Annotated in this window: 52 protein-coding genes (1 of these 52 cut by a window edge); 31 read left to right on the forward strand and 21 right to left on the reverse strand. The window is 59.4% G+C overall.

The features are described from left to right. Positions 1–15: 15 nt before the first annotated feature. On the forward strand, positions 16–8,355 hold the full coding sequence (locus BN3544_RS07785; protein WP_231733930.1) for an autotransporter-associated beta strand repeat-containing protein: 8,340 nt from the start codon (positions 16–18) through the stop codon (positions 8,353–8,355). On the opposite strand, the gene BN3544_RS07790 is transcribed toward BN3544_RS07785, so the two are convergent. Further along, positions 8,345–9,124: an enoyl-CoA hydratase gene (locus BN3544_RS07790; RefSeq protein WP_026036773.1), complete on the reverse strand. Its 780-nt coding sequence runs from the start codon at positions 9,122–9,124 to the stop codon at positions 8,345–8,347. The two genes, BN3544_RS07785 and BN3544_RS07790, sit on opposite strands and share 11 nt — an antisense overlap. Before the next feature lie 148 nt (positions 9,125–9,272). On the opposite strand from BN3544_RS07790, the gene BN3544_RS07795 reads away from it, so the two are divergent. The 3 genes from BN3544_RS07795 to paaK all read left to right on the forward strand — a co-directional run bounded on the left by BN3544_RS07795 (position 9,273) and on the right by paaK (position 11,977). Continuing rightward, positions 9,273–10,073, forward strand: a complete 801-nt coding sequence (locus BN3544_RS07795; protein ID WP_019430631.1) for an enoyl-CoA hydratase-related protein — start codon at positions 9,273–9,275, stop codon at positions 10,071–10,073. Continuing rightward, positions 10,073–10,504 (forward strand): hydroxyphenylacetyl-CoA thioesterase PaaI, encoded by a 432-nt coding sequence (paaI, locus tag BN3544_RS07800; protein ID WP_019430630.1) that lies wholly within the window; start codon positions 10,073–10,075, stop codon positions 10,502–10,504. Before BN3544_RS07795 ends, paaI begins: the two co-directional genes overlap by 1 nt. A gap of 171 nt (positions 10,505–10,675) precedes the next feature. Further along, entirely contained in the window at positions 10,676–11,977 is a 1,302-nt protein-coding gene (gene paaK, locus BN3544_RS07805; RefSeq protein WP_019430628.1) for a phenylacetate--CoA ligase PaaK, read from the forward strand. Positions 11,978–11,992: 15 nt separating this feature from the next. On the opposite strand, the gene BN3544_RS07810 is transcribed toward paaK, so the two are convergent. The 4 genes from BN3544_RS07810 to BN3544_RS07825 are packed head-to-tail and all read right to left on the reverse strand — an operon-like array spanning position 11,993 to position 16,181. Further along, on the reverse strand, positions 11,993–13,777 hold the full coding sequence (locus BN3544_RS07810) for a M61 family metallopeptidase (protein ID WP_019430627.1): 1,785 nt from the start codon (positions 13,775–13,777) through the stop codon (positions 11,993–11,995). A 24-nt stretch (positions 13,778–13,801) separates the two neighbouring features. Further along, the gene (locus BN3544_RS07815; protein ID WP_019430626.1) at positions 13,802–14,260 is read right to left on the reverse strand and encodes a DUF3429 domain-containing protein; all 459 of its coding nucleotides are present in this window, start codon (positions 14,258–14,260) and stop codon (positions 13,802–13,804) included. Beyond that, on the reverse strand, positions 14,257–14,973 hold the full coding sequence (locus BN3544_RS07820) for a DsbC family protein (protein ID WP_019430625.1): 717 nt from the start codon (positions 14,971–14,973) through the stop codon (positions 14,257–14,259). Before BN3544_RS07820 ends, BN3544_RS07815 begins: the two co-directional genes overlap by 4 nt. 38 nt (positions 14,974–15,011) lie before the next feature. Beyond that, positions 15,012–16,181, reverse strand: coding sequence for an FAD-dependent monooxygenase (locus BN3544_RS07825; protein ID WP_026036771.1), 1,170 nt, complete (start codon positions 16,179–16,181; stop codon positions 15,012–15,014). 91 nt (positions 16,182–16,272) lie between these two features. Here BN3544_RS07825 and ychF point away from each other — a divergent pair, with 91 nt between their 5' ends. From ychF to BN3544_RS07840, 3 genes are all read left to right on the forward strand, one after another. Beyond that, on the forward strand, positions 16,273–17,364 hold the full coding sequence (gene ychF, locus BN3544_RS07830) for a redox-regulated ATPase YchF (protein ID WP_019430623.1): 1,092 nt from the start codon (positions 16,273–16,275) through the stop codon (positions 17,362–17,364). 323 nt (positions 17,365–17,687) lie between these two features. Beyond that, on the forward strand, positions 17,688–18,476 hold the full coding sequence (locus BN3544_RS07835; protein ID WP_026036770.1) for a class II aldolase/adducin family protein: 789 nt from the start codon (positions 17,688–17,690) through the stop codon (positions 18,474–18,476). A gap of 44 nt (positions 18,477–18,520) precedes the next feature. Then, positions 18,521–19,504, forward strand: a complete 984-nt coding sequence (locus BN3544_RS07840; protein WP_036075341.1) for a D-2-hydroxyacid dehydrogenase — start codon at positions 18,521–18,523, stop codon at positions 19,502–19,504. A gap of 12 nt (positions 19,505–19,516) precedes the next feature. Here the strand turns inward: BN3544_RS07840 and BN3544_RS07845 are convergent, their stop codons facing one another. Next, positions 19,517–19,987, reverse strand: coding sequence for a YqaA family protein (locus tag BN3544_RS07845; protein ID WP_026036769.1), 471 nt, complete (start codon positions 19,985–19,987; stop codon positions 19,517–19,519). Positions 19,988–20,142: 155 nt separating this feature from the next. Here BN3544_RS07845 and dusB point away from each other — a divergent pair, with 155 nt between their 5' ends. From dusB to BN3544_RS07865, 4 genes are all read left to right on the forward strand, one after another. Then, positions 20,143–21,174 (forward strand): tRNA dihydrouridine synthase DusB, encoded by a 1,032-nt coding sequence (dusB, locus tag BN3544_RS07850; RefSeq protein ID WP_019430619.1) that lies wholly within the window; start codon positions 20,143–20,145, stop codon positions 21,172–21,174. Continuing rightward, complete coding sequence (locus BN3544_RS07855) at positions 21,171–21,410, forward strand: Fis family transcriptional regulator (RefSeq protein ID WP_019430618.1); 240 nt, start codon at positions 21,171–21,173, stop codon at positions 21,408–21,410. Before dusB ends, BN3544_RS07855 begins: the two co-directional genes overlap by 4 nt. A 140-nt stretch (positions 21,411–21,550) precedes the next feature. Continuing rightward, positions 21,551–23,137, forward strand: coding sequence for a bifunctional phosphoribosylaminoimidazolecarboxamide formyltransferase/IMP cyclohydrolase (purH, locus tag BN3544_RS07860; protein WP_019430617.1), 1,587 nt, complete (start codon positions 21,551–21,553; stop codon positions 23,135–23,137). Between the two features lie 41 nt (positions 23,138–23,178). After that, complete coding sequence (locus tag BN3544_RS07865) at positions 23,179–24,426, forward strand: DEAD/DEAH box helicase (RefSeq protein WP_026036768.1); 1,248 nt, start codon at positions 23,179–23,181, stop codon at positions 24,424–24,426. Between the two features lie 322 nt (positions 24,427–24,748). Here the strand turns inward: BN3544_RS07865 and BN3544_RS07870 are convergent, their stop codons facing one another. From BN3544_RS07870 to BN3544_RS07880, 3 genes are all read right to left on the reverse strand, one after another. Then, the gene (locus tag BN3544_RS07870; RefSeq protein ID WP_019430615.1) at positions 24,749–25,084 is read right to left on the reverse strand and encodes a DUF6172 family protein; all 336 of its coding nucleotides are present in this window, start codon (positions 25,082–25,084) and stop codon (positions 24,749–24,751) included. A gap of 114 nt (positions 25,085–25,198) precedes the next feature. Next, positions 25,199–26,494 carry a glutamate-1-semialdehyde 2,1-aminomutase gene (gene hemL / locus BN3544_RS07875; RefSeq protein WP_019430614.1) on the reverse strand — a complete coding sequence of 432 codons (1,296 nt, stop codon included), beginning with the start codon at positions 26,492–26,494 and terminating at the stop codon, positions 25,199–25,201. A gap of 15 nt (positions 26,495–26,509) precedes the next feature. Further along, positions 26,510–27,457, reverse strand: a complete 948-nt coding sequence (locus BN3544_RS07880; RefSeq protein ID WP_019430613.1) for a bifunctional hydroxymethylpyrimidine kinase/phosphomethylpyrimidine kinase — start codon at positions 27,455–27,457, stop codon at positions 26,510–26,512. Positions 27,458–27,560: 103 nt separating this feature from the next. On the opposite strand from BN3544_RS07880, the gene BN3544_RS07885 reads away from it, so the two are divergent. Next, a complete protein-coding gene (locus tag BN3544_RS07885) occupies positions 27,561–27,731 on the forward strand; it encodes a rubredoxin (RefSeq protein WP_019427587.1) in 171 nt (56 codons plus the stop codon). Positions 27,732–27,847: 116 nt separating this feature from the next. On the opposite strand, the gene BN3544_RS07890 is transcribed toward BN3544_RS07885, so the two are convergent. Then, entirely contained in the window at positions 27,848–29,326 is a 1,479-nt protein-coding gene (locus tag BN3544_RS07890; RefSeq protein WP_019430612.1) for a cryptochrome/photolyase family protein, read from the reverse strand. A 74-nt stretch (positions 29,327–29,400) separates the two neighbouring features. On the opposite strand from BN3544_RS07890, the gene BN3544_RS07895 reads away from it, so the two are divergent. The 6 genes from BN3544_RS07895 to BN3544_RS07920 are packed head-to-tail and all read left to right on the forward strand — an operon-like array spanning position 29,401 to position 33,972. Continuing rightward, complete coding sequence (locus tag BN3544_RS07895) at positions 29,401–30,000, forward strand: YqgE/AlgH family protein (RefSeq protein ID WP_019430611.1); 600 nt, start codon at positions 29,401–29,403, stop codon at positions 29,998–30,000. Continuing rightward, complete coding sequence (gene ruvX / locus BN3544_RS07900) at positions 29,997–30,413, forward strand: Holliday junction resolvase RuvX (protein WP_019430610.1); 417 nt, start codon at positions 29,997–29,999, stop codon at positions 30,411–30,413. Before BN3544_RS07895 ends, ruvX begins: the two co-directional genes overlap by 4 nt. Then, entirely contained in the window at positions 30,410–30,919 is a 510-nt protein-coding gene (gene pyrR, locus BN3544_RS07905; protein WP_019430609.1) for a bifunctional pyr operon transcriptional regulator/uracil phosphoribosyltransferase PyrR, read from the forward strand. Before ruvX ends, pyrR begins: the two co-directional genes overlap by 4 nt. A gap of 33 nt (positions 30,920–30,952) precedes the next feature. Then, positions 30,953–31,918 (forward strand): aspartate carbamoyltransferase catalytic subunit, encoded by a 966-nt coding sequence (locus BN3544_RS07910; RefSeq protein ID WP_019430608.1) that lies wholly within the window; start codon positions 30,953–30,955, stop codon positions 31,916–31,918. A gap of 10 nt (positions 31,919–31,928) precedes the next feature. Beyond that, complete coding sequence (locus BN3544_RS07915) at positions 31,929–33,221, forward strand: dihydroorotase (RefSeq protein WP_019430607.1); 1,293 nt, start codon at positions 31,929–31,931, stop codon at positions 33,219–33,221. A 4-nt stretch (positions 33,222–33,225) separates the two neighbouring features. After that, a complete protein-coding gene (locus tag BN3544_RS07920) occupies positions 33,226–33,972 on the forward strand; it encodes a lysophospholipid acyltransferase family protein (protein ID WP_019430606.1) in 747 nt (248 codons plus the stop codon). Between the two features lie 293 nt (positions 33,973–34,265). Here BN3544_RS07920 and BN3544_RS07925 read toward each other — a convergent pair whose 3' ends face one another. Beyond that, entirely contained in the window at positions 34,266–35,249 is a 984-nt protein-coding gene (locus BN3544_RS07925) for a polyprenyl synthetase family protein (protein ID WP_026036766.1), read from the reverse strand. Between the two features lie 229 nt (positions 35,250–35,478). On the opposite strand from BN3544_RS07925, the gene rplU reads away from it, so the two are divergent. From rplU to proB, 4 genes are all read left to right on the forward strand, one after another. Continuing rightward, positions 35,479–35,790 carry a 50S ribosomal protein L21 gene (gene rplU, locus BN3544_RS07930; RefSeq protein WP_019426390.1) on the forward strand — a complete coding sequence of 104 codons (312 nt, stop codon included), beginning with the start codon at positions 35,479–35,481 and terminating at the stop codon, positions 35,788–35,790. A 12-nt stretch (positions 35,791–35,802) separates the two neighbouring features. Next, complete coding sequence (gene rpmA, locus BN3544_RS07935; RefSeq protein ID WP_019430604.1) at positions 35,803–36,063, forward strand: 50S ribosomal protein L27; 261 nt, start codon at positions 35,803–35,805, stop codon at positions 36,061–36,063. A gap of 102 nt (positions 36,064–36,165) precedes the next feature. Then, entirely contained in the window at positions 36,166–37,290 is a 1,125-nt protein-coding gene (gene cgtA, locus BN3544_RS07940) for an Obg family GTPase CgtA (protein WP_019430603.1), read from the forward strand. A 60-nt stretch (positions 37,291–37,350) separates the two neighbouring features. Then, the gene (gene proB, locus BN3544_RS07945) at positions 37,351–38,487 is read left to right on the forward strand and encodes a glutamate 5-kinase (protein ID WP_019430602.1); all 1,137 of its coding nucleotides are present in this window, start codon (positions 37,351–37,353) and stop codon (positions 38,485–38,487) included. A gap of 36 nt (positions 38,488–38,523) precedes the next feature. Here the strand turns inward: proB and BN3544_RS07950 are convergent, their stop codons facing one another. Then, a complete protein-coding gene (locus BN3544_RS07950; protein ID WP_019430601.1) occupies positions 38,524–39,141 on the reverse strand; it encodes an RNA pyrophosphohydrolase in 618 nt (205 codons plus the stop codon). 99 nt (positions 39,142–39,240) lie between these two features. Here BN3544_RS07950 and BN3544_RS07955 point away from each other — a divergent pair, with 99 nt between their 5' ends. After that, positions 39,241–40,986: a proline--tRNA ligase gene (locus BN3544_RS07955; RefSeq protein ID WP_019430600.1), complete on the forward strand. Its 1,746-nt coding sequence runs from the start codon at positions 39,241–39,243 to the stop codon at positions 40,984–40,986. A 6-nt stretch (positions 40,987–40,992) separates the two neighbouring features. Here BN3544_RS07955 and BN3544_RS07960 read toward each other — a convergent pair whose 3' ends face one another. After that, on the reverse strand, positions 40,993–41,427 hold the full coding sequence (locus tag BN3544_RS07960; protein WP_193364668.1) for a DUF1841 family protein: 435 nt from the start codon (positions 41,425–41,427) through the stop codon (positions 40,993–40,995). Positions 41,428–41,653: 226 nt separating this feature from the next. On the opposite strand from BN3544_RS07960, the gene pcaF reads away from it, so the two are divergent. Continuing rightward, a complete protein-coding gene (gene pcaF, locus BN3544_RS07965) occupies positions 41,654–42,856 on the forward strand; it encodes a 3-oxoadipyl-CoA thiolase (RefSeq protein ID WP_019430598.1) in 1,203 nt (400 codons plus the stop codon). 57 nt (positions 42,857–42,913) lie between these two features. On the opposite strand, the gene BN3544_RS07970 is transcribed toward pcaF, so the two are convergent. Further along, positions 42,914–43,513, reverse strand: a complete 600-nt coding sequence (locus BN3544_RS07970; RefSeq protein WP_231733931.1) for a DUF2062 domain-containing protein — start codon at positions 43,511–43,513, stop codon at positions 42,914–42,916. Between the two features lie 157 nt (positions 43,514–43,670). Here BN3544_RS07970 and BN3544_RS07975 point away from each other — a divergent pair, with 157 nt between their 5' ends. Beyond that, positions 43,671–44,618 carry a TerC family protein gene (locus tag BN3544_RS07975; protein WP_019430596.1) on the forward strand — a complete coding sequence of 316 codons (948 nt, stop codon included), beginning with the start codon at positions 43,671–43,673 and terminating at the stop codon, positions 44,616–44,618. 68 nt (positions 44,619–44,686) lie between these two features. On the opposite strand, the gene BN3544_RS07980 is transcribed toward BN3544_RS07975, so the two are convergent. Next, a complete protein-coding gene (locus BN3544_RS07980; protein ID WP_019430595.1) occupies positions 44,687–45,580 on the reverse strand; it encodes a LysR family transcriptional regulator in 894 nt (297 codons plus the stop codon). 227 nt (positions 45,581–45,807) lie between these two features. On the opposite strand from BN3544_RS07980, the gene BN3544_RS07985 reads away from it, so the two are divergent. Continuing rightward, positions 45,808–46,809, forward strand: coding sequence for a sodium-dependent bicarbonate transport family permease (locus BN3544_RS07985; RefSeq protein WP_019430593.1), 1,002 nt, complete (start codon positions 45,808–45,810; stop codon positions 46,807–46,809). Between the two features lie 182 nt (positions 46,810–46,991). Continuing rightward, positions 46,992–47,312, forward strand: coding sequence for a hypothetical protein (locus tag BN3544_RS07990; RefSeq protein ID WP_019430592.1), 321 nt, complete (start codon positions 46,992–46,994; stop codon positions 47,310–47,312). 32 nt (positions 47,313–47,344) lie between these two features. Here BN3544_RS07990 and BN3544_RS07995 read toward each other — a convergent pair whose 3' ends face one another. The 6 genes from BN3544_RS07995 to BN3544_RS08020 are packed head-to-tail and all read right to left on the reverse strand — an operon-like array spanning position 47,345 to position 53,555. Beyond that, entirely contained in the window at positions 47,345–48,307 is a 963-nt protein-coding gene (locus BN3544_RS07995) for a DMT family transporter (RefSeq protein WP_019430591.1), read from the reverse strand. Positions 48,308–48,328: 21 nt separating this feature from the next. After that, positions 48,329–48,967 carry a trimeric intracellular cation channel family protein gene (locus BN3544_RS08000; protein WP_019430590.1) on the reverse strand — a complete coding sequence of 213 codons (639 nt, stop codon included), beginning with the start codon at positions 48,965–48,967 and terminating at the stop codon, positions 48,329–48,331. 32 nt (positions 48,968–48,999) lie between these two features. Beyond that, complete coding sequence (locus BN3544_RS08005) at positions 49,000–50,319, reverse strand: DASH family cryptochrome (protein WP_019430589.1); 1,320 nt, start codon at positions 50,317–50,319, stop codon at positions 49,000–49,002. 2 nt (positions 50,320–50,321) lie between these two features. After that, positions 50,322–51,911: an FAD-binding domain-containing protein gene (locus BN3544_RS08010; RefSeq protein ID WP_019430588.1), complete on the reverse strand. Its 1,590-nt coding sequence runs from the start codon at positions 51,909–51,911 to the stop codon at positions 50,322–50,324. Further along, entirely contained in the window at positions 51,908–52,495 is a 588-nt protein-coding gene (locus BN3544_RS08015) for a hypothetical protein (RefSeq protein ID WP_019430587.1), read from the reverse strand. The genes BN3544_RS08010 and BN3544_RS08015 overlap by 4 nt, the downstream gene beginning before the upstream one ends. A gap of 49 nt (positions 52,496–52,544) precedes the next feature. Continuing rightward, positions 52,545–53,555, reverse strand: coding sequence for a MerR family transcriptional regulator (locus tag BN3544_RS08020; RefSeq protein WP_019430586.1), 1,011 nt, complete (start codon positions 53,553–53,555; stop codon positions 52,545–52,547). 124 nt (positions 53,556–53,679) lie between these two features. Between BN3544_RS08020 and BN3544_RS08025 the strand changes: the two genes are divergently transcribed. The 4 genes from BN3544_RS08025 to BN3544_RS08040 form a co-directional block, all read left to right on the forward strand. Further along, on the forward strand, positions 53,680–54,174 hold the full coding sequence (locus tag BN3544_RS08025; protein ID WP_019430585.1) for an RrF2 family transcriptional regulator: 495 nt from the start codon (positions 53,680–53,682) through the stop codon (positions 54,172–54,174). A gap of 144 nt (positions 54,175–54,318) precedes the next feature. Then, entirely contained in the window at positions 54,319–56,016 is a 1,698-nt protein-coding gene (locus tag BN3544_RS08030; protein ID WP_019430584.1) for a PHA/PHB synthase family protein, read from the forward strand. A 184-nt stretch (positions 56,017–56,200) separates the two neighbouring features. Continuing rightward, on the forward strand, positions 56,201–57,046 hold the full coding sequence (locus BN3544_RS08035; protein WP_026036763.1) for a GNAT family N-acetyltransferase: 846 nt from the start codon (positions 56,201–56,203) through the stop codon (positions 57,044–57,046). A gap of 86 nt (positions 57,047–57,132) precedes the next feature. Then, positions 57,133–57,151, forward strand: partial view of a UDP-2,3-diacylglucosamine diphosphatase gene (locus tag BN3544_RS08040; protein WP_036075337.1) — the start only. Its footprint extends 815 nt past the window's final position; 19 of the gene's 834 nt are visible here — the first part of the coding sequence; the start codon lies at positions 57,133–57,135; the stop codon falls past the right edge of the window.

Genomic DNA, 57,151 nt, shown 5'->3' on the forward strand with positions numbered 1-57,151 from the left:
GGCGGCGACCGTACCTTGACCGCCTCAACAGTGAACACGCAAAGCACGCTGGCCGGTGGCGGCAATGCGTTGACCATCACTGGTGCAGCGGATGTTGATGGTGCGTTCACCGGCCTCACCGCTTTGAGCATCAGCGGGGATTCGAACCTTGGTGCCAACGTCACCACCACAGGCACGCAGACCTATGGTGGCGCTGTGACTTTGAGCGGCGGTGATCGCACCTTGACCGCCTCGACAGTGAACACGCAAAGCACGTTGGCCGGTGGCGGCAACGCCTTGACGATCACGGGTGCGGCCGACATTGGCGGTGCTTACACAGGCCTCACCCACCTGAGCGTGTCTGGCACTGCMAAMATCGGTGCGAACGTCACAACCACARGCACCCAGACTTATCTGGGCGCAGCCACCTTGAGTGCCAACGCCGAATTAGCAGGCTCAGGCATCAACATGGCGGCGGTGTCGCTCCAGTCGGGCTCCCTGGCCTATACGCTGAGCATCAACAACACGGACGATGATTCCAAGATTGAAGGCGTCGTGAGCGGTACAGGCGCGTTGGTCAAAAAGGGCATGGGCACCTTGAGCCTCAACGGGGACAACACCTACAGCGGTACCACCAATGTGAATGCGGGCACTTTGAAACTTGGCCACGCACATGCGCTGGGTGCAGCGGCATCGGCCAGTGGCACCACAGTGGGGGCCAACGGCACGCTGGATCTGAACGAATTGAGCGTACAAGAGCCTGTAACCGTGGCCGGTGGTCGGATTCTTAACGGGGTGTTGGCGGGCGATATGACGCTGACGGCCGACAGTGTGATTGAGGCGGGAGCGGGCTCGAGCGTGACGCTGTCGGGTGACATCTCGGGCAGCTTTGGGCTGACRCTCAGTGGCGCAGGGGTGATCACTTTGAGTGGAGACAACACGTACACGGGYGAGACCACGATCAGCTCGGGCACGGTGGTGGTGGCCAGCAACACGGGCTTGGGCAGCGCGGCAGGGGGCACGACTTTGGCCAGCGGAGCAACGCTGGACTTGGCGGGGGTGACGGTAGCAGCAGAGGGCTTGGTGTTGCAGGGCGGCACTTTGAAGGACGCCAGCAGCCAGTGGGGCGGCACCATCTCGATGACGGNCTTGGGCAGCGCGGCAGGGGGCACGACTTTGGCCAGCGGAGCAACGCTGGACTTGGCGGGGGTGACGGTAGCAGCAGAGGGCTTGGTGTTGCAGGGCGGCACTTTGAAGGACGCCAGCAGCCAGTGGGGCGGCACCATCTCGATGACGGGCAGCAGCACATTCGATATCGGTGCAGGCGACACGTTGGCGGTGGATGGTGTGATTTCGGGTGCGCATGCTCTGACTAAGGTGGGTGGCGGTACATTGCAGCTCAACGCGCAAAACACCTACAGTGGGGGCACCCAAATCAACGTCGGTTTAGTCAAGTTAGGCAGTAATGCGGGACTAGGTACTGCAGCGGCGAGCGTTGCTTCAGGTGCGGCCTTAGACATCAATGGAAAAACCATTGCCAATGCACTTAGCGTGACTGGTTCAGGCATCAACAATGGTGGTGCGATCACCAACAGCAGCAACAGCGTGGCCACACTGCATGGCGGGGTCACGCTTTTGGGCAACAGCACCTGGAGCAGTGCCGGTGGCCTCAATATTCAGGGTGCGGTGAACGCCAGTGCGTCTGGTGCTCAATCGCTGACGATCTCGAATGGCGCAGTGCAATTGCTTTCGGGTGTCGGGCAGAGCGCGATGCTGTCCAGCTTGGACATCGTCGGCGCGACGACGCTTGGCGCAGATGTGATCACCAGCGGTACTCAAACTTACGGCGGCACAGTCACACTCAGCGGGGGAAACCGAGCATTGACGGGTTCGGTCATTCAGACACAAAGCACGCTGATCGGTGGCAACAACGCCCTGACCTTCACCGGTGATGCCGTCATCAATGGCCATTACAGCGGGCTTGCCAGCTTGAGCATCTCAGGTGCTTCGACCCTCAGCGCCAACATCAGCAGCAGTGGTGCACAAACCTATGCAGGAGCCTTGCACTTGGATGCTGACAGTCAATTGTCAGCCAATGGGTTGAATGCGGCGGCGATCAGTTTGGGCAACAACCGATTGACCTTGAGCGAATCCGGTGTGGGACAGATCAACGGCGTGATTTCGGGTGGTGGCTCGCTGAGCAAGGCGGGCGCAGGCACCTTGACGCTGTCGGGCGTTAATGACTTCACAGGCGGCGTGGCCGTTAATGCGGGCACGCTCAAAATCTCTGCGGATAGAAACTTAGGTGCTGTGCCCAACGGTACTGTTGCCAATTCGTTGACGATCAATGGCGGCACGCTGCAGTTGACGGCCAATGTGACCTTGGCCAATGCGCGGGGCATGACCTTGGGCAGCAACGGCGCGATCTTCCAGACCGATCCATCGGTGAGTGTGAGTTATGCCGGTGTGGTGGCAGGGACTGGCGGCTTGACCAAGACAGGTGCGGGCACGATGTCGCTGGAGGGCAACAACACGTTCAGCGGAGGAACCGCCATCACCGAGGGTATGGTCAAGCTGGGACACAACGTCGGTTTTGGAACGGCAGGTGTCAGCATTGCCTCTGGTGCGGCCCTGGATCTGAATGGAAAAACAATTACCAACGCCTTGAGCGTGTCAGGCGCAGGGATGAGCAACGGTGGTGCGATCACAAACAGCAGCGCTAGCGAAGCCATTTTGGGCGGTGCGGTTACCCTCGCTGCGGACAGTCGTTGGGTTACTGGTGGGGCGATCACTGTCACCGGAACGATCGATGGCGCGCATGACCTGACCGTCAGCGGCACTGGAAACCTGACATTCGCAGGCGCGGTAGGCCAAGCCGTAGCGCTGGATAATTTGAGTGTCACAGGTGTTGCGAACATTGGCGCTGACGTCACCACCAGCGGTACGCAGACCTACACCGATGTGGTCACCCTGAGCGGTAGTGTCCGTACTTTGACTGGCAGCATTGTTAACACCCGAGCTACTTTGGCCGGTGGCGGTAACGCATTGACCATCAGGGGTGCGGCGACCATCGATGGCGCTTACAGCGGCATCACCAACTTGAGCATCAACGGTGCTTCGAACATCGGTGCAGACATCACGACCACGGGCAACCAGACCTACGCGGGCGTCGTTACATTGAGTGGTGGTGACCGGACGTTGACCGGCCCCACAGTGATCACGCAAAGCACCCTGGTGGGCGGTGGCAACGCTTTGACCATCATGGGCGCAGCCGACATCGCCGGCGTACTCAGTGGTATCAGCAATCTGAGCATCACCGGAGCTTCGAAAATCGGTGCAGACATCACAACCACGGGCACCCAGACCTACGCTAGCGCCGTTACATTGAGTGGTGGTGACCGAACGTTGACTGGCTCCACCATCAACACACGAAGCACTCTGGTGGGTGGTGGCAACGCCTTGACGATCACGGGTGCGTCCGACATCGGAGGCGCGTTCAGCGGCATCACTAACCTGAGCGTGTCGGGCACTGCGAATATCGGCGCGAATGTCACGACCACGGGCACGCAGACCTATGGTGGCGCTGTGACTTTGAGCGGCGGCGACCGTACCTTGATCGCCTCGACAGTGAACACGCAAAGCACGCTGGCCGGTGGCGACAACGCGCTGACGATCACGGGTTCCGCTGATATCGATGGCGCCTTTAGCGGCATCACGAATTTGAGCGTGTCGGGCACTTCGAACATTGGCTCGACAGTGAACACGCAAAGCACGCTGGCCGGTGGCGGCAACGCCTTGACGATCACGGGTGCGGCCGACATCGATGGCGCATTCAGCGGTATCACGAACCTGAGCGTATCGGGCACTTCGAATATCGGCGCGAATGTCACGACCACGGGCACGCAAACCTACGCAGGTGCGGTGTCACTCAGAGGCGGAGATCGCACGCTGACTGGTGCCACCATCAACACCCAAAGTACCTTGGCCGGTGGCGGCAATGCGCTGACCATCACGGGTGCGGCCGACATCGACGGCGCATTCAGCGGTATTACAAACTTGAGCGTGTCGGGCACTGCCAACATCGGTGCGAACGTCACGACCACGGGCACGCAGACTTACGCAGGTGCCGTGACTCTAAGCGGTGGCGACCGTACCTTGACCGCCTCGACAGTGAACACGCAAAGCACGTTGGCCGGTGGCGGCAATGCGTTGACCATCACCGGTGCGGCCGACATCGATGGCGCCCTCAGCAGCATCACGAATTTGAGCGTATCGGGCACTGCCAACATCGGTGCGAATGTCACGACCACGGGCACGCAAACCTACGCAGGTGCGGTGACCTTGAGCGGTGGTGACCGCATCTTGACAGGCTCCAGAATCAACACGCAAAGCTCGTTGGCCGGTGGCGACAACGCGCTGACGATCACGGGTGCGGCGGACATCAATGGCGCGTTCAGTGGCATCACTAATTTAAGCGTATCGGGCACGGCGAACATCGATGCGAACGTCACGACCATGGGAACACAGACCTATGGAGGCGCTGTGACATTGAGTGGTGGCGACCGTACCTTGACCGCCTCGACAGTGAACACGCAAAGCACGCTGGCCGGTGGCGGCAATGCGGTGACGATCACGGGTTCGGCCGATATCGCAGGTGCATTCAGTGGTATCACCAACCTGTTCGTGTCTGGGGTGGCCAACATCGGTGCAAACGTCACGACCACGGGCACACAAACCTTTGGTGGTGCGGTGACCTTGAGCGGCGGCGATCGTACTTTGACCGGTTCCAGTATCAACACGCAAAGCTCGTTGGCCGGTGGCGGCAACGCGCTGACCATCACGGGTGCGGCCGACATCGATGGCGCATTCAGCGGTATCACGAACCTGAGCTTGTCGGGCACTGCCAACATCGGTGCAAACGTCACGACCACGGGCACGCAGACCTATGGTGGCGCTGTGACTTTGAGCGGCGGCGACCGTACCTTGACCGCCTCGACAGTGAACACGCAAAGCACGTTGGCCGGTGGCGGTAATGCGTTGACGATCACCGGTGCGGCCGACATCAATGGCGCGTTCAGTGGCATCACGAATTTAAGCGTATCGGGCACTGCCAACATCGGTGCGAACGTCGCGACCAGTGGCTCGCAAACCTACACCGGTGCCGTGATGCTGAGCGGTGGCGACCGTACCTTGATCGCCTCGACAGTGAACACGCAAAGCACGCTGGCCGGTGGCGACAACGCGCTGACGATCACGGGTTCCGCTGATATCGATGGCGCCTTTAGCGGCATCACGAATTTGAGCGTGTCGGGCACTTCGAACATTGGGGCCGGTGGCGACAACGCGCTGACGATCACGGGTTCCGCTGATATCGATGGCGCCTTTAGCGGCATCACGAATTTGAGCGTGTCGGGCACTTCGAACATTGGTGCGAATGTCACGACCACAGGCACGCAAACCTATGGTGGTGCTGTGACTTTGAGCGGTGGTGACCGCACCTTGACTGCCTCGACAGTGAATACGCAGAGTACTTTGGTCGGTGGCGGCAACGCCTTGACGATCATAGGTTCGGCCGATTTCGCAGGTGCATTCAGCGGTATCACCAACCTGTTCGTGTCTGGGGTGGCCAACATCGGTGCAAACGTCACGACCACGGGCACACAAACCTTTGGTGGTGCGGTGACCTTGAGTGGCGGCGATCGCATCTTGACAGGCTCTAGCATCAACACGCAAAGCTCGTTGGCCGGTGGCGGCAACGCGCTGACCATCACGGGTGCGGCCGACATCGATGGCGCATTCAGCGGTATTACGAACCTGAGCGTGTCGGTCACTTCGAATATCGGCGCGAATGTCACGACCACAGGCACGCAGACCTATGGTGGCGCTGTGACTTTGAGCGGCGGCGATCGCATCTTGACAGGCTCCAGCATCAACACGCAAAGCTCGTTGGCCGGTGGCGGCAATGCGCTGACCATCACGGGTGCGGCCGACATCGATGGCGCCTTCAGTGGTATCACGAACCTGAGCGTATCGGGCACTTCGAATATCGGCGCGAATGTCACGACCACGGGCACGCAGACCTATGGTGGTGCTGTGACTTTGAGCGGCGGCGATCGCATCTTGACAGGCTCCAGCATCAACACGCAAAGCTCGTTGGCCGGTGGCGGCAATGCGTTGACCATCACCGGTGCGGCCGACATCGATGGCGCATTCAGCGGTATCACGAACCTGAGCGTATCGGGCACTTCGAATATCGGCGCGAATGTCACGACCACGGGCACGCAGACCTATGGTGGTGCTGTGACTTTGAGCGGTGGTGACCGCACCTTGACTGCCTCGACAGTGAATACGCAGAGTACTTTGGCCGGTGGCGGCAACGCCTTGACGATCACGGGTTCCGCTGATATCGATGGCGCCTTTAGCGTCATCACGAATTTGAGCGTGTCGGGCACTTCGAACATTGGTGCGAATGTCACGACCACGGGCACGCAGACCTATGGTGGCGCTGTGACTTTGAGCGGCGGCGACCGTACCTTGACCGCCTCGACAGTGAACACGCAAAGCACGCTGGCCGGTGGCGACAACGCGCTGGCGATCACGGGTGCGGCGGACATCAATGGCGCGTTCAGTGGCATCACGAATTTAAGCGTATCGGGCACTGCCAACATCGGTGCGAACGTCACGACCAGTGGCTCGCAAACCTACACCGGTGCCGTGACGCTGAGCGGTGGCGACCGCACCTTGACCGCCTCGACAGTGAACACACAAAGCATGCTGGCCGGTGGCGGCAACGCCTTAACGATCACGGGTGCGGCCGATATCGCAGGTGCATTCAGTGGCATCACGAATTTGAGCATAACGGGTGCTTCGAACGTCGCTGCCAACGTCACGACTACCGGCACTCAAACCTATTCAGGTGATGTGACGGTCGCTGCTGATGTGACACTGACGACATCCAACGCCAGCCCAATGGCTATGAAATTTGATGGGTACGTTGACAGTGCCGCGGATGCACCTTATTCGCTGGCCATTCGGGCTGGTTCAGGCACTGTGACATTCGTTCGTTCGGTGGGCTTGCTTAGACCTTTGCAGCGTTTCAGCACCACCGCTGACTCTCAGGCAGGCGTGACGCAAGCTATTGGCATTACGCGACTGGGTAACCAGTTTGGCTCTGTGACAACGGTGGGCGATCAGGTTTTTAACAACATCACCATGGCGAATGATTTGGACATGCGTACGGCCCGTGATGCGGGCTCACAAGGGGTCACGCTGACTACCGAAACCGGTGGAACTGCCATTGCCTATCCGGTGCGCATGGTGTCATTAACCGGTAGCCTGAACTACTTGGGCACAGTGGATGGTGGTGGTTACGCAAAAACAAATTTACGCAGTTTGCAAATTCAGGCGGCAGGCGAAGTGACGTTCAATGACAAAGTGGGCTTTGATGCGGCGTTTAATGGAGGTTCTTCTTTGTTGGACAGCTACACACGTCACTATGGCATTTACCGTTTCGATGTGACGGCACCGACTATCAATGTCTTGGGGGATATTGCTGCGTATGAAGAAATTGCATTCAACGGTGCAACATACGTAGGGGGTACGGCTTACAACGGTGCTTATCGGCGTGTCTATTCAATGGATCCGAAAATCACCTTTAACGGCCGCGTAGATGGTTACGGCGGCACCGATGGTCTCTATACTTTGGATGCCCGGGCCATCAGTTTGGACAGTCGTTTGCCCGAGCCTGAGATCCATTTTGCTGCCGATGTGGGCTCTGTGCGGTCGTTGGCAGGACTGACTGCCACTGTTGCGCGTCTCGATGTTGTGGGCTTTGACAGACTTGCAGATGGCGTTGCCCCCTCGCCAAGCCAGACCAGCTATGACGCACCTGTTGTGGCCAATGCCGGCACCATCCGCTTTGCGGGCAATGTCGAAACTACGGGACAACAAATTTATCTGGCCAACAGGTTTGTAATTGATACATCTTCTGGCAGTACCGCTTTGGAATTCAACTCTGCCTCAGGCGACGTGGACTTTGCCGTGGGTCAAGGTCGCATGGTGTCCTCAAGCGGGGGCGCACCAAGGATCAAGTTTGGCAACCGGCCGTCCTCTGCAACCATCAGTGCATTGAAGTCATCAGGTGCAGTGATTGCATCGGAGCCCAATGAGCTGTCTGAATTGGTGAAATTACGTGAAACCAGCAAAGTATCAGAGGCCAAGTTAATGGAAATCGATCTGGATCAGCGTGCTGGGCAAGCGCCTGTTGTTGAAGTGGGGAATCTGATTTCTGTCAATTGCACTTCAGTCGAAGAGGATCGTTGTGCCCCTGAAGCGGATGTCCAGAAATCAGTGAAAGACACGTCGCTCAACCGTTGACAAAGTTCGGCGCACGTTTGTTCAAAAACGCGTCCATGCCTTCTTTCTGGTCGGCGGTTGCAAACAGGCCGTGGAACATGCGGCGCTCGAACATCACGCCGTCTGACAGGCCGCTTTCAAAGGCGCGGTTGACACTCTCCTTGGCGGCCATGGTGGCCAGTTGGCCGTAACCACAGATCATCAGTGCCGCGCCCAGGGCTTCGTCCATCAGCTTGTCCAGTGGCACCACGCGGCTCACCAAACCGCCGCGCTCGGCCTCGGTGGCGTCCATCATGCGGCCCGTCAGTACCAAGTCCATGGCCTTGGATTTGCCCATGGCGCGGGGCAGACGCTGTGTACCACCGGCGCCGGGGATGATGCCGATCTTGATTTCGGGCTGGCCGAACTTGGCGTTGTCGGCGGCGATGATGAAGTCGCACATCATGGCCAGCTCGCAGCCGCCGCCCAGCGCAAAACCGGCCACGGCCGCGATCACCGGCTTGCGGATGCTGCGGATGGTTTCCCAGTTGCGGGTGATGAAGTCTTGTTTGTAGACCTCGTGAAAGTTGTACTTGGCCATGGCCGAAATGTCGGCACCTGCGGCGAAGGCTTTTTCACTGCCGGTGATGACCATGCAACCAATGGCTTCGTCGGCATCGAAAGCCTTGAGAGCCGCGCCCAGCTCGTCCATGAGCTGGCTGTTCAGCGCATTGAGCGCTTTGGGGCGGTTCAGGGTGATGATGCCGACTTTGCCGCCTTCGGTGCGGACTTCGATGGTTTCGTAGCTCAAGTGCTTCTCCAAAAGGGTGTGAAATTCTGTGTTCACTATAACCACGCGCCCTGAATTCAGGCTGTCAACTCAGGCTCTCGTATGAGGGAAAACATTAACCAACCGAGCGGTCGGGTAATGGTACATTCACGGATTCAGGAGACATCACATGACCGAATCGACCGCATCGGTGTTGTACGAGGTGCGAGGCGCGGTGGCGCTGGTCACCCTCAACCGCCCCCAAGCCCTCAACAGCTTCACCCGCGAAATGCACCAAACCCTGTGGTCGGTGCTGGACCAGGCTGAGGCCAATCCTGCCGTGCGTGCCCTGGTGCTGACCGGGGCCGGCCGCGGTTTTTGTGCCGGGTTGGACCTGTCCGAACTCGACTTCACGCCCGGTCCCGGCTTGCTGGGACGCGCTGACCCCGGTCCGGTGATCCACGACGCTTTTAATCCCACCACGCGCCGCCTGCAATCGCTGGACATGCCGGTCATCTGTGCGGTCAACGGCGTGGCCGCTGGCGCGGGTGCCTCGGTGGCCATGGCCTGCGACATCGCCATTGCCGCACCCACGGCCAGCTTTGTTCAGGCCTTCAGCAAGATCGGCCTGATTCCCGATGCGGGTGGCAGCTGGCTGCTGGTCGAACGTCTGGGCCTGCCCCGCGCTTTGGCGCTGGCCATGACCGGTGACAAGCTGAGCGCAGACAAAGCCAAAGAGTGGGGGCTGATCTGGGATGTGGCCGACGATTGCGTAGCCGCAGCGTTGAAGCTGGCCGACAAGTTGGCCGTGATGCCGACCAAGGCCCTGGTCGCCACCCGCCACCTGTTGCGCGATGCGGGCACTCGTTCGTTGGATGCGCATCTGAATGTCGAGCGCGACACGCAATCTGCTCTGGGTAAAACGCATGACTACATGGAAGGCGTCAACGCTTTCCTTGAAAAACGTGCCCCTGAATTCAAAGGCGAATGATGAACGACCCCAAAGCCTTGGCCCGTTTGGTGGGCGAAACCATGTTCGCCGTTGACGTGGCCTCCAAAGACACCATGGGCATGGAGTTGCTGGCCTGCGAACCCGGCCGCGCCGTGATGCGCATGGTCGTCAAAGCATTGCACCTGAATGGCCATCAAATTTGCCACGGCGGCTTCATCTTCACCCTGGCAGATTCGACCTTTGCCTTTGCTTGCAACAGTTACAACAAGAACGCGGTGGCCGCAGGCTGCAGCATCGAGTTTTTGAAGCCCGGCAAGCAGGGCGATGTGCTGACCTGCGAAGGCATAGAGCAAACGCTCAGTGGCCGTCACGGCATCTATGACATGAAGGTCACGAACCAAAACGGCGAAGTGATCGCCATGTTCCGTGGCAAGAGCGCGCAGATTCCGGGCACCGTGGTGCCGGAATGACGTGAGTCACTCCCGCGCGTCCTTTGTCATTCCCGCGTGTCCTTTGTCATTCCCGCGCGTCCTTTGTCATTCCCGCGTGTCCTTTGTCATTCCCGCGCAGGCGGGAATCCATGCCTCCAAGCGCCCGCACCTGAATACCGCCCTTATTGATTTTTGATTTCGGAGTCATACATGACTGAAAAAGCTTTCCCCCTAGAGCCGATTGAAAAGGCCAGCATCGACGAGCTGCGCAGCCTGCAACTCAAGCGCCTGCAGCAGACGCTGCAGCATGCCTATGCCAATTCGCCGGTTTACCGTGCCAAGTTCGACGCCGCAGGCGTGCATCCGGACGACTGCAAAACGCTGGCCGACATCGCCAAGTTCCCCTTCACCACCAAGTCGGACCTGCGCGACAGCTACCCGTTTGGCATGTTCGCCGTGCCGCGTGAAAAGTGCGCACGCATCCACGCCTCTAGTGGCACCACCGGCAAGCCCACGGTGGTGGGCTACACGCTCAAAGACATCGACACTTGGTCCACCGTCGTCGCCCGAAGCATCCGCGCAGGCGGTGCCAAGCCCGGCGACATGGTGCATATCAGCTACGGCTATGGCCTGTTCACGGGCGGCATGGGGGCGCACTATGGCGCCGAAAAGTTGGGCCTGACGGTTGTGCCTTTTGGCGGTGGCCAGACCGAGCGCCAGGTGCAGCTGATTCAGGACTTCAAGTCCAACATCATCATGGTCACGCCCAGTTACATGCTGGCGATTGCAGACGAGTTCGAGCGTCAGGGCATCGACCCCAAGACCAGCTCACTGCGTATCGGCATCTTTGGGGCCGAGCCTTGGACCAACGACATGCGTGCCGCGATCGAAAAACGCATGAACATCGACGCAGTGGACATTTATGGCTTGTCTGAAGTGATGGGACCAGGCGTGGCCAGCGAATGCATCGAGACCAAGGACGGACCGACCATCTGGGAAGACCATTTTTACCCCGAAATCATCCACCCCGAAACGGGCGAGCCGGTGGCCGATGGCGAGATGGGCGAGCTGGTCTTCACCAGCCTGACCAAAGAAGCACTGCCTATCATCCGTTACCGCACCCGCGACCTGACCCGCCTGCTGCCCGGTACCGCCCGCAGCATGCGCCGCATGGAAAAAATCACCGGCCGCAGTGACGACATGATGATCATCCGGGGCGTGAATGTGTTCCCCAGCCAGATCGAAGAGCTGATCTTGAAGCGCAGTGAGCTGGCCCCGCATTACCAGTGCGTGCTGACCCGTGATGGCCCGATGGACGACTTGAAAGTGTTGATCGAAACCCGGCCCGGCGTGTCACCCGACAGCATCGAAGCCCGTGCCGCAGCCAAGATGTTGCAGCACGAGATCAAGGTTTACATTGGCTCGAGCGTGGCGATCGAGCTCAAGGCCGAAGGCGGCGTCGAGCGCAGCCAAGGCAAGGCCAAACGCGTGGTGGATTTGCGCGGCAAGTAAAGCTCGGTTAGCCGATCAGACAGCGGGCCACTGGCCCGCTTTTCTTTGCGCAGGCATTGCCAGTTTCCAGCTGCTGGCCTGTGCAGGCACTTTCAGGTGCAAGCGCAGCAGGCGTTTGTCGCGCGAAACCAGCGCCACCAGTTGGTGTTCACGGCCCATCAAGGCGGGCAGGTCGTCCAGCTTGTTCAGACGCCAGCTGCCGCCTTGGGCGCGGGCTGCCGGTGTTTCCCCCACATCCAGCCCCAGCCATTCATCGCCCGCGGCCATCCCGGCCGCTTCGGCGGCGCTGCCACGCAGCACGCCTTTGATGTGCACGCTGCCCCCGGCTTCGCTCACGCGCAAACCCAGGCGCTGCGCCATGGTGGCGATCTCGGCACTCACTTCGATGCCTTGTCCTGACAATAAATCGCGCAGTGGCAGGTCTGCGGTGCTGTGCACCCAGGTCTGGATTTCGGGTTGCCAGCTGCGTTTGGTGCGGGCGTGCAGTTCGTCCAGCAGGTCTTGTTCGCGCATGGGGCCGGCTTTGCAGCGTTTCCAGAGTCCACGCATCACGGCGTCCAGCGTGTGCCCTTCTTTGCGCAAAGCCAGATCCAGGCACAGCGCCACCAGCGAGCCCTTGGTGTAGTAACTCACGGTCGCGTTGGGGGTGTTTTCGTCTTGCCGGTAGTACTTCACCCAAGCATCAAAGCTGGCCTGTGCCAACGTCTGCACGTGGCGGCCTGGGGTTTGCTGAACCTGGGCGATGGTTTTGCCCAGCAGCTTGAGATAGGTGGCATCGTCGATCAGGCCTGCGCGGCGCAGCAGCAGGTCGTCGTAATAGCTGGTGAAACCCTCGAAGAACCACAGCAGCTGTGTGTGGTTTTCTTGTGTGTAGTCGTAACGGGCAAAGGCATCGGGGCGCAGCTGCTTGACGTTCCAGGTGTGAAAGTATTCGTGGCTGATCAGACCCAGCAAGGTGGTGTAGCCCTCGTTGGTGTGCTGATTGGCAGGCTGATTTTTTTGGCGCGGCAGATCGGCTCGGTTGCAAATCAGGGCGGTGCTGTTGCGGTGTTCCAGACCGCCGTAGCCGTCGTGCACGGCATTGAGCATGAACAGGTAGTTTTTGTGCGGCGCTTTGCTGCCCGCTTGTTTGCCTGCACCGTGCCAGAAGCGGATTTCGACTTCGCAGATTTTTTGCGTGTCGGCCAATAAGCGGGTGCCATCAAATGAGGGTAGGGCTCCGGCCACCACAAAGCGGTGCGGGATGCCACAGGCCACAAAGTGGCCGCTCCAGAATGTGCCCATCTCCACCGGGCAGTCCACCAGTTCGTCGTAGTCGGCCGCTTGGTACAAGCCAAAGCCTTTTTTGTCGGTCTTGATGGGGTTCAGGCCCGTGGCCGCTTGCCAATCGGCTTGGCCCTTGACCGGGTTCAGCTGCAGTTGGTGCGGCTGTGTTTCTTGCCCATGCACCCGCAGGCACAGGCTGGTGCCGTTGAAAAAGCCGCGCTGGCTGTCGAGCCAGGCGGTGCGGACCGAGTTGTCAAAGGCACAGACCTCGTAGCTCAGCACCAGCGGCTGGCCCGGCTTGCAGGCGATGTCCCAAGTGCATTTGTCACGTTGGGCCAATGCCAATGTGCGGCGGCCTTGTTTTGCCGTCAGGTTTTGCAGGTTTTTGGCAAACTCGCGCACCAGATAACTGCCCGGAATCCAGACCGGCAGCGACACTGTTTGCTGTGATGCGGGTTGGGTGATGGTGAGCGTCACCCTAAACAGGTGCGCATGCAGATCGGCAGCTTCAACGCTGTAGTGGATGGCGGTCATGCTTGTTTGGTGCGTGTTGTGGGTTCAGGTTGCGCCCGCGGCCAAAAAGCAGCTCATGCTGGCCACGATGGTCAACTGCAAGCGCATGGGCAACCAAGGTGCCAGGCCGGCTGCAGGCCAGGTGCGGCGGTCCATGACATAACAGCCAATCAACACAAAGCCCAGCAGAGGCAAACCAGCAAAGGCGGGCATCATCACGGCCACCCAGGCCAGCAAGGTGGGCACCACGCCCCAAGTGAAATGGATGCGCGGTGCGCTGGGGGTGATCAGCGCATTGCGAAAACCCACGCCCCAATGGATCCCGCCCAAAAACGACACGATCACCGCGCCGTAGCTTTGCATGGACAGCGCCACATAAGGGTGAAGGTCTGGGCCGACCAGCCACAGACACAAGGCCAAAAAGACGAATGGGATCAGTCCGGCGTAGCCGAGGCGGCGAATCAAGTGCCAGGTTGGGTCTTCGGTGTGGGGTGTTTGCATCATTTGATTTCAGCCAGCATTTTTTCGACTTGGGCAATGGGCACGGCGCCCGGCAAGCGTGTGCCGTCGGCAAACAAGATCATCGGCGTGCCGGTGATGCGTTGTTTCTTGCCAAACTCCACGATGGTGTCGATCGAAGAGGCATCGCAGTTGGCGGTGGCCGGTGTGGTGCCGTTGATCATCCAGTCGTTCCAGGTTTTGGCCTTGTCTTTGGCGCACCAAATGTTGCGCGATTTGGTGCGTGAATCCTCTCCCAAAATGGGGTACAGGAAGTGGTGAATGGTCACGTTGTCCAGTTTTTGCAGGTCTTTCTCGAAGCGCTTGCAGTAGCCGCAGTTGGGGTCGGCAAACACGGCCAGTTTGCGTTTGCCGTTGCCACGCACCTGAGTGAATGCGGTTTTTAAAGGCAATTGGTCAAACGGAATGGACGAGAGTTTCTCCATGCGCTCTTCGGTCAGGTTGCGCTTTTGCTTCACGTCGATCAGCGCACCCTGAATCAAAAAGTTGCCCTCGGCATCGCTGTACATCACCTCGTTGCCCATGCGCACTTCATACAAGCCGTTCATGGGGGTTTTGCTGACCTCGTCGATTTTGGGCAGATTGGCCAAGCGCTCGCTCAGGTTTTTACGGATGGTGGCTTCTTGTGCAAAAACAAGGCTGGTGGACAAAGATGCCAGTGCCAACAGCGACACCTGCATCAAGCGGACAAAGTTCATGGGATTTCTTTCGGATTCAAAAACAGAGGGGCAGAGGGTCAACGCGAACCAGGCGCCGATTGGCCCATGGCTTGTTGCGTCATCCATTGTTTGATTGGGCCGCTGCGGTCAAAGCCCTGCATGCCCCAGTTGCGCAGGTTTTGCCAGACGGGGCCAGGCAGGGCAAACAAGCGTTGCAGTCCGTCTGTCACCAGCCCCATGGCCTGCACATCGGCTTGGCGGGCGCGCTCGTAGCGGCGCAGCAGTTTCAGGTCGTGCAGTGGCCGCCAAAATTCTTTGGCCCGGATCACGCGCACCAGCTCGGCCACATCGGCCAGGCCCATGTTCAGGCCTTGGCCCGCCAGCGGGTGCACAGTGTGGGCGGCATCACCAGCCAGGGCAAAAGATTGTTTGGCGGAGCCAGGCATGGCGCCGATCCAGCGCTTGGCGCGGGCCAGTTGCAGCGGCCATACCGCACGCGATGCCGACAATTGCATGTCTCCCAAAGCGTGCCCGCATGCTTGGGCCAGCGCGGCGGAAAAGTCTTCCGGGGGCAGTGACATCAACTCTTGGGCTCGCAGCGGGTGGACCGACCAGACCAAGGCCACCTCGTGCCCGCCGTCATGTCCGCCCATGGGCAATAAAGCCAGAATTTCGGCCTGGGCTTCCGACATGCCGGGCACTTGGCTCCAGCCAAACCATTGCCGTGCGATGCCCTGGTGCGCTTGTTCGCACACCAAGCGGGTCGCCACGGCATGCTGCTCGTAATGCGTGATGTCAAAGCCCACCCCTAGCTCGGCCCGGGTTTGGCTGGCGCGGCCTTCGCAGACCACGGTGAGCGGCGCGGCCACAGGGGCATTGACCACTTGAATGTGGGGCTGAAACTGCACGGCCTGGGCCAGCCGGTCTTGCAGCACCGGCACGTCCACCATCCAGTTGAGCTCACCCACGCCGAGCGCGTTTGCGCCAAAGTTCAGCTGGCCGCCATGATCGCCCCACACCTGCATTTGGTGTACGGGCGTGACCGCAGGGCTTTCTGGCCAGCAGCGCAGGTCTTGCAATAAAGCCATGGCCGCGCCGTTGAGCGAATAAGCCCGTACGTCAGCGGCGGTCTCTGGGGCGGGGGCCTCGACCAAGGCCACGTTCAGTTGTTCACGGGCCAGCAACAAGGCCAAAGTGCGGCCCACAATGCCGGCACCACGGATGCAAATATCGGGAGGGTTTGCCATGTCCGCATTGTAGGTGGCCCACCGGTGCAAACCCAGCCGTTAAAATCGCCGGTTAATTCAAGAATTTCTCCCGAATCACCGAAAGTCTTCCATGAGCCTCAAATGCGGCATCGTGGGTTTGCCCAACGTGGGCAAATCCACCCTTTTTAACGCCCTGACCAAAGCCGGTATTGCGGCTGAAAACTATCCTTTTTGCACCATCGAGCCCAACACGGGCGTGGTCGAAGTGCCCGATCCGCGCTTGCAGCAGTTGGCCGAAATCATCACCCCAGAGCGCATCGTGCCTGCCATTGTCGAGTTTGTGGACATTGCGGGCTTGGTGGCCGGTGCCAGCACGGGCGAAGGCTTGGGCAACAAGTTTTTGGCCCACATCCGCGAAACCGATGCCATCGTCAACGTGGTGCGCTGCTTTGAAGATGACAACGTGATCCACGTCGCCAACAAGGTGGATCCGATTGCCGACATCGAGGTCATCCAGACCGAGTTGTGCCTGGCCGACTTGGCAGCGGTCGAAAAAACCCTGCACCGCGTGAGCAAGACCGCACGCTCGGGTGACAAAGAGTCCATTAAACAGGTGGCGATTTTGGAAAAGTGCCAAGCCGCCCTGAACGACACTCAGCCGGTGCGCACGATTGACTTCAGCAAGGAAGAACGCGCCCAGTTGCAGCAGTTTTTCTTGATCACGGCCAAGCCTGCCATGTTCGTGGCCAACGTGTCTGAAGACGGCTTTGAGAACAACCCTTTCCTGGACCGCCTCAAGGCCTTTGCCGCCAAGCAAAACGCGCCCGTGGTGGCCATCTGCGCCAAGATCGAAGCCGAGTTGTCCGAGATGGACGACGCCGACCGCCTGGAATTCTTGAAGGAAATTGGCCAGGACGAGCCCGGCCTGAACCGCCTGATCCGCTCGGCTTACACCCTGCTGGGCCTGCAAACCTATTTCACTGCTGGCGTGAAAGAAGTCCGTGCCTGGACCATCCATGTGGGTGACACCGGCCCGCAAGCTGCTGGCGTGATCCACACCGACTTTGAAAAAGGCTACATCCGCGCCCAGACCATCGCGTTTGACGACTTCATTGCCTTCAAGGGCGAGCAAGGGGCCAAAGACGCGGGCAAGATGCGCGCCGAAGGCAAGGACTACGTGGTCAAAGATGGCGATGTGATGAACTTCTTGTTCAGCTCTTGATTCAGCTCCTGCTTCAGCCCCGCCCCGCCAAAAACCGCTCTAAGTGAGCGGTTTTTTTGTGGGTGAACGGGACTGCTGGTATCCAGCCAACCCAGAATGCCATGCGGATTTTGTCGCTGTCTCGCAAGCATCAGCATCATGGGCATGTGTCCGGCTTGCGGACATTACACTTCGCCTTTTGTGGCAAGCCATAGCGGCTTGACCCGTAATCTGCGACCAGTTGAGACAGGTGTTTCATGCTTGTGCTCATGCTCGTGCTCGTGCTCGTGCTGAACGTTGTCACTGGTGAGCGACATAAAAATCACACACCCGAAGGAGTTGCCATGGTCGAAAACGGATTTCTGAAAATTGAATCGATGCAGCCGCGTTGCACACCCGCAGAATGGCAGGCCCGTGTCGACTTGGCCGCTTGTTACCGTCTGGTGGCCATTTACGGCATGTCCGACATGATGGCCAACCACATTTCGTCTCGGGTGCCCGGCGAGGACGGGGCCTTTCTTATCAATGCCTACGGCATGATGTACGAAGAAATCACCGCCTCCAGCCTGATCAAGATCGACCACGATGGCAACATCTTGTCCACGCCTGATTTCGGCGATTTGAACTACGGCATCAACAAGGCCGGTTATGTCATCCACAGCGCGGTGCATGCAGCCAGACCCGAGGTGGATTGTGTGATCCACACGCACAGCTGGGCCTCGATGGCGGTGTCTTCGCTCGAATGCGGCTTGTTGCCCATCACGCAAACCGCGATGCGTTTCCTCAAGATCGGCTACCACGACTACCAGGGCGTGGTGCTGAATCTGGACGAGCAAGCCTCGTTGGTGCAAGACTTGGGGCAGGGCGAAGCCCTGATTTTGCGCAACCACGGCGCACTCACCGTGGGGCGCAGCGTGGGTGAGGCCTTCAATTGGATGCACCGTTTGGAGTTGGCATGTCACGCCCAGCTGGCGGCCATGGGCTGCAACACCCCGTTTGTCAAAGTGGCGCCGGATGTGCTGGAAGAAACCTGGAACAACTACCAGCCCAGCACCCGCAGGCCCTACGGCCTGATGGAGTGGCCAGCCTTGCTGCGCAAGCTAGATCGCATGGACCCGAGCTACAAGACTTGAGGCCTCCGTTGAACCGACAACACCCCCAACCCTTGCGCATCCTGATGTCGAAGCCCAGCATGGCGCAACTGGGCGAAGCGGTGGCTGAGATCATGGGCGCACAGCCTTATGAGTTGCTGGCGCTTGATGCCGCGGTGGCTTCGAAGCGCACCGACGCCGATCTGGCCTTCATCTCGCGCGAGGTCACGGGCGCCTCGACCAAGCACGAAATTCACCCGGCTCTGCAGCAGGTGTATGACTTGTTGCGCCAATCGCCAGGCTTGCAGTGGGTGCACATTCACTCGGCTGGAGCAGATCGTCAGATTTACTTGGACTTGCGCGCCAGGGGGGTACAAATCGCCACCTCATCCGGGGCTAACGCGCAAGTTGTGGCGACCATGGCTTTGGCGGGGCTGTTGGCTCTGGCGCGGCGTTTTCCGATGCTGTGGGCCGAGCAACAGGCGCAGCAATGGATACCCATGCTCGGTGAGCGTACGCCTCGCGACCTGCCGGGTCAGACGGCCACCATCGTCGGCTGGGGGCCCATTGGCCAAAAGCTCAGCAGTTTGTTGCAGGCGTTGGGGCTCAAGGTGGTGGCGGTGCGCCAGCATGCAGGGCCGCAAAGCCCGTTACAGGCCGATGCCGTGGAGCGGGTTACTTTTGAGCAGCTGCAGCAGGTGTTGCCCCGCACCGATTGGTTGATTCTGGCGTGCCCTTTGACCGACAAAACCCGCCAACTGGTCAACGTGCATGCGTTGGCCGCCTTGCCCAAAGGGGCACATTTGATCAATGTGGCGCGTGGTGAGGTGGTTGACCAGTCTGCTTTGGTTGCAGCCCTGCAAAGCGGGCACCTGGGCGGTGCGTTTCTGGACGTGTTTCAGCATGAACCCTTGCAGCGTGACTCACCGCTGTGGGCCATGCCGCAGGTCATGGTCACGCCCCATGCCGCGGGACATTCGGACGGCAACGAAAAACGGGTCAGTCAGATGTTTTTGGACAACTTGCGCCGATTTGCATCGGGGCAAGCGCTGCACCACGTGGTGCGCTGACAGCGCTTGTAACTATCCGGGGAACACCCACAGCAGCAATGCCGTCATGACCAGATAGCGCACGAATTTACCAGTGGCCATGTACAAGGTGCAAGGCCAAAACGGCATCTTGAGCCAACCCGCCACGGCACAAATCGGGTCGCCCACCACCGGCAACCACGACAGCAGGCAAGCTTTGGGACCGAGTTTTTCAAGCCATTTCAGGGCCTGCCGGTCTGAGCTGGATTGTTTCCAACGGTCCACCGCTTGGTGCGTGCCCCAGCCCATCCACCAGCTGAGCATGCCGCCCAAAGTGTTGCCCGCAGTGGCCACCCCAATGACGGGCCAGAACAGTTCGGGGTTGAGTTTGACCAAGCCAAACACGGCGGGCTCGGAGCCCATGGGCAGCAAGGTGGCCGAGATGAAAGACACCACAAACACGGTGCCGAGGCCGTGCTGTGGCAAAGCCAGCCATTGCAGCAATTGATTGAGCCAAATTTCCATCAGACTCAGTGTAGCGGGGTGCACAAGGCGTTGAGCGATGGGGCGTTTGCGCTGCATCAGCGCTTAGCACATTCACATGTCAGCTGCTGAAATATTAAGCAATTACAATCGTACCTCCTATTCAGGCACCCCCCACATTCCAGCATCTACCAGTCATGCAGATTGGCCCTTACCCATTGCCGAACAACTTGTTCGTTGCCCCCATGGCGGGCGTGACGGACCGGCCTTTTCGCCAGCTGTGCAGACAGTTTGGGGCGGGCTATGCCGTGAGCGAAATGGTGACATCCCGGCCCGACCTGTGGGCATCACTCAAAACATCGCGCCGAGCCAACCACGATGGCGAGCCGGGGCCGATTGCCGTGCAGATTGCCGGCACCGAAGCGCAAATGATGGCCGACGCCACTCGTTACAACATCGACCGGGGTGCGCAAATCATCGACATCAACATGGGCTGCCCGGCCAAAAAGGTCTGCAACAAATGGGCCGGTTCTGCCCTGATGCAAGACGAGCCGCTGGCGCTGGAGATCATTTCTGCCGTGGTGGCGGCAGCACAGCCGCACGGCGTGCCCGTGACCTTGAAGATGCGCACGGGCTGGTGCGATGCCGAAAAGAACGCGCTGAGTCTGGCCCGTGCCGCCGAGAGTGCCGGCGTTCAGATGGTCACCGTCCACGGCCGCACCCGTGAGCAGGGCTACAAAGGCCTGGCCGAATACGACACCGTGGCCGCCGTGAAAGCCTCTTTGCGCATTCCGGTCGTTGCCAACGGCGACATCGATTCACCTGAAAAAGCGCGCGATGTGCTGAAGTTCACCGGGGCCGACGCCGTGATGGTGGGTCGCGCCGCACAAGGCAGCCCCTGGATTTTTCGCGAAATCGAACACTTTCTCGCCACGGGTGAGCACCTGGCCCCACCGCTGGTGGCTGAAGTGCGCCGCGCCTTGCTTGAGCACTTGCAAGACCATTACAGCCTGTATGGCGAATACACCGGAGTGCGTTCGGCCCGCAAACACATCGGTTGGTACGTGGGTCACCTGCCCGGTGGCGACGCATTTCGAGACCACATGAACACCCTGAACACCGCCCCGCAGCAGTTGGCTGCGGTGGCCCATTACTTGGACGGCTTGGCCAACCAGATGGACCGCTTGCCCGCACAGCGTGCACAGCCGTTTTTGGAGACATTGCAATGAGCGAACCCCAATCGATTGAAACCTGCATCCGGGACAACCTGGACAACTACTTCCGCGACTTGGATGGCACCGACCCGACCGGGCTGTACGACATGCTGGTCAAGCTGGTGGAAAAACCCCTGTTGGATGTGGTGATGAGCCAGTCTGGCCAAAACCAGTCCCGCGCCGCCGAATGGCTGGGCCTGAACCGCAACACCTTGCGCAAAAAATTGCTGGAGCACGATCTCCTGAAATAAACAACGCCGCAAAACACAACTCGAAAACCTGTGACTTGCCCGATCTGCTGATTTTAAAAATACGCACCCTCCTCGCCGAAACCGTTTACCTCGGCCTATCTCCTGCCCTGACTCCTGATTCCTGATTGAGAAAGTTATTTATGCGCGCCCTGATTTCCGTCTCTGACAAAACCGGCATCGTCGACCTGGCGAAAGAGCTGCATGCCTTGGGCGTGAGCCTGATTTCTACTGGCGGCACCGCCAAACTGCTGGCCGAGCAAGGCCTGCCCGTGACCGAGGTGGCCGAAGTCACCCAGTTCCCTGAAATGCTGGACGGCCGTGTCAAAACCCTGCATCCCAAAGTGCACGGCGGCCTGCTGGCCCGCCGCGACACGCCCGAGCACATGGCTGCTTTGCAAGCGCATGGCATCGACACGATTGATTTGCTGATTGTGAATTTGTACCCGTTTGAAGCCACCGTGGCCCAGCCCGGTTGCACCCTGGCCGACGCGATTGAAAACATCGACATTGGCGGTCCTGCCATGGTGCGCTCTGCCGCCAAGAACTGGAAAGACGTGGGCATCGTCACCGACGCCAGCCAATACCCCGCGGTGATGGCCGAGCTCAAAGCCAGTGGCAAACTCAGTGACAAGTTGCGCTTTGCCCTGTCTGTGGCCGCCTTCAATCGCATCAGCCAATACGACGGCGCGATCAGCAACTACTTGTCCAGTGTGAAATTTGAAGCCGAAAAACTGAGCGAAGAATACGTGCCCGAGCGTGCCCAATTCAGTGGCCAATTCAACGAGCAATACGTCAAAGTGCAAGACCTGCGCTATGGCGAAAACAGCCACCAGCAAGCCGCTTGGTACCGCGACCTGTCGCCCGCTGCTGGTTCGCTGGCCACAGGCGTGCAACTGCAGGGCAAAGAGCTCAGCTACAACAACATCGCCGATGCCGATGCGGCATGGGAATGTGTGAAGAGTTTTGACACCTCTGCGTGTGTGATCGTCAAACACGCCAACCCCTGTGGCGTGGCCGTGGGCGCGACCGCCTTGGAGGCCTACAGCAAGGCCTTCCAAACCGACCCCACCAGCGCCTTTGGCGGCATCATCGCCTTCAATCGCCCCGTCGACAAAGCCGCGGCCGAGGCCGTGAGCAAGCAGTTCGTCGAAGTGCTGATGGCCCCCGATTTCAGCGCCGAAGCACTCGACGTGTTCAAGAGCAAAGTCAATGTGCGTTTGATGAAAATCGCCTTGCCTGCCATTTACGGCCAAGTGCGCAACGCTTTGGAAACCAAGCGCGTGGGCTCAGGCCTGTTGCTGCAAAGCGCCGACAACCATGAGTTGGCTTTGGCCGATCTCAAGATCGTCACGGTCAAGCAACCCACTCCCGAAGAACTGCACGATCTGTTGTTTGCCTGGAAAGTGGCCAAGTTTGTTAAATCCAACGCCATCGTGTTCTGCAAGAACGGCATGACCATGGGCGTGGGCGCAGGCCAGATGAGCCGCCTGGACTCTGCCCGCATCGCCAGCATCAAGGCCGAAGCTGCCAAGTTGAGCCTGCAAAACACGGTGGTGGCCAGCGACGCTTTTTTCCCCTTCCGCGACGGCTTGGATGTGGTGGTCGATGCAGGTGCGACTTGCGTGGCACAGCCCGGTGGCTCAATGCGTGACCAGGAAGTGATCGACGCGGCGAACGAGCGTGGCGTGGCGATGGTGTTCACCGGCGTGCGCCATTTCCGGCATTGAAGCGAAAAATCGCTTCTATTCCCAATGACAGAAAGATTGCATTGACATTTGAATCACTCGGCCTGACCCCCGCGCTCTTGCGTGCCGTGGGCGATATGGGTTTGTACGCCCCCACCCCCATTCAGGCCGAGGCGATTCCCGTTGCCTTGAAGTCTGCCGACGTGTGGGCCACCGCCCCGACCGGTTCGGGCAAGACGCTGGCTTTTGTGCTGCCGCTGTTGCAGCACTTGCTGGCCGCACCGCGCCAGACCAACTTTCGCCGCCCCGTGCGAACGCTGGTGTTGGTGCCAACGCGCGAATTGGCGGTTCAGGTAGGCGATGTGCTGGCCAATCTGACTTACAAGCTGCCGCAGTCGCTCAAGGTGATCACCGTGTTTGGTGGTGTCTCGGTCAACCCGCAAATGATGGCGCTGCGCGGCGGTGCCGACATCGTGGTGGCCACGCCCGGCCGTTTGCTCGACCTGATCGAGCAAAACGCCGTGCGCCTGGCCGACGTGCAGCACTTGGTGCTGGACGAAGCCGATCGCTTGCTGGATCTGGGTTTTGCCGAAGAGTTGCAACGCGTGCTGGCGCTGCTGCCCGCGCAGCGCCAAACCTTGCTGTTTTCGGCCACCTTTGCGCCCGAGGTGGAAGCCTTGGCGGCCAAGTTGTTGCACGATCCGGCGCGCATCACGGTCGAGGCCTTTGAGGGCCACAAACCCGACATCAGCCAACGCGTCATCGCCGTGGACGAGAAAAGCCGCACGGCTTTGCTGCGTCACCTGATTGCCGAAAACGGCTGGAAGCAGTTGTTGGTGTTTGTCGCCACGCGCTACGCCTGCGAGCATGTGGCGAACAAGCTTTACAAGGCGGGCGTGTTCGCCACGCCTTTCCACGGCGAGATGAGCCAAGGCGCGCGCCAGGAGGTTTTGAGCGAATTCAAAGCCGGCCGCTGGGACGTGGTGGTCACCACCGACCTGGCCTCACGCGGCATCGACATCGCCATGCTGCCCGTGGTCGTCAACTACGACCTGCCGCGCTCGGCCACCGATTACACCCACCGCATTGGCCGCACGGGCCGTGCCGGGGCGCACGGTGATGCCGTGAGCTTTGTCACTGCCGCTGCGCTGGCGCACTGGCAGCTGATCCAGAAACGCGAAAGCCTGGAACTCGCTTTGGAGCAAATCCCAGGCTTTGAGCAAACCGAAACCCCGCCGCAGCCTTCTCCAGGCAACGGCGGCATCAAGGGTTCACGTTTGAGCAAGAAAGACAAACTGCGGGCTGCCGCTGCTGCCGCGGGTTCGCACTAAACCGAGCAGAGCGAGAAATCGCCCCCTTGGTTTTGTCACACCCGACTTGATAGGGCATCCAAACTGTTGGGGTCATGGATACCCGCGTGCGCGGGTATGACAGTTTTTTGTCACACCCGACTTGATACGGCATCCAAACTGTTGGGGTCATGGATACCCGCGTGCGCGGGTATGACAAGTTTCTTGTCATACCGATTTAATCCGGTATCCAGGGTGATGGTTTATGGATACCCGCCTGCGCGGGTATGACAAGTTTCTTGTCATGCCCGACTTGATCGGGCATCCATTTCTTGGGGCTTTGTGGCGGGCAGAGCCTGGAAAATCAGGCGTTGTTCAAATCGTCGAAATGCGCAACAGCATCACCTTGATCCTGCGCCTTGAGCACGCGCACGCCGTGCTTGCTCAAAATCTCGACATAAACCGAGCTCGCACCCGATTTGGCAGCAACGTCCACCGCTTCGATCACGGCACTCACGCGCACCACTTCGGCGGTGTCGGCGCTCAAACCTACTTTGCAGTCAAAGTCCCAAAAGTCCACGCCTTTGGGCACGGCGCGGTTGCGCTCGCGCTTGAAGTATTTGCGGATCTCGTGCTTGACAGCTTCGAGTACGCGGTCGGGGTGCTTGCCTTCAGCTTGCAGGGGAAAGTTCTTTTTCATGGGGAAGTCCTAGGGGTGGGCAAGCGCCCGGTCCGGACGTGAATGCAGGGGCGAATTATCGCTGGTTTAAGGTAGGCCGATACACGGCAAACGGCATGGCAAACGATCAGTCAATCAAAGCGTCTTGAACACGTCAGCGGCCACCCGCACGGTCTCGGCAATGTCGGCTTCGGTGTGGGCGGCGCTCACAAAACCGGCTTCGTAAAGTGCGGGCGCAATGTAGACGCCGCCATCCAGCAAACCATGGAACAGCTTGTTGAACTTGGGGCTGTCGCTGGTCATGACCTGGGCATAGTTTTGGGCCAGTTCAGGCAGCAAGAAAAAGCCGAACATACCGCCTTGGCAGTCTGCACTGAAAGGCACGCCCGCCGCAGCGGCAGCGCCTTTGAGTCCATCGACCAGGCTTTGTGTGCGGGCGCTCAAGGCGTCCCAGAAGCCGGGTTTGGCGATCTCGCGCAGTGTGGTCAGGCCACAGGCGGTGGCCACCGGGTTGCCACTGAGCGTGCCCGCTTGGTAAACCGGGCCGGTGGGGGCCAGCTGGCGCATGATTTCGCGTGGGCCGCCAAAGGCCGCCAAAGGCATGCCGCCGCCAATCACTTTGCCCAGCACCGTCATGTCGGGCTTGAAGCCAGGGATGGCTTGTGCATAAACGCTTTGCGCGCTGCCCAGTGCGACGCGAAAACCCGACATGACTTCGTCAAACACCAGCAAGGCGCCGTATTCGGTACACAGCTCGCGGCAGCGCTTCATGAAGGGCACACTGGCGCGGACAAAGTTCATATTGCCAGCGATGGGTTCGATCATCACGCAGGCCAGTTCCTTGCCGTGCAGGGCAAAGGTTTCTTCGAGGGCGGTGATGTTGTTGTACTCCAGCACGAGGGTGTCGCGAACCACTTCGGGCGGCACGCCCGCGCTGGTGGGGTTGCCAAAAGTGGCCAGGCCTGAGCCGGCTTTGACCAGCAGCGCGTCGGCATGGCCGTGGTAACAGCCTTCAAACTTGATGAACTTGCTGCGACCTGTGGCCCCGCGTGCCAGACGCAGGGCGCTCATGCCCGCTTCGGTGCCCGAGCTGACCAGGCGCACCATTTCCATCGAAGGGACGTGTTTCAGGATTTCTTCGGCCAGCTCGATCTCGCGCTCGGTCGGGGCACCGAACGAAAAGCCGTCGAGCGCGGCTTTTTGCACCGCTTCGAGCACAGCGGGGTGGCCGTGGCCCAGGATCATCGGGCCCCAGGAGCCGATGTAGTCGATGTATTTTTGCCCGTTGGCGTCCCAGAAATACGCACCTTGTGCGCGTTGCACAAAACGCGGTGTGCCGCCCACGGCACGAAAAGCACGCACAGGCGAGTTGACGCCACCGGGGATCACCAGGGCGGCGCGGTCAAAAAGGGTTTGGTTGCGGTCGGTCATGTCAGGTCTCAAAGCTCAGTGTTTGGTTTCGTTGAAAGGCACTTCAAAGTAGTCTGCACCGGGGTGTACTTCAGGGCCGTCTTCTGCGTCGGTGTCTTCGTCGTCGGGCAGTGCCCAGAATAGGCGGTCCGGAATGACCTGGCCCATGCCGGGTCGGAAGCCTTCGTCCAGGCAACGGTCCAGGTAATGTAAAGCTTCGTTGGTGGCTTCGGGCAAGTCCATGCCGGTGGCCAGCAGCGCAGCCAGCGCAGCGGTCAGCGTGTCGCCAGCGCCTGCAAAAACCGCTTCAATGCGTTCAAACTTTTCGTGGGCCATCACCGTTTCTGGCGAGGCCAACGCATTGTCTATGTGCTGGTCCGGCAAGGGCAGGCCGGTGACCAAGGTGTAAGGCACGCCCAATTCAGCGGCGGCCTTGGCAATGTCGCGGGGACCGGGGTTGCGATCGCCTGTCCATTCGGGCAGCAGCCAGCGGCGCAAGGTGCTGTGGTGGCCCACCAGCACGCTGGTTTGCGGTAGCAGCAGTTCGCGAAAAGCGTCCAGATAGGCGTCGATCTTGTCGTCCTCCCACCAAGACAAGTTGGGCATGTAGGCCACTACGGGCACGCCGTCGTAGTCGTCGGCCAGCGCGGCAATGGTGGCCAGGCTTTCCGGGGTTCCAGCAAAGCCGACTTTGATGACTTGCACCGGCACGTCTTCGGCCACAGCGCGGGCCTGGTCGTTCACCGCTTCTTCGTCGAGCGGGTAAAAGTCGGTGATGCTGCTGGTGTCGCGCACATAAGCACCTGTGCACACAGGCAGGCAATGCGCGCCGACCGAGGCCATGGCTGTGGCGTCGCAGCTCAGGCCGCCCGCACCGCTGGGATCGTTCGCATTGAACGACAGTACGCAGGCCAAGCCGACAGATTCTTCCTCAGTGTTGAGGCTCTCGGTTTCTGGGGGGAATTCGGGGTGGTGGTCGGTCATGAAAGGCGAATTGCAGGGGGCTTCGGAAGGCCTTCAGCCGGGCACTCGGCGGGGCCCGATACAATCAAAACATTCTATTCGACTCTTTGATTGCGACACTGTGATGGAACACAAAACCTGGATGTGCCTGATTTGCGGCTGGATTTACGACGAAGCCGAAGGCGACCCTGAGCACGGCATTGCACCGGGCACCAAATGGGAAGACGTGCCCATGAACTGGACATGTCCCGAGTGCGCTGCCCGTAAAGAAGATTTTGAGATGGTGGCCATCTGATTGGTTTGGCCTCTCGCAGGTCGGGGCTTGCGCTTTGACCATGCCGCTTATTCGCAATCACGTGCCAGTACTAAAGCCTCCAACTGACAGTTCCTTTTTCTGCCTGACGAGCCGTCTTATTCAGACGGCTTTTTCTTGACCACGGCATACCTTGCCAGCGTTTTTTCGCGGGCCTCGGCGTGGTCCACGACGGGCGCCGGGTAGGTTTTGCCGATAACCACCTGGGCCGCTTGCAATTCAAGCGGCTTGGCCAGCCAGGGGGCGTGCAGGTCTTTGGCAGGCAAAGCCGCCAATTCGGGCACATAGCGGCGGATGAATTTGCCCTCGGGGTCGAATTTTTCGCTCTGACTGATGGGGTTGAAGATGCGGAAATACGGCTGTGCATCGCACCCACTGGAGCTGGCCCACTGCCAGCCCCCGTTGTTGGCCGAGAGGTCAAAGTCGTTCAGGTGGGTGGCAAAGTATTTTTCGCCCCAGCGCCAATCAATGCCCAAATCCTTGACCAAAAAGCTAGCCACCACCATGCGCAGGCGGTTGTGCATGTAGCCGGTCTGGTTCAGTTGGCGCATGGCCGCGTCCACCAGCGGGTAGCCGGTGCGGGCTTCGCACCAGGCATCAAACAGTTTGTGGGCGTGGGGACCGTGCTCCCAGTGGATGGCGTCGTAGTCGGGCTTGAAGCTCTGGCCATGGCCCACATGGGCAAAGTTGTGCAGCACCTGCACATAAAAGTCACGCCAGATCAGTTCAGACAGCCAAACACTGGCCCCCACGCTGCCCGCCATCATGCGCGGGTGTGCCTCGCGGGCAAGTTGGCGAATCGACACGGTGCCAAAGCGCAAATGCACGCTCAAATAGCTGGGCCCCTTGATGGCCGGGAAGTTGCGCGTGTCTTCGTATGCATCGATGCGCGTCAAAAAGTCGTGCAACAAGGCCTGGGCACCCGATTCGCCCGTCGGGATTTTCAGGGCCTTGAGGTTGGTGGGCTCAAACCCGATATCTTGCAAGCTGGGCACAGGTTTGGCCAGATCGTCGGGTCGTGGTGCCAGGCGTTTGGCCAGTGGGGCCACGTCGAAAGCCTGCAGGTCTTCAGACGTGACTTTTTTCAGCCAAGCATTTTTGTATGGGGTAAAAACGCTGAAGGGCTTGGCCATTTGGGTTAGCACTTCGTTGCGCTCAAAAACCACATGGTCCTTGAAGGTGTGCAGCACGATGCCGTGGTCGGCCAGATGGCCGCGCACCTGAATGTCGCGCGCCAAAGCTTGGGGCTCGTCGTCGTGGTTGGCAAACACCGCTTGGGCTTGCAGGTGCTGGGCCAGTTTGACGATTTTGTCCTTGGCCACGCCGTGGCGCACGATCAGGCCTGCTTGTGGCTGGCCCGCCAGTTCGCGCAGCTGGGCGTCGACTTCGACCAGAGATTCCCGGATGAATTCCACCCGGCGGTCGGCGCGGGGCAGGCTGTCCAAGATGTCGGTGTCGAACACAAACACCACATGCACGCGTTGGCAATGCTTCAGGGCTTGGTACAGGGCCGCATGGTCGGTCACGCGCAGGTCGCGTCGCAGCCAGACCAGGCCACAAGAAAAAGGGGTTTCCATCAGGGTTTGCCGGGTTGGATCAATCAAGACACCTTTAGCCCAAGCCGCAGGGGCCAGACCGCTAAAATCGGTGCATGACAGATTGTGCCTCCATCGACCTCAAGCATCATTTCCTGATCGCCATGCCCGGGTTGGAGGATGAGACTTTTGCCCGCAGTGTTATTTACATGTGCGAGCACAGCGCCCGTGGGGCCATGGGCCTGATCATTAACAAACCGACAGACATCAGCATGCGCCTTTTGTTTGACAAGGTGGATTTGCCTTTGCGCCGCGAAGACCTGGTGCAAAACCCGGTTTCGCAGGGCGGCCCGGTGCAGACCGAGCGTGGCTTTGTGCTGCACGACCCCGTGGTGATGGACAAGCCCGAAGAGGGCGGTGGCTCCGTTTACGCCTCGACCCTCGCGGTGCCGGGCGGCCTGGAGATGACCACCTCACGCGATGTGCTCGAAGCCTTGTCTTCCGGGGCCGGGCCCCGTCGGGTGTTGATCACTTTGGGTTATTCGTCCTGGGGCGAGGGCCAGTTGGAGTCTGAATTGGGCGAAAACACTTGGCTCACGGTGCCAGCGTCTGCCGAGGTGATTTTTGATGTCCCCATGGCCGAGCGCTACGACCGTGCCCTGGACTTGCTGGGCCTTAAAAGCTGGATGCTTTCGCCAGAAGCGGGTCACGCATGAGCGCCTTTCTTGACCACGCCGTTCCTGCCAACCAGCAGACATTCCTGGCGTTTGACTACGGTCTCAAGCGCACCGGCGTGGCGGTGGGCAACCGTTTGATGAAAACGGCCACCCCGCAAGGCACGATTGCCGCTGAGGGCGATGCCCGGTTTGCCAAGATCGCTGAACGCATCAAAGAGTGGCAGCCCGACGCGCTGGTGATTGGCGTGCCTACCCACCCCGATGGCGGCGAGCACGAAAACACCTTGCGCGCCCGCAAGTTTGGCCGTCAGCTGCGGGGCCGCTTTGGTCTGGCGGTGTATGAGGTAGACGAGCGCTACACCACCACCGAAGCCCATTCGCAAGGCGCGAAAGACGCCGATGCGGCGGCTGCCGCGATCATTCTGGAACAGTTTTTAAGGAATATCCCATGAGCGCTTTGGCCCTCGATGCACAGGCCTTGTACCTTGAATTGCTGCGCGGCGTGCGCAGCCTGTGCAAGCCCGACACTCGCCTGGTGGGCATCACCTCTGGCGGTGCCTGGCTGGCTGAGCGCCTGCAACGTGATTTGGGCCAGAGTGGTGAAGCGGGGCAGGTGTCTTCTGTCATGCACCGTGACGACTTCGCGCAGCGTGGCCTTTCGGCAGGGGGCCAAACCCACTTGCCGTTTGAGGTCGATGGCGTTGACATTCTGGTGCTGGACGACGTGCTGTACACCGGCCGCACCATCCGCGCAGTGCTGAATGAGATTTTTGACTACGGCCGACCTGCCCGCGTGCAGCTTGCCGTGCTGGTGGACCGGGGTGGTCGCCAGTTGCCCATCCAGGCCGATTTTGCTGCCGCCCGCGTGGCACTGCCCGAAACGCAATCGCTGGCGCTGGCCCGCGATTCGGCAGGAAATTTCAGTTTTGAAGTGGAGATCAAAGCCCCGCTTTCTTGAAAGCGCAGCCACAAGCTACGAGGTGAAAACAACATGCTCTACAGACGCAACAACCCCCAACTCAACAAGAACGGCGAGCTGATCCACCTGCTCTCCACCGAAGGCTTGTCCAAAGACATCCTGACGCACATTCTGGACACGGCAGCCAGCTTCGTCAGCGTGAGCGACCGCGAAGTCAAAAAAGTGCCTCTTTTGCGCGGCAAAAGCGTGTTCAACCTGTTTTTTGAAAATAGCACCCGCACCCGCACCACCTTCGACATCGCCGCCACCCGGTTGTCGGCCGATGTTTACACGCTCGACATTGCACGCTCGTCGGCCAGCAAGGGCGAGTCGCTGCTGGACACCATTGCCAACCTGAGCGCCATGGCGGCCGATATCTTTGTGGTGCGCCACAGCGAGTCGGGTGCACCTTATTTGATCGCGCAGCACGTTGCGCCGCATGTGCATGTGGTCAATGCAGGTGATGGCCGTCATGCTCACCCTACCCAGGGTTTGCTGGACATGTACACCATCCGGCACTACAAAAAAGACTTCACCAACCTCACCGTGGCCATCGTGGGCGACGTGTTGCACTCACGTGTCGCGCGGTCTGATATTCATGCGCTGACCACCTTGGGTTGCGCTGAAGTGCGTGTGGTGGGCCCCAAAACCCTGGTGCCCGCTGACATGGCGCAAATGGGCGTGCGGGTGTTCAACAACCTGGAAGAGGGCATCAAGGGCTGCGACGTGGTCATCATGCTGCGCTTGCAAAATGAGCGCATGAGCGGCGCGCTGCTGCCCTCCAGCCAAGAATACTTTGAGAGCTTTGGCCTCACGCCCGAGAAACTGCAACTGGCCAAGCCCGATGCCATCGTCATGCACCCTGGCCCGATCAACCGGGGCGTCGAGATCGACTCTGCGGTGGTGGACGGCCAACAAAGCGTGATCTTGCCGCAGGTGACTTTCGGCATTGCCGTGCGCATGGCGGTGATGAGCATCGTGGCCGGTAACGAGGCATAAGGACAAGAACATGAAGATCCTCATTCAAAACGGCCGCGTGATCGACCCTGCCCGCGGCATCGATCAAGCGGCAGATGTGGCCATTGCAGCCGGACGCATTGTGGCGGTGGGTCAAGCACCTGCCGACTTCAGCCCCAACCGTGTGATCGATGCCAAGGGCTGCATCGTGGCCCCTGGTTTGGTGGACTTGGCCGCGCGTTTGCGCGAACCCGGTCAGGAACACGCTGGCATGCTCGAAAGCGAAATGGCCGCAGCAGTTGCCGGTGGTGTGACCAGTTTGGTTTGCTCACCCGACACCGACCCGGTGCTCGACGAGCCGGGGCTGGTCGAGATGCTGCGTTACCGTGCCGAAAAATTGCACCAAGCCCGCGTGCTGCCTTTGGGCGCACTCACGCTGGGCCTCAAAGGCGATGTGCTGACCGAGATGGGGCAGCTGACGGCGGCAGGTTGCGTTGGCTTTAGTCAGGCCGAGGTGCCGATCCCGAGCACTCAGGTGTTGCAGCGCGCCTTGCAATATGCCAGCACGTTTGACTACACCGTCTGGCTGCGCCCGCAAGAGTTGCATCTTGGCAAAGGTGTGGCCGCCAGCGGCCCGCTGGCCACGCGCATGGGTTTGTCCGGTGTGTCTGTGGCTGCCGAGACCATCGCTCTGCACACTATTTTTGAGCTGGTCCGCAGCACCCGTGCCCGCGTGCACTTGTGCCGTATCAGCAGCGCCCAAGGCGTTGAGTTGGTGCGCCAAGCCAAGGCCGAGGGCTTGCCCATCACTGCAGACGTCAGCATCAATTCGCTGCATTTGACCGATGCCGACATGGGCTACTTTGACAGCCGCGCGCGCCTGACGCCCGTGCTGCGTCAGCAGCGCGACCGCGACGCGCTGCGTGCTGGCCTGGCCGATGGCACGCTGGATGCGTTGGTGTCTGACCACACCCCGGTCGATGCCGACGCCAAAGCGCTGCCATTTGCCGAAGCCGAACCCGGTGCCACTGGCTTGGAGTTGCTGTGGAGCTTGGCCCTCAAGTGGGGTCAAGACGCTGGCGTGCCCTTGTCTCAGGTCATCTCGCGCATCACCGCCGATCCGGCGCGTGTGTTGGGCAAGTCGCTGGGCACATTGCAAGCCTCGGTGGGGCAGTTGGCGGTGGGGGGCGTGGCCGACGTCTGTGTGTTGTCAGCACAAGGGCACTGGCCCGTGACCGCAGCCGCATTGCGCAGCCAAGGCAAGAGCACCCCGTTCTCGGGCTACGAGTTGCCTGGCCGCGTACTGGCCACTGTGGTCAGCGGGCATGTGGCGTTCGAAGCTTGAGGGCATGACGCGCGCCTTGCGTGCGATCTGGAAAATGCTGCGTGGCGTGTGGCATGTGCTGGTTGGCCTGTGGCTGATTGACGTCCGATTTCCCCAGTTGGCACCTGAGCAACGAGAAATGCGTGTGCAGGCTTGGGCCTTGCAGTTGTTGGCTTTGTGGGACATTCACCTCAAAGTGACGGGCCAAGCTGTTCCAAATGGGCCGGCACTCATTGTGGCCAACCACATCTCATGGCTGGACATCTCGGTCATTCACGCGGCGCGGCATTGTCGATTTGTCTCCAAGTCCGACATCCGCGACTGGCCATTGGTGGGCACCTTGGCCACAGGCGCAGGCACCCTCTACATTGAACGCACCAGCCGAAAAGATGCCCTGCGCATGGTCAAGGACATGGCCGACGCCATGAAAAACGGAGATGTGGTGGCGGTTTTCCCTGAAGGCACCACCAGTGACGGTCGCGATTTACTGCCCTTTCACGCCAACCTGATCCAGTCCGCCATTCAGGCCAACGCCCCTGTGCAGCCGATGTCGATTCAGTTTGTGGATGCCCAAAGTGGTGAGCCGACTTTTGCGCCTTGCTACATCGGTGATGACACTTTGCTGGGCTCCATTTGGCGCACGCTGACCGCGCCGCGCATCACGGCGGTGGTCCATTTCGGTCCATTGCAGTTTGCCCAAGGCCGTGATCGCCGCGCTTGGGCGCACGACTTACGCGACGAGGTGATTCGCCTGCGTGACGCCGTCAACTAAGGACGCGGGCCCAATCGGCAGGTGCCCGATTCAACAAACGCGACGGGCGATTTTGTGAATCGCTGAGCTGGACTCGATGTAGAACAAGCCTTGGTCATTGAGTGTCAGGGCTTCCCATTGGGTGCTGGCTGCAGTGCCTTGGTTCAGAACAGTGAAAAGGCCATGAGGACACAGGCGCTAGCTTGCTTCAGTTTCATGGTTTTCAATCTAGTCTGTTTGCATGCGTCATGAATCACCGTTGGATGGCGGTTGTTGTGCTGGAGCCGAGATCGGCTCAACGGCGGCAAAAACGGTCAGGTTCTGCGGTTGAGCAGCTGAGACGCCAGCACCAGCATGGCTTGACGGTGCGCGTTGTCTGGCAGTTGCATGGCGGCGTCGATGGCGCGCTGGGCTTCGGATGCGGCCGCGTTGCGTGTGGCCTCCAGGGCGCCTGTTTCGCGCACGATGGCGACGATGTCGGGAAGTCGGTCAACGCTGCCGGTTTCAATGGCTTCGCGAATGGTTTGGCGCTGAACTTCGCTGCCGCGTTGCATGGCCAAAATCAGCGGCAGTGTGGCTTTGCCCTCGCGCAAGTCATCGCCCAGGTTTTTGCCCATTTCAGCCGTGTTGCCGTCGTAGTCGAGCACGTCGTCGATCACCTGAAAAGCGGTGCCTAAGGCTTGGCCGTAGTCAGCGCAGGCCGCTTCAACCGAGGCGGTGCTGCCTGCCAAAATGGCCCCCAATCGAGCGCTGGCTTCGAATAATTTGGCCGTTTTTGAGCGAATCACCCGCAGATAGCCTTCTTCGTCGAGGGAGGCGTCGTGCATGTTCATCAGTTGCAGCACTTCGCCTTCGGCGATCACGTTGGTGGCATCGGCCAGTGTTTGCATGACCCGCATGCTCTCGGCATCCACCATCATTTGGAAGGCGCGGGAATACAAAAAGTCGCCTACCAGCACGCTGGCCGGGTTGCCAAAACTCTCGTTTGCAGTGGGGCGGCCACGTCGCAAGGTGGATTCGTCCACCACATCGTCGTGCAACAAGGTGGCCGTGTGGATGAATTCGACCACAGCGGCCAGGTTGTGGCGCTGCTTGTCCGTGTAGCCCAGTGCGCCGCAAATCAGCAACAAGAGCACTGGCCGTAGGCGTTTGCCACCAGCAGAAATGATGTAGCGCGCCACCTCGCCCACCAAGGGCACGCCGGAATCCAGCCGTTGGGCAATCACCCGGTCGACTTCGGCCATGTCGGAGGCCACGAGGTCAAGGACGGCGGCAGTGCTGTGTTCTGAGTCAGACAAATGGAATATCCAGCAGGGTTACTCGGCGTGGCCGAGGCGGGAAGGACAGGGATACAGGCATATTTTGAATGCACACACATTATAGAGACTGCCCCTGATGGCAAGGCTTCTGGCCAGAGGCCAGCTTGTTTGGTTTGTCCTGATGCTTGTCTTTTGGCAAGGGGCCGTGCTAGAATCTCGGGTTCCTTGGGGATTAGCCCTTGGAAACTTCCATTCAAAGAGGTCATTTATGTACGCGGTCATAAAAACCGGTGGCAAACAGTATCGTGTTGTCGCTGGCGAAAAAATTAAAGTAGAACAGATTGCTGCGGACGTTGGCCAGGAAATCGTGATTGATCAAGTTTTGGCCGTCGGTACCGGCGCTGAACTCAAGATCGGCACGCCCCTGGTGTCCGGCGCCACAGTCAAAGCCACCGTTTTGGCACATGGCAAGCACGACAAAGTGCACATCTTCAAGATGCGCCGTCGTAAGCACTATCAGAAACGTCAGGGTCACCGCCAGCAGTTCACAGAACTGCAAATCGGCGCGATCTCTGCCTGAGGAGAATAGGTCATGGCACAGAAAAAAGGCGGCGGCTCTACGCGCAACGGTCGTGATTCCAAGCCAAAGATGCTGGGTGTCAAGGCTTTCGGTGGTGAACTGATCAGCGCTGGCTCGATCATCGTTCGTCAACGTGGTACCAAGTTCCATGCTGGCAACAATGTCGGTATCGGCAAAGACCACACTTTGTTTGCCCTGGTTGACGGCCACGTGTCGTTTTCCACCAAAGGTGAGCTCAGCAAGCACATGGTGAACGTGACTCCGGCTGTTTAAGCCTGTCTCGCCCATTGCGAAGAGGAGCCCCGCAAGCCGGGGCTTTTCGCATTTTGGTCCGCTTGAATTTTGACGGCGGGCCCAAGCTACACTGGAAATCTCATGAAGTTCGTTGACGAAGCCTATATTGACATCTCCGCAGGTGACGGCGGGAACGGCTGCGTCTCGTTCCGCCATGAAAAGTACAAAGAATTCGGCGGCCCTAACGGCGGTGACGGCGGTCGTGGCGGGCATGTGTTTGCCTTTGCCGACATCAACCTGAACACCTTGGTCGATTACCGCTATTCGCGCCGCCATGAGGCCAAGCGGGGTCAGCACGGCATGGGCTCCGACATGTTCGGTGCTGCCGGTGACGATGTCACCCTGAAAATGCCTGTGGGCACCATCATCACAGATGCCGAGACCGGCGAAGTGCTGTATGAACTGCTGGTGCCGGGTGAAACCATCATGATCGCCAAGGGCGGTGACGGTGGTTTTGGCAACATGCGCTTCAAAAGCGCCATCAACCGTGCCCCGCGCCAAAAAACGCCGGGCTGGCTTGGTGAAAAGAAAGAGCTCAAGCTCGAATTGAAAGTGCTGGCCGATGTCGGTCTGCTCGGCATGCCCAATGCGGGCAAATCCACTTTCATTGCGGCCGTGTCCAACGCCCGCCCCAAAATCGCCGATTACCCCTTTACCACTTTGCACCCCAACTTGGGTGTGGTCCGCGTGGGCCCAGAGCAAAGCTTTGTGGTGGCCGATGTGCCGGGCTTGATTGAGGGTGCCTCTGAAGGTGCCGGTTTGGGGCATTTGTTTTTGCGCCATTTGCAGCGCACCCGTTTGCTGCTGCATGTGGTCGACTTTGCGCCCTTTGACGAGAACGTTGATCCGGTGCAGCAAGCCAAGGCCATTGTGGCCGAGCTCAAAAAATACGATCCAGGCCTGTACAACAAACCGCGCTGGTTGGTGCTCAACAAGCTGGACATGGTGCCTGCCGAAGAGCGCGAAGGCCGTGTCAAGGACTTCATCAAGCGCATGCGCTACAAAGGCCCTGTCTTCCAGATTTCGGCCTTGACCCGCGAAGGTTGTGAGCCGTTGATCAAAGAGATTTACAAGCACATCAGGGCGCAGCAGATCATCGAGCAAGGTGTTGTGGACATTGATCCCCGTTTCACGGAACAGGACAAGCCACAAGAGCCCGATGCAGACGATCCGCGGTTTAAGACGATGCCTACGGATGCCGAGTAACACGGCGTTTTACGTCGGATTTTGCCGCCCGCTGTTTCAACGCCAAGCACACACCCGAGCATGACCACTTTTGCCGTTTCCACCCTGTTGCGTGACGCCCGTCGCATCGTTGTCAAAGTGGGCTCCAGCTTGGTGACCAACGAGGGCAGGGGGCTTGACGAGGCCGCGATCGGCGAATGGTGTCGCCAGATGGCGCTGCTCAGCGCACAAGGCAAAGAGGTGGTGATGGTGTCCAGCGGTGCCATCGCCGAAGGCATGAAGCGTCTGGGTTGGACCACGCGCCCCAACGAAGTGCCGGCCTTGCAAGCGGCGGCAGCTGTGGGCCAGATGGGCCTGGCGCAAATGTACGAAACCAAGCTGCGCGAAAACGGCATGGGCAGCGCCCAAGTGCTGCTCACGCATGCTGACCTGGCTGACCGCGAGCGCTACCTCAATGCCCGCTCTACTTTGCTGACTTTGTTGCAGCACCGCGTGCTGCCGGTCATCAACGAAAACGACACGGTCGTCAACGACGAGATCAAGTTTGGCGACAACGACACCTTGGGTGCTCTGGTGGCCAACCTGATTGAGGCGGATCTTTTGGTCATCTTGACCGACCAAAAAGGCCTGTACACCGCCGACCCGCGCAAAGACCCTGCCGCCACTTTTGTGCACGAAGCCCGAGCGGGTGATGTGGCTCTTGAAGCCATGGCCGGTGGTGCCGGTTCAAGCCTCGGCAAAGGCGGCATGATCACCAAAATTTTGGCGGCCAAGCGTGCAGCGGGTTCGGGTGCCTCAACCGTGATCGCCTGGGGACGTGAGCCCGATGCGCTGCTGCGCCTGAGCCAAGGTGACAACATGGGCACTTTGCTGGTGGCCCAAACCGCCAAACAACAAGCCCGCAAACAATGGATGGCCGATCACCTGCAGTTGCGGGGGGCAGTGACGGTGGACGCCGGTGCGGCCCACAAGGTGCTGACCGAAGGTAAAAGTTTGCTGCCCATTGGCATGACCGGGGTAGTCGGTGATTTTTCGCGTGGCGACGTGATTGCCATCAAAGACGAGCAAGGTGCAGAAATTGCCCGGGGCCTTGCCAACTACGCCAGTGCCGAAGCCCGTTTGCTGTGCCGCAAACCCTCGCACGACTACGAAGCTTTATTGGGGTACACCGCGGAGGCCGAGATGGTGCACCGCGATAATCTGATCCTCAGTCGCTGAAGTTAAAAAAGCCCGCATATGCGGGCTTTTTGTGGTTCACCCTTGCGGATTAGGGTCGAAGCTGGCACCCGGAGGCAGTTCCATGTGCGGCGGAACCTGCACCTCCATGCTGCCGTTTTCAGCTTCCATGGCTTCGCGTGGCCCACGATTGCCACCTCTCAAATAGCGGTTTTGCCGGTCATTGCGTGGCAGAAAACGCGAGAGCTCGGTCAGCGCCATTTCATAAACCCCGCGCTTGAATTCCACCACCACATCCAGTGGTACCCAATAATCGTTCCAACGCCAAGCGTCAAACTCTGGGTGGTCGGTGGCGCGCAGATTCAAGTGGTGGTCGTGCGTGACCATCTGAAGCAGGAACCAGATTTGTTTCTGGCCCTTGTAAAAGCCGCGTGCATCCCGACGGATGAAGCGGTCTGGCACCTCATAGCGCAACCAGTCACGGGTTCGGGCCACGATGCGCACATGCTCCGGATGGAGACCCACTTCTTCGTGCAGTTCTCGGAACATGGCTTGTTCAGGACTTTCGCCCCGGTCAATGCCACCTTGCGGAAATTGCCAGCTGTGGGTGCGTATGCGCTTGCCCCAGAAAACCTGGTTTCTCTGGTTGAGCAGAATGATGCCGACGTTCGGCCTAAAGCCTTCACGGTCAAGCATAATCAACCTCAAATTTTTAAATTGTGTCCATTATGCACGCCGTATCAGTGCTCGCTATTGGATGTTTCCCCTGATGCCCCTGTCATTGAGTCTGCCGCGATGAAAGCTTCCCAATTTCTTATTTCCACCCTCAAAGAAGCGCCTGCTGATGCGGAAGTCGTCAGCCACAAACTGATGACCCGGGCTGGGCTGATCAAAAAATTGGGTGCCGGCATTTACAACTACATGCCTATGGGTTTGCGCGTGATTCGCAAGGTCGAGGCCATCGTGCGCGAAGAGATGAACCGTGCGGGCGCCATTGAGATGACCATGCCCGTGGTGCAACCCGCAGAGCTTTGGCAAGAGACAGGTCGTTTTGACAAGATGGGCCCAGAACTCTTGCGCATCAAGGACCGCCATGGTCGTGATTTCGTGATCCAGCCCACCAGCGAAGAAGTCGTGACCGACGTGGTCCGCCAGGAAGTGCGCAGCTACAAACAGCTGCCAAAAAACTTCTATCAGATCCAGACCAAATTCCGCGATGAACGCCGCCCCCGCTTTGGTCTGATGCGCGGACGCGAGTTCACCATGAAAGATGCCTACAGTTTTGACCGCGACATGGTCAGTGCCAAGGCCAGCTACCAGGTCATGGCCGGGGCTTACCGCAAGATCTTTGACCGCTTTGGCCTGACCTACCGTGCCGTGGCCGCTGACAGCGGCGCCATTGGCGGCGACTTGAGCGAAGAGTTCCAGGTGATCGCGGCCACGGGTGAAGACGCCATCGTGTATTGCCCATCCAGCAGCTACGCCGCCAACATGGAAAAAGCCGAGGCCCTGGCCCCGAGTCAGCCACGCGGTGCTGCCACACAAGCCCTGACCAAGACGGCCACCCCAGGCAAGAGCACCTGCGAAGACGTGGCGGCTTTGCTGAATGTGCCTTTGTCCACCACCGTCAAATCTTTGGTGCTGGCCACCGACACCCTGAACGAGCAGGGCGAAATCGTGAAGTCCCAAGTCTGGCTTTTGTTGCTGCGCGGCGACCACGACATGAACGAAGTCAAGGCGGGCAAGCTGCCCGGCATGGAAGGTGGTTTCCGTTTTGCCACATTGGGTGAGATCGAAGACCACTTTGGCTGCAAGCCCGGCTACCTCGGCCCGCTGAACCTCAAAAAGCCCGTTCACTTGGTGGCCGACCGCGACGTGGCGGTGATGGCCGACTGGATCTGCGGTGCCAACGAAGAAGACTTCCACATCACCGGTGTCAACTGGGGCCGCGACCTGCCCGAGCCTGCACTGGTGGCCGACATTCGTAACGTAGTGGCCGGCGACAAATCGCCCGATGGCCAAGGCGAGCTGGCCATTGAACGCGGCATCGAAGTGGGCCATGTGTTCTATTTGGGCACCAAGTATTCCAAGGCCATGAACGCCACTTTCTTGGACGAGAACGGCAAGCCACAGTTCCTCGAAATGGGCTGCTACGGCATTGGCATCACACGCTTGCCTGCCGCTGCCATTGAGCAAAATCACGACGAGCGCGGCATCATTTGGCCTGACGCGATTGCCCCTTTCACAGCCGTGGTTTGCCCTATTGGCATGGACCGCAGCGAAGCCGTCAAGGCCGAGGCCGAGCGCATCTACGGCGCTTTGCTGGCCGATGGTGTGGACGTGATCCTCGACGACCGTGGCGAGCGCCCCGGTGCCATGTTTGCCGACTGGGAGTTGATTGGTGTGCCACATCGCATCACCGTTGGTGACAAAGGTCTGAAGGACGGTGTGGTCGAGTACCAGCATCGCCGCGATGCAGAAGCGACCAAGGTGGCTGTGGCCGACATCTTGTCGCACATCCAAAGTCGCATCGCGAGCTGATTTTCCTCAGTCTTTGGTGGCGTGCCGTTGCACGCACGCGATGTAGGCCTCGCCATCGGGCATGCGCCCTGAGCGCTGGCTTTCGTGGACCATGCGCCCCAAGCATTCCATGGCTTGGTGGTGGGCATCGTGCAGCGAGTTGAGTCTGTGGGTCAGCAGTTCCACCGCCTGGCGGATACCGCGCGGCTGATCTATGCTGCATTGCTCGCTGATGGACAGGTGCATGGACAGGTGCAAAAAGGGGTTTTCCCTGTTCGGATCGGCTTGGTGCATGCTGGCCAGCGCGGCATCCATGTCGGCCAGTTCTGCGTGGTATTCGGGGTGCTCATCAATCCATTGGCTGACGAGCATTTCCATGGGTTCGAGCGTTGCAGCGGTTTTGGCCTTGGCATAGACGCCGCAAAAAAAGCGCCGCACATCGGCTTGTGAAGGTTGAATCAGCATGGGTCCAATTGTCCGTCATGTCGGCACTTGAAGCCCATGGGTGGAGTTGGGATGGGGTCAGGGGCCGGGGTTCAGAGGCGCTTCGCTTTGCCACATCACCCCGGCCCCTGAGCCCGGGCAGCGCCGCTCGTGCCCATGGTGGATTCAACACCTAGAATCAATTCAGCAATACACATGAAACATGCAATAAAATGCATGCAACATCAATTTGGAGACTCAAAACATGAACCAAGCCTACATTTGCGACGCGATTCGTACCCCTTTTGGCCGTTACGGTGGCGCGCTGTCCAGCGTGCGCACCGACGACCTGGGTGCTGTTCCCCTGCGTGCCCTGATGGCGCGCAACCCCAATGTGGACTGGGCCGCTGTGACCGACGTGCTTTACGGCTGCGCCAATCAGGCCGGTGAAGACAATCGCAACGTGGCCCACATGAGCAGCTTGCTGGCCGGTTTGCCGATCGATGTGCCCGGCGCCACCATCAACCGCTTGTGCGGCTCGGGCTTGGACGCGATTGGTACCGCTGCTCGCGCCATCAAGGCCGGTGAGGCCGGTCTGATGATTGCAGGCGGTGTGGAGAGCATGAGCCGCGCTCCATTCGTGATGCCCAAAGCCGAGAGCGCTTTCAGTCGCAACAACGCGGTGTACGACACCACCATTGGCTGGCGCTTTGTCAACAAGCTGATGAAAGCCCAATACGGCGTGGACTCGATGCCCGAGACCGCCGAAAACGTGGCCACCGACTACAAGATCGAACGCGAAGCGCAAGATCTGATGGCCTACAACAGCCAGCTGCGTGCGGTGGCGGCCATCAAGGCCGGCCATCTGGCCCGTGAAATTGTGGGCGTGAGCATCCCCCAGAAAAAGGGCGATGCCATCATTGTGGATACGGACGAACATCCCCGCGAGACCAGCCTCGAAGCGCTGGCCAAGCTCAAAGGCGTGGTGCGTCCGGACGGCACCGTGACCGCAGGCAATGCCTCGGGCGTGAACGATGGCGCATGCGCCTTGTTGTTGGCCGACGAAGCCACTGCCGCTAAAAACGGCCTGACGCCCAAAGCACGCATTGTGGGCATGGCCACAGCCGGTGTCGCACCGCGCGTCATGGGCATTGGCCCGGCCCCAGCCACGCTCAAGGTGTTAGCGCAAACTGGCTTGACCATCGACCACATGGATGTGATCGAACTGAACGAAGCCTTTGCCGCACAAGGCCTGGCCGTGCTGCGCATGTTGGGTCTGAAAGACGACGACGCCCGCGTGAACGCTTGGGGCGGTGCGATTGCTTTGGGTCACCCGCTGGGGGCATCGGGTGCTCGCCTGGCCACCACGGCCATCAACCGTTTGCAGCAAACGGCTGGCCGCTATGCGCTGTGCACCATGTGCATTGGCGTGGGTCAGGGCATTGCGCTGATCATCGAGCGGGTTTGAGGGACGGACCCTGGGTCAAGCCCGGGGTCACCATACAGCCAAGTCAGGGATGACCGGTCAGCACTTGGATGCGCGGACATTGGACCGGTGGCGTTTAAATGCCACCCTGAGACGCCAGCTCAGTTTGACCAACAGGTAAGACAAAACGGCGCCGCCGAGTCCAAAAATCCCCATGCCCAGCAGAACAGGGCCACCGACTTCCCGCAAACTTTCACCCCATCCCGTGCTCGGCAAGGCGTCAGGAGTGTTCGGCAGCCCTAGAAAAAAGTTGCCAACAGGGTAAGCCAACCAAAGCCAAAATCCGAATGTCAGAGGATTGGTGAGCATGGTCATGATGGCTGCCGCTGGAATATGGCCTCGCCACCAAGTGCAGTGTGCTGCCGCCGCAAAAGTTTGACCCAGCGGGATCACAAACGCCCAAAAAGTCCCAATCGCCACGCCCCTTGCCACCGACTCGTGTTGCAGTCGCCACAATTGTGGATGCAGCAGCTGGTGAGCAATCGGTTGGAGCCAGCTGTGTTGCTCAAGGGTTTCGCGGGTGGGCATGGCTTTTTGCACAAGCGACCGCATTGAGTTGAAAAGGGACATGGCACATCCAGTGGACAGATGTCGTGCATGTTGCCCATTGCGAGCGTCATTTAACAGCAACAATTCCAAGTGCTATATTCTGTTTTTTCAAGAGTGTCATGATCAATAACTCAGTAAAAATACATGATGTCGATCACTGAAGTTAGCGCGTGACAGGGTCCATCATTTACCCGCTAATGCAGGTCTTTTTGACTGTGGATTGTCTTTAATAACGCAAAGGTGTTTTATGGAAACCATCGCGCCCCTGTGGCTCTGGGCTAGTTTTATTGCCATCGTGCTGGTGTCGCTGTTTGTGGATTTTGTGGTGCTCAAAAAACAGGGCTCGCATGATATTGGCGTCAAAGAAGCGCTGAACTGGTCACTGATCTGGATTGCACTCAGCTTCTTGTTCAATGGTTTGTTCTGGTGGGCCATCAAGGACACCACAGGTTCGGTGGAGATCGCCAACACCAAATCTTTGGAGTTTCTCACCGGGTATCTGATTGAAAAATCATTGGCAGTGGACAACATTTTTGTCTTCTTGATGATTTTTAGTTACTTCGCTGTGCCCACAAATTTTCAGAAGCGTGTGCTCATGATCGGCATCATTGGTGCCATCGTGCTGCGCACACTCATGATTTTGGTGGGGGGTTGGTTGTTGTCAGAGTTCCATTGGGTGTTGTATGTGTTTGGCGCTTTCTTGATCCTCACAGGCGTCAAGATGTGGTGGGCAGCAGGCCAGGAGCCCGATCTAGAAGACAACCCAGCGCTGAAGTTGTTGCGCAAAGTTTTGCCTGTCAGCCAGAACTACGATGGTGAAAAATTCTGGACGTTTGAAAATGGCAAGAAGATCGCAACGCCCTTGTTCATGGTCATTTGTTTGATCGCATTGACCGACGTGATTTTTGCGGTGGATTCGATACCGGCGATTTTCGCCATCACCTCGGACCCTTTCATCGTCTTGACCAGTAACGTGTTCGCTATCTTGGGTTTGCGTGCCATGTACTTTTTGTTGGCGGCTGTGGCCAACAAGTTCCACCTGCTCAACTACGGTCTGGCCGTGATCCTGGTGTTTATCGGCACCAAGATGTGCCTGATTGACGTGTTCAAGATACCAGTGGGCATTTCCTTGGGGGTGGTGGTGGGCATCTTGGCCGCGACCATGCTGCTGAGCGTGCGCACGTCCAAAACCTGACCATCGACCTTGCCAGTTTGGCCCCCGGGTGTTCCAGCCTAGGGGCTTTTTGTTGGGCGGCGCAGCCCTCAAGCCGCTGAGTCGGTGGCTTGCAGCAGACGTTGTACCAAGGGGTGTTGAACTTTCTTTTCTGTCCCGATTGCAAAAAAGTGTTCCATCACGCCTTCGCAAGGACCTAGGCGCTGAACATCGTAGTGCGCCAGCAATTCTTCGTGTACCCATTCGGCAGCAGGGAACACACCCATGCCACTTTCACCAAAGGTCTTGAGCAAGGCGCTGTCTTCGAACTCACCCACGATACGAGGTGTGATGGCATGGTGCTCGAACCAGTGGTCAAGGCGTGTGCGCACAGCGGTGTGGCCTGTGGGCAGCAGCACCGGCACATCGGCCAAGCTGGCCGGGAATTGCTTTTTGGCCGACTTCACCAGTGCCGCGCTGCCATACCAAGACACGGCGGACGAGCCCAGCGCATGGTTGTACAGCTTGATGTTGGCGTTGCTCGGAGCGGGGCGGTCTGACAAGACCACGTCCAGGCGGTGCAGGGCCAAGTCACCCAACAGCCCGTCAAATTCACCTTCGTGGCAGATCAACCGTAAATTAGGTTCGCCCATCACGGCTTGCATCAGTCGGCGCACCACCAGCTTGGGCAGGCCATCAGAGATGCCTGCCGCCAAACGCACGGTGGGGGAACTGACGGCGTCTCGGACCTTGGATGGCAGGTCTTCACCCAACTGGAAAATTTGATCGGCTTGCTGCATGGCCGCCACTCCCGCATCGGTCAGCACCAGTCCGCGCCCTGCGGGTTTGAGCAGGGCGTAACCCAACGAGCGCTCCAGTTCACGCACTTGGGCGCTGACGGTTTGCACGGCCATATCGAGTTTGTCTGCGGCCCGTGTGATGCCGCCTTCTTTGGCGACAACCCAAAAATAATACAAATGCTTGTAGTTAAAGGTGGTGCGCATGATGAGGTTTTTCGGGATTCTGGATCAGAAATTATCTGCTTTTTGATTGCTATTTATAGCGGTAAATTCAAGTGCCAATGGCTCGAAAAATGCTGTTGAAAAATCTGCAACGGCTTTAGACCAATGCTTCGCTTGTCCAAATTCAAAGGTTTCATCATGAAATGTCCCACCAGCACTGACACCCCTCTCGTGATGGCCGAGTGTCAGGGTGTCGAGATCGACTTGAAATGAGCAACTTCACCGATCCCGCCATTTTGTTCTTTGTGTTCGGCATTCTGGCCGGTTCTTTGAAGTCAAATCTGGAAATTCCCCCGCCCATTTCCCGTTTCTTGTCGCTGTATTTGCTCATGGCTTTGGGCCTGAAGGGTGGGTTTGCTTTGGCGCAGTCGGGGCTGACCCCTGGCGTCCTTGTGGACTTAGGGGCTGCACTGGCGATGGCATTTTCAGTGCCCCTGATCGGTTACATGGTTTTGCGCCGTTTCTTGTCGGGCTTTGATGCGGCTGCCGTTGCGGCCACATACGGTTCGGTCAGTGCTGTCACTTTCATCACGGCCTCGCAGTATCTGGATAACCTCGGTGTGGCGTTTGGTGGCCACATGGCGGCTGCCATGGCCCTGATGGAGTCGCCAGCGATCGTGTTCGCGGTGTTCATGGCTAACCATGTGCGTCGCCGCATGAACAGCCGTGCTGGCACCAATTTGGCAGAGCGTGGCGAGAAGTCGCTGCTTGGCAGCAACCCACCATTGGGGAAAATATTGCACGAAGCGCTGACGGACGGTGCACAACTGCTTTTGCTTGGCGCCATGCTGATTGGTTTGATGACGGGCGAAGCGGGTCAGTCGGCCATGAAGCCGTTTTCTGTGGACCTGTTCAAGGGCATGCTTGCTTTCTTTTTGCTTGATATGGGCTTACTGGCAGCGCGCAACATGGGGCAGCTCAAAGGGCAATCGCCTTGGCTCGTGGTGTATGCCGTGCTGGGTCCCCTGGTTCATGCCGGCTTGGCTTTGTTCTTGGCATGGACGTTGGGCATGTCGGCGGGCAACGGTGCCTTGTTGATGGTGTTGTCGGCCAGTGCGTCTTACATTGCTGTGCCCGCGGTCATCCGCCATGCCATTCCAGAGGCCAGCCCCTCACTGTACTTTGGCATGTCCTTGGGGCTTACTTTTCCGTTCAATATTTTGTTGGGTATCCCGCTCTATCTGCTGGCCGCACAACAGGTATTGGCGTGAGGTTTTGACTGCCCCACTTTTAAGTGCGGTGCTGCACTGTTTATTCGAATTGCACAGCTTATAAATTCACAACTGGCAGAGGCCGCTTGGTGCGGTGTTCTGCATCTTGGGCATCTGTCTTGGGTGCCGTGAATGGAGCATTGGCTGTGAAAAAAATCTGGATAGGTGTACTTTGCGGACTCATGGGCACCTGTCATGCCTATGACGGGTTGAGCAGCGAGCTGTCCCACGCCGCAGGCGGGGCCTTGTTGGCGGGAGCCGTCACACGGTTTTACAGCGATTCAGAGAACCGCGCAGCGATCGGATTTGCCGTCAGCAGCGCGGGGATCGTGCTTTCAGAGAGTTATCAGATCTCGAAGGGGGCCAAGCGCTCAAGTGCCTATTTGGACATGGCCTCGCACATCGCGGGGGCGGCTTTGGGCGCGTGGTGGATGGACCGGTACGGGCTCGTGCCCGTCATTGGCCGCCAGTCTGTGGGCTTGGTGGTGTGGCGTCAGTTTTAAGTGGCCTTGACTTTCGCGTTGGCGTTGGCGCCTCAAACCGCTTTGACCCGCACCCCGCCAATCACCCCCGCCACCAGCAGCGCAATGCCGGTCAGCGTGAGTGGTTCGGGCCATTGGCCACGCAGCCAAAAGGCGTAAGCCAGCGCCGCCAAGGTCTCGAACACGATCAGTTGCCCGGCCAGCGCGGTGGGCAGGCGCTGGCTGGCCGCATTCCAGCACAGCGTGCCCAGCCATGAAGCGAACAGGCCAATGGCCATCATGAGGCCGATGAATTCGAATGGGCGTGGCCCCAGAGGCATGGGCAGTGGGTCGTGGGTGACGCTCGTCCACAGCCAAAAAGCGGCATATCCCAGCAGTGCAAGCGGCAAGGTGGACAGGCCTTGCGCTGTGGCCCAGACGCGGGGGTTGCGGTCGGGGTGGCCGCGCAGCCAGTCGGCGTTTTTCAGGGGGTACCAGGTCCAGCAAACCACCGCGCCCACGGCCAGCACGGCACCCGTGATGTAGCGCGTGGTGTCGCCCGCTGGGTTTTGCACGAGGGCCGTCCATTCCACATGGTTGACACAGGCAATGCCCAGCAGGATAAGCGCCAGCGGGGGAGCGAGTTTTAGCCAAGGAAACCGCCCGTCACGCTGGTGGTTGAGCACGTTGGCCGAGATGGCAATCACCACGGGCAAAGTGCCAATGATCATGGTGGGCAGCGCGCCACCGGCACGCTGAATGGCGCTGGCCAGGAACAGGTAATAAAGCACATTGCCAATAGCGGCCAGTTTGAGTGCCGCGAGCCAGTCGGTGCGGCTGAGACGTCGGATGTCGGCGCGGTCCACAAATGCCAGGGGCAGCGCGATGAGGCCAAACGCCAAATAGCGGCCGAAGGTGTGCAGTGCGGCGGGGTACTCGGGCAGCATCAAGGGGCCTACAAACACCAGGCCCCACATGAGCCCGGCCGCCAGCGAAAACAGGAGGCCGCCAAGCAAGTCAGGGGCGTTTGGGTTCATGGGGTTTCAGGCGTCAGTGATTCAGGCGCGCCAGGCGGGCAATTGCCAGTTGCGCCAAAGCGCCAAGGCGCGCAAGCCTACGGTCACGACGAGACAGCCCAGCAGCGCCAACCAGCCAGGTGCATCGAAGGTCCACAGGCCCACATAGGTCCAGCCCCCGGCAAATGCGCACACCGCATAGGGCCGGTGGTCCTTGAAGGCGGTGGGGATTTCGTTGCACACCATGTCGCGCAGCACGCCACCAAACACCCCGGTGATCAGGCCCATCAGCACCGCAACCACGCCGGGCATGAGCGCTTGCAGCGCGTGGTGAACCCCCGTTGCAGTGAACAGGCCCAGGCCCAGCGCGTCGGGCCAGAGAATGGCTTTTTCTGTCACCTCAAAATGCCGCTGGCGCATGAACAACATGGCTATCACGCACAGGACCAGCACGCCCCAGAGCATCTCGGTGTGTTGAACCCAAAAGAAGGGGCGTTGGTCGAGCAGCAAATCACGCAGCGTGCCGCCACCAAACGCGGTCAAAAAGGCCACTACACACACGCCGACCGCATCGAGCCGTTTGCGCGCCGCTTCCATCAGGCCAGAAAGGGCAAAGGCTGCGGTCGCGGACAACTCGACCAGCAAGCGCAGGGTGTCACCCCAGGATTGAATTCCGTACATGGCTGGGATTATCGGGCTTGTTCAAAGCCTGTTCAGCTTTGCAGCCAGACCTTCTGGTAGCGGCCTTGCGGGTCGTGGTCTTGTGTTTGTTTGACGGGGTTGAAGCGCCTGCCCACACGCGGGTCGGTGCCCCGGCCACTGACATACAGCCAGTTGCCCTGGTTGCTGCAGACATCAAAGTCGACCAGTTGCGACTCGAACCAAGCCGCCCCCGCACGCCAGTCGCAGCACAGGTCGTGCACCAGATAGCTGGCCACGATCTGGCGCATGCGGTTGGAAGTGAAGCCCGTGGCGGCCAGCTCGCGCATGCCCGCATCGACGATGGGCTCGCCCGTGTTGCCGCTGCACCAGCGCTGAAAGTCTTTTGGAAAATGGGAGGGCGCGGGCAGCCGCGACAAGCCCCGCGCGGCATACAGCTGGCGGCCCATTTGCCGGTGCAAAAACCGAAAGTTGTCGCGCCACAGCAGTTCAAACCAGAGCCAATAAGTGCCGTCGTTGGCACCGTGTTGTTGCTCGTAAGCCTGCAACGCGGCCCACACAGTGCGCGCCGATACCGCGCCCGTGGCCAGCCAGGGTGACCAGTGGCTGCTGGTGTGTCGTCCTTGCAAGGCATTGCGGGTTTGCTTGTAGCGGTCGGGCCAAGGGGGCGTGAGGTAGTTTTGCAGGTGCGCCAAGGCGCTGCTTTCGCCGCCCCGGCAATGGGCTTGGGTGTACGGAAAGTTGGCGCGTTCGTGCGCGGCATCTTGCGTGTGTGCTTGCAGCAGCGTGGCGGCGTCTGCTGTCCAGCCGGGCAGGGTGGTCAATGCTTCTGGCGGCGCGGGCAGCTGCACAGGGGCTGGCAACGGTGGCAAGGGCTGAAGACCCGCAGCTTCGATGCGTTGGCGAAACACCGTGAACACTTGCGGCATTTCGGTCACATCAAAAGGCAGGGCCTCGGGCTCGAGCAGGCTGGATTGCCACACGGTGTGCACCGTGAGACCGGCATCGCGCAAGGCCTGTACCTGGGCTTGTTCTTCGGGGGCGGCGATGTCTTCGCCAAACACGGTGTCGGCTGCAAAGTGGCGTGCGCAGGCGGGCATCACGTCGGCCACGGCACCGTGCAATAAAACCAGCTGTTGTCCCAGGGCGTGCAGCGAAGCCTGCAGCTCGTGCAGCGTGTCAGCCACAAAGCGCCTGCGGTGTTGACCCATGCGGCGAAAGCCCCATGCGGTCGCTTCGTTTTGCGCGGGTTCGTGCACATAGACGAGCAGCAGGCGCTGGCTGTGCGCAATGGCGTGTGCCGCCGCACGTTGCAAGGCGCGCTGGTCGTGCAGGCGCAAGTCGTTTCGAAACCAGAAAAGGGTGGTGCGCATGTTCAAAAGTCAAAGCCCAGCTGCGGGCTGGGTGAGGGGTTTTCGGTCACTGATTGCCGTGATGCGCTGCGAGCGCCTGAGCGGGTCGTGCCTTTTGTTTTTGTGGTTTTCAAGCCGTTGATGCGGCGCGAGGCGTGCTTGTCGACGATGGCTTTTTTTCCGGCTTTGACCTCGGGATCAGCCCGACGCGCGTGCAGCGCCGCTTTGGATGTGCGGGTGGCTTCGGCCAGATCGACCAAGGGCTCGGGAATGTCTGCGTCCGGCCCTGTGCCCACGGTCAGGCCACAGTGGCGCAGCACTTCGGGTGGCATACGCCACGGTTCAAACAGCCAAGAGTCAGGGACGCGCCGCATGTGCGGCAGCCAGCGGCGCACAAAAATACCTTTGGGGTCGTGGTCTTGTGCTTGTTTGATGGGGTTGTAAACCCGTGTGGTGTTGATGCCCGTGGTGCCTGATTGCATTTGCAGCTGGCTCCAGTGGATGCCCGGTTCGTAGTCCAGGAACTGGGTGGCCAGCCATTGGCCTACTGGCCGCCAGTCGAGCCACAGCGGGTATGCCGCCACCGACACCAGCATGGCCCGCATGCGAAAGTTGAGCCATCCCGTTTCGTGCAGCATGACCACGCAGGCGTCCACCATGGGCCAACCGGTGCGCGCTGAAGTCAGTGCCGCAAAGTGGTCGTCGTTCCAGCCGTCTTCGCGCAGGCCGTCGTAGCCGGGGTGCATGTTGCGCCACTCGATTTCGGGCTCGCTCTCGAGCTTCTGGATGAAATGGCAGTGCCAATACAAGCGGCTCATGAAACCCACCAGGCCTGCCCGGTGCCTTCCCGCTTGCGGCGGCAGGGCATCCAGCATGGCGCGCGTGCTTTGCACCACTTCGCGCAGGCTGATGCAACCCCAGGCCAGGTAAGCAGACAGGCGTGAACACGCATCGGGCGAAGACAGCGGCGACGAGATGCCGCCCCGGTAACCCAGCGCCCGCGCGTCCAAAAAACTGTGCAGGGTGCTCAGTGCCGCGCTGCGTCCACCACGCTGGCGCTGGGCAGGGTTGTGCTGCAGGTTGGGCGGTGGGTCCATCACTTCAGGGCCGCAATTTTCAGACGCCTTAAAAAAGCGTAAATCAGGCAAGACGGCTTGCGGTGCAGCCATGTGCGCTTCCCAACGGGCATGCCAGGTGTTGCGACTTTTCAGGCGGCGAACCACGCCAAACTGCGCCAGTTCGGTCCAGCGCACACCTTGGTTTCGGCACCATGCACCCACTTGCAAATCACGTTCAAAAGTGAAGGCGTTGCCGGTTTCCTCGTGCGCCACGAGCTCGGCAAATGGCGCTTGCGCGTGCAGCTTGGCCAGCACCTGCACGGCATTGCCAACGCGCACTTGCAAACTGCCGCCCAGTGTGTTCAGCGCGTGCTGCAGTTCCTGCAGGGATTCGCGCACAAATTCGAAGTGTTGCAAAGCCGCATCCGGCTGAGCCCACAGATCGGGCTCGACAATGTAGAGGCACAGCACGGGCCCTTGGCCTGCGGCGTGCGCCAGGGCGGCGTGGTCTTGCAGGCGCAGGTCGCGTTTGAACCAGACGACACGGTAAGTCATGGGCGGTCTTTCCCGCTCAGGACGACAGGGCCGAGACCGCCACCGCCCTGGCCGTAACGCACAAGGTCGATCTCGAAGCAATCGAGCAGAGATTCAGGCCACGTTTCATGCAATTGACCCCAGATTGTGGGGGCTTGCTGGCGCAGGTAGCGACGCACAAAATTGGGGGCATGCCACGGGGCGGTGGAGCCACTCCAGACCGCGCTGTCCTGGATTTGCCAGACACCCTCTGATTGGCGCAAAAACAAGATGCTGGGGTTGAGCGTTTTGAAAGTCACCTCGGCCAAGGCCCAATTGCCCTGCTGGCGCAATTGCAGAAGTTGGGCTTCTTTTGAGTCGGGCAGGCTGTGCTGCTGGATGGCCTGTAGCACTGCGTTGGCGGTGGCCTGGGGCACGTCGCTGTTGACCCCTCGGCAATCCGTGTGAAGTTGCCGCCAGTGTTCCGATGCCCAGCCTTTGGGGTCAAACACGCGGCCACTCAGTTCTAACAAGGTTCCGTCGTCATGCGGGACCCAGTTGACATGGCTGTCGACGACCAACAGGCCCGATACCACCAAAAGGGTGGCTGCGACATGGCGTTTCATGGTGCTGACTTCTTGGGTGACTGTGTGGGTAACTTGGTGGCGGTGCCGATCACGCCTGCTCTTGCAGCGAGATGCCTTCGTGTGCGGCCACCATTTGCAGCGCTTCTTCAAACAAGGCTCGCGCCGTGGCGGCCATGGCGTTCAGGTGGGTGTGCAGTTCGGTGTCTTTGGGGCTCTGGTTCAGGCAGTCGCGGCTGTACTCTTCGAACCGACCCAGTTGCCCGATGAGCTCGGCCACATGTTTCGGGCATTCACACAGCACTTGGCTGGGGATGTTGGCCACACGCTGCAGCACCGCGTCGGAAAACTGCCGGGGAGGGATCGCTTGGCCGGTATCACGCCATGACCGTGTGGGCGCTACCCACGCAGGGCGAGCGCTTTGGAGGATGTCGGCCAATGCTGAATCGTCTAGTGTGTTGCGGTGCACCTGGCATGCGGCGCGGCTCAGTTGAGCGAGCGCGTGGCTTTGGCCATAGCCATACAGCACCACCGTGAGTCTGGCGTTGTGGTGTTGCGACAGATTCAGAATCTGCTGCGCTGCCTGGTCATTCAAACTGTTGACCGACACCAGCAACACATCCAAGCGCTCGTCCGATGGGCCAGCCAGTGGGCCGTTCAGGGCTTCATTCAGGTCGGCCCACACCTGCCTTATGTGCAGGGCATGGCCCTGGCGTGATGCTTGGAAGTCTGTCGATTGCAATCGTTCGGCCAGGCTCTTTCCCACCACGCCCCACGCGCCCTGACTTGGGCTGGCGGCTACTGGGCTTTGCAAGGGGGCTCGCGCCATGTCGACACTGGTTTGCAACAGTTGTTGCAACTGGAGGTTGGGCAAACCTGCAATCAAGCTGATGGCGTGACCCTGGCGTGTCAAGGTTTTGAGAAGCGCGGCCTTACGTAAATCATCGTCGTTGTACAGCCGGTGTTGCCCCTGCGTGGTGGCGGGCGAAAACGCGTTGTAACGCGTTTGCCAGACACGCAAGGTCGGCACCGGGATGCCACTGAGCTTCGAGATCGCGCCGATGCGGTACAACGCCGGACTTTGCAAGTGCTGGGTGTTCATGAGTTTGTCTATGTATTGAGTAGATATTTTATGCCAAAAAGATATTTATTTGGGATAAAAACAGGTAATGCATGGTTTTTGTTTGTTTAAACAATACAATAACCACTCAAACTAGGAGCGAACCATGATCTTGAAGAAAACAGCCAAAGCCGTCGATATCGCGGTTTTTATTACTTCTCGTTCAGTCGTGGAACCCGTGACAACGGAAGAAATTGCCTCGGGTTTAGGGCTGTCGTCCTCGTACACCGAGTCGATCCTGAAAGAGCTGCGCGAAGCCGGTTTGATCCGCGCGCACCGTGGTCCGGGCGGTGGTTACCAGATTCGTGGCAACCCGGAAGACATCACTTTGTGGGACGTGGTGAAGCACTTCGAAGTGGTGCACAGTTTTGACGAGGTGTACCCGGATGATTCGCACCCGATGAAGTCGCTGGAGTCCGAGATTCAACGGCATCTGCAGGAAGCCCTTTCGGAGCAGACCCTTGACGATGTGGCTGTCCCGTTGGTTACCCGTGATGCGCGTGTCACATCCATGTTCGGTCAATTCCGACTGAAACCCATGCCAGCGCCCTTTATCCCAAGAGCGCCTAACTCGGTATTCCAGTTGAGCATGATGCTCTGAACTTGGCCGGAGGGTCTGTACCCTCCGATGGGCATGGCATGCACCGATCGGTGAATGTTCCAAGGTCCGCGTGCGGCCTAGCATGGTGGCGTGAACATTCATCGCCATTCCCGTTCTGTTGATGTCCCGCGTCCTGGGCCCCTGTTGGACCGTTGGGCACACACCCAGTTGTCGCCCTACACGCAGGGTGTTTCTACAGCGTCTTTGCGCATGGCGTTTGACGACTGGATGACACACCTGTTTTTAAACCCTGCTGAACAACTCAAGCTGCTGCAACTCGCGGTGCAAAGCCTGCAGCAGTGGAGCCAATTCGTTGCCCAAGCCCAAATAGACGATTGCAAACCCTGCATCAAGCCCTTGTTGCACGACACGCGTTTTGTGCACCCGGCTTGGCAGGCTTGGCCTTTCAATGCGATGAGCCAGTCTTTTTTGCTCACGCAACAGTGGTGGCAAGAGGCGACGACTGGGGTGCGTGGGGTGTCGCCACACCACGAGTCGGTGGTCAATTTCGCGGCCCGTCAGTGTCTTGACATGGTCTCTCCCGCCAATTTCGTCGTGACCAACCCCGAGGTGCTGGAGCGCACCCAACAAACCATGGGGGCCAATTTGCGTCAGGGTTTTCAGAACTGCTTGGAGGACACCCAGCGTTGGCAGTCGGGCCAGCCACCGCATGGTGCCGAGGCGTACCAAGTGGGGCGCAATGTGGCCGTTACGCCGGGGCGGGTCATTTACCGCAACCCTCTGATGGAGCTGATCCAGTACACACCCACCACCGACCAGGTGCACCCCGAGCCGGTGTTGATCGTGCCGTCATGGATCATGAAGTACTACATCCTTGATTTGTCGCCGCACAACTCGCTGATCAAGTATCTGGTGGATCAGGGACACACCGTGATGGCCATGTCCTGGGCCAACCCCGGGGGCGATGACCGCGACCTTGATCTGGACGATTATTTGCGCATGGGCGTGATGGATGCCCTGGAGGTGGCGTGCGCTGTGTTGCCCAGACGCAAAGTGCATGCAGTTGGGTATTGCCTGGGCGGTACGCTGCTGAGCATTGCGGCAGCGGCCATGGCCAGAGACGCCGACGATCGCTTGGCCAGCATCACGCTCCTGGCGGCACAAACCGACTTTACCGAGCCCGGTGAGCTGGGGCTGTTCATCGATGACAGCCAGGTCGCGCACCTGGAAGACATCATGTGGGACCGAGGCTATCTGGACAGCACGCAAATGGCGGGTGCGTTCCAGTGGATGAACTCGAACGACCTGATCTGGTCGCGTTTGCTGAAAGATTATTTGCTCGGCGAGCGCGCACCCATGAGCGATCTGATGGCCTGGAACGCCGATGGCACCCGCTTGCCCTACCGCATGCATGCCGAATATTTGCGCCGCATGTTTTTGAACAACGATCTGGCCAGCGGCCGTTACCCCGTGAACGGCAAGCCGGTGGCTTTGACCGCCATTCAATGCCCGATCTATGCCATTGGCACCGACCGTGACCACGTCGCACCCTGGCGTTCGGTGCATAAATTGCACCTGCTGACGAATGTGGACACCACTTTTTTGTTGACGTCAGGGGGGCACAACGTGGGCATCGTCAACCCGCCTGGGGTGCCGGGGCGCAGCTACCAAGTGCTGAACCGGCCACACGACGGGCCGTATCTGGACCCCGATGCTTGGTTGCAAGCGGCAGCCAGGCATGACGGTTCGTGGTGGCCGCATTGGCAGGCATGGTTGCGAGACCATTCTGGCGAACTGGGGGCATTGCCCGGCATGGGCGCACCCGACATGGGTTTATCGCCCTTGGACGATGCGCCCGGACACTATGTATTGGAAAAATAAGGGGCGCAGCACATGGACAACAGCCACCATCCATTTCACTCACTTTTTGCGCAACTGGGCTTGCCCTGCGATGCGGTCAGCATGTTGCAAAACATCGCAGTGTCACAAAACATTAACGCAAACGACTTTTCTGTGTCATTGCACCTTTGGATCATGGCGTCATTGATTCAAAGGAGAGCTGGTCATGAAAGAGTTGCCAAATCCAACGTTCGCGTTGTCCCCGATCAGTTTGCCCAGGGGGTTACTTCATCCGGCGCAGTCCAACTCCGCTGTGGATTTCTTGCCTCGCCGTGCCCAAAACGCTATTCACGTCACTTGGGCGAAGCATCAAGACGAAGTCCGCGAAGCGCAAAGACTGAGGTTTGATGTCTTTGGCACCGAAATGGGGGCACGCCTGTCGTGCAAGGTGCCCGGTCATGACATCGATTTATTTGACGACTATTGCGAACACCTGTTGGTGCGGCACAGCCAAACGGAGCGGGTGATCGGCACTTACCGTGTGCTCACGCCGGCCCAAGCCAAACGCGCAGGCAGTACATACAGCGACACCGAGTTTGATTTGACCCGCCTGCGCGGCATGCGCAACCGCATGGTTGAGCTGGGCCGCAGTTGTGTGCATGCCGAGCACCGTCAGGGCGGTGTGATCATGGCCTTGTGGGGGGCTTTGTTCGAGTTCATGGACCGCAACCGTCTGGACACCATGATCGGGTGCGCCAGCATCCCCATGTTGCACAACGGTGTGGTCACAGGCAATGTGGCCGCCAGCATCTGGCACCAGCTGCGACAAACCCACTTGGCCGATATCCAGCACCATGTCCGGCCCCGCCTGCCTTTGCCGGTAGATGAGCTGGACCACAGTTTGTCGATCGAGCCGCCTGCGCTCATCAAGGGCTATTTGAGGCTGGGTGCCAAGGTTCTGGGGGCACCCGCCTGGGACCCGGATTTCAACACCGCCGACTTGCCCATGATGATGCGCACAGCGGATTTGCCTGCACGCTACCGCAAGCATTTTTCGGCGGGTTCGGCATGATCTTTACGCCGGTCCCGCAGCAAAATACGGCACTTTTTAAAACCGCACATGCGGATATTGCGAGTGCTTTTCGTCTGGATTCGCCCATGACGAATGCGGGCGGTG

This window comes from Limnohabitans sp. Rim47 (genome assembly GCF_001517545.1).
Lineage (GTDB): Bacteria > Pseudomonadota > Gammaproteobacteria > Burkholderiales > Burkholderiaceae_C > Limnohabitans_A.

Bases quoted from the DNA above. Each gene is read 5' to 3' on its own strand.
- purH (WP_019430617.1), top strand. From the start codon at position 21,551: ATGCGCGCCCTGATTTCCGTCTCTGACAAAACCGGCATCGTCGACCTG.
- BN3544_RS07955 (WP_019430600.1), top strand. From the start codon at position 39,241: ATGAAAGCTTCCCAATTTCTTATTTCCACCCTCAAAGAAGCGCCTGCT.
- proB (WP_019430602.1), top strand. From the start codon at position 37,351: ATGACCACTTTTGCCGTTTCCACCCTGTTGCGTGACGCCCGTCGCATC.
- BN3544_RS07995 (WP_019430591.1), bottom strand. From the start codon at position 48,307: ATGAACCCAAACGCCCCTGACTTGCTTGGCGGCCTCCTGTTTTCGCTG.
- ychF (WP_019430623.1), top strand. From the start codon at position 16,273: ATGAGCCTCAAATGCGGCATCGTGGGTTTGCCCAACGTGGGCAAATCC.
- BN3544_RS08010 (WP_019430588.1), bottom strand. From the start codon at position 51,911: ATGACTTACCGTGTCGTCTGGTTCAAACGCGACCTGCGCCTGCAAGAC.
- rpmA (WP_019430604.1), top strand. From the start codon at position 35,803: ATGGCACAGAAAAAAGGCGGCGGCTCTACGCGCAACGGTCGTGATTCC.
- BN3544_RS07815 (WP_019430626.1), bottom strand. From the start codon at position 14,260: ATGATGCAAACACCCCACACCGAAGACCCAACCTGGCACTTGATTCGC.
- pyrR (WP_019430609.1), top strand. From the start codon at position 30,410: ATGAGCGCTTTGGCCCTCGATGCACAGGCCTTGTACCTTGAATTGCTG.
- cgtA (WP_019430603.1), top strand. From the start codon at position 36,166: ATGAAGTTCGTTGACGAAGCCTATATTGACATCTCCGCAGGTGACGGC.
- dusB (WP_019430619.1), top strand. From the start codon at position 20,143: ATGCAGATTGGCCCTTACCCATTGCCGAACAACTTGTTCGTTGCCCCC.
- BN3544_RS08035 (WP_026036763.1), top strand. From the start codon at position 56,201: ATGAAAGAGTTGCCAAATCCAACGTTCGCGTTGTCCCCGATCAGTTTG.
- BN3544_RS07835 (WP_026036770.1), top strand. From the start codon at position 17,688: ATGGTCGAAAACGGATTTCTGAAAATTGAATCGATGCAGCCGCGTTGC.
- hemL (WP_019430614.1), bottom strand. From the start codon at position 26,494: ATGACCGACCGCAACCAAACCCTTTTTGACCGCGCCGCCCTGGTGATC.
- BN3544_RS07825 (WP_026036771.1), bottom strand. From the start codon at position 16,181: ATGGCAAACCCTCCCGATATTTGCATCCGTGGTGCCGGCATTGTGGGC.
- pcaF (WP_019430598.1), top strand. From the start codon at position 41,654: ATGAACCAAGCCTACATTTGCGACGCGATTCGTACCCCTTTTGGCCGT.
- BN3544_RS07980 (WP_019430595.1), bottom strand. From the start codon at position 45,580: ATGCGCACCACCTTTAACTACAAGCATTTGTATTATTTTTGGGTTGTC.
- BN3544_RS07870 (WP_019430615.1), bottom strand. From the start codon at position 25,084: ATGAAAAAGAACTTTCCCCTGCAAGCTGAAGGCAAGCACCCCGACCGC.
- BN3544_RS08005 (WP_019430589.1), bottom strand. From the start codon at position 50,319: ATGCGCACCACCCTTTTCTGGTTTCGAAACGACTTGCGCCTGCACGAC.
- BN3544_RS07915 (WP_019430607.1), top strand. From the start codon at position 31,929: ATGAAGATCCTCATTCAAAACGGCCGCGTGATCGACCCTGCCCGCGGC.
- BN3544_RS07895 (WP_019430611.1), top strand. From the start codon at position 29,401: ATGACAGATTGTGCCTCCATCGACCTCAAGCATCATTTCCTGATCGCC.
- BN3544_RS07975 (WP_019430596.1), top strand. From the start codon at position 43,671: ATGGAAACCATCGCGCCCCTGTGGCTCTGGGCTAGTTTTATTGCCATC.
- BN3544_RS07840 (WP_036075341.1), top strand. From the start codon at position 18,521: ATGTCGAAGCCCAGCATGGCGCAACTGGGCGAAGCGGTGGCTGAGATC.
- BN3544_RS07795 (WP_019430631.1), top strand. From the start codon at position 9,273: ATGACCGAATCGACCGCATCGGTGTTGTACGAGGTGCGAGGCGCGGTG.
- BN3544_RS07920 (WP_019430606.1), top strand. From the start codon at position 33,226: ATGACGCGCGCCTTGCGTGCGATCTGGAAAATGCTGCGTGGCGTGTGG.
- BN3544_RS08000 (WP_019430590.1), bottom strand. From the start codon at position 48,967: ATGTACGGAATTCAATCCTGGGGTGACACCCTGCGCTTGCTGGTCGAG.
- BN3544_RS07910 (WP_019430608.1), top strand. From the start codon at position 30,953: ATGCTCTACAGACGCAACAACCCCCAACTCAACAAGAACGGCGAGCTG.
- BN3544_RS07990 (WP_019430592.1), top strand. From the start codon at position 46,992: ATGGGCACCTGTCATGCCTATGACGGGTTGAGCAGCGAGCTGTCCCAC.
- BN3544_RS07950 (WP_019430601.1), bottom strand. From the start codon at position 39,141: ATGCTTGACCGTGAAGGCTTTAGGCCGAACGTCGGCATCATTCTGCTC.
- BN3544_RS07890 (WP_019430612.1), bottom strand. From the start codon at position 29,326: ATGGAAACCCCTTTTTCTTGTGGCCTGGTCTGGCTGCGACGCGACCTG.
- BN3544_RS07985 (WP_019430593.1), top strand. From the start codon at position 45,808: ATGAGCAACTTCACCGATCCCGCCATTTTGTTCTTTGTGTTCGGCATT.
- BN3544_RS08025 (WP_019430585.1), top strand. From the start codon at position 53,680: ATGATCTTGAAGAAAACAGCCAAAGCCGTCGATATCGCGGTTTTTATT.
- BN3544_RS08015 (WP_019430587.1), bottom strand. From the start codon at position 52,495: ATGAAACGCCATGTCGCAGCCACCCTTTTGGTGGTATCGGGCCTGTTG.
- BN3544_RS07810 (WP_019430627.1), bottom strand. From the start codon at position 13,777: ATGACCGCCATCCACTACAGCGTTGAAGCTGCCGATCTGCATGCGCAC.
- BN3544_RS07845 (WP_026036769.1), bottom strand. From the start codon at position 19,987: ATGGAAATTTGGCTCAATCAATTGCTGCAATGGCTGGCTTTGCCACAG.
- BN3544_RS07855 (WP_019430618.1), top strand. From the start codon at position 21,171: ATGAGCGAACCCCAATCGATTGAAACCTGCATCCGGGACAACCTGGAC.
- BN3544_RS07820 (WP_019430625.1), bottom strand. From the start codon at position 14,973: ATGAACTTTGTCCGCTTGATGCAGGTGTCGCTGTTGGCACTGGCATCT.
- paaK (WP_019430628.1), top strand. From the start codon at position 10,676: ATGACTGAAAAAGCTTTCCCCCTAGAGCCGATTGAAAAGGCCAGCATC.
- rplU (WP_019426390.1), top strand. From the start codon at position 35,479: ATGTACGCGGTCATAAAAACCGGTGGCAAACAGTATCGTGTTGTCGCT.
- paaI (WP_019430630.1), top strand. From the start codon at position 10,073: ATGAACGACCCCAAAGCCTTGGCCCGTTTGGTGGGCGAAACCATGTTC.
- BN3544_RS08020 (WP_019430586.1), bottom strand. From the start codon at position 53,555: ATGAACACCCAGCACTTGCAAAGTCCGGCGTTGTACCGCATCGGCGCG.
- BN3544_RS07885 (WP_019427587.1), top strand. From the start codon at position 27,561: ATGGAACACAAAACCTGGATGTGCCTGATTTGCGGCTGGATTTACGAC.
- BN3544_RS07880 (WP_019430613.1), bottom strand. From the start codon at position 27,457: ATGACCGACCACCACCCCGAATTCCCCCCAGAAACCGAGAGCCTCAAC.
- ruvX (WP_019430610.1), top strand. From the start codon at position 29,997: ATGAGCGCCTTTCTTGACCACGCCGTTCCTGCCAACCAGCAGACATTC.